We start from the raw sequence: 57,671 nt of genomic DNA on the forward strand, positions 1-57,671 counted from the left end.
TTCGCTCAGTTCGGGTTCGCTCTCGTCGGTCATGGTGCGCAGCGAGAGCGTGAAGGACTGCACGACGAGCAGGAGGGACCTCGCCTGCAGGTCCGCGGGGGCACGGCGCACGGACCCGTCCGCGTGCCCCTCGCCGAGCGCCGTGACGAGGAGCCCGAGGAAGGCCTCCTGGCTCGCGCCCCGGCGGTCGAGGATGTAAGGCAGCAGCAACTCGGGATCCACGTCGAGGATCTTGCGGAAGAGCGGGTGCGCGCGGAACGCGGCGGCGCCCGCGACGAGCCCGTCCACCATCCGCGACCGCACGGGGCGGCCGTCGCCGGCGGCCGGCATGGCCTGGGCGGCGACGGCGATCCACTCACGGGTCATCAGGTCGCCGACGAGGCTGCGGACATCGGGCCATCGCCGGTACAGCGTCATCCGGGACACGCCCGCGCGCCGGGCGACGTCGGTCAGGGTCGTGCGCCGTACGCCGACGGCGAGCACGCAGTCGCGGGCGGCGTCCAGCACGGGATCTGCGTCCGAGTGGTTGTGACGAATGGGCGTCATCTGTCACAGTGTAATGCCAGTACGGGCCGAGCGGCAGCACCGTCCGTGAATCAGACCGAGAGGAACATCTCGAAATGGACATGTTGTGGAGCGGCTGGGGCGATCCGGCCAAGGCGGCCCCCCTGCCCGACGCGGTGACCGGCCTGCTGCGTGACCTGCTCGGCGTCACCCCCCGGGAGAGCGGACCGTCGACCCTGGACGAGATCGAGCTCCCCGCCCCGGTCCTGACCGACGAGGCGCGCACCGCGCTGCGGTCGGCGCTCGGGGCCGAGGACGCGCTGCGCGACGACGCCGAGAGCCGGATCCGGCACACCCGCGGCAAGTCCACCCCCGACCTGCTCCGCATCCGCGCCGGCGAGGTCGAGGACATCCCGGCCGCCGTGGTTCTCCCCGCCGACCACGACGAGGTGCTCGCCGTGCTGCGCGCTTGCGCCGCCCACGGCCTTCCCGTCGTCCCCTTCGGCGGTGGCACCTCCGTCGTCGGCGGCCTCACTCCCGAGACGAAGCGCCCGTTCGTCGCCCTCGACCTGCGCCGTCTCGACCAGCTGCTGGCCGTCGACGAGGTGTCCCGTACCGCGACGCTCCAGCCGGGCCTGCGCGGACCCCGGGTCGAGGCGCTGCTGAACGAGAAGGGCTGGACGCTCGGCCACTTCCCCCAGTCCTTCGAGTGGGCGTCCGTCGGCGGCTTCGCCGCGGCCCGTTCCAGCGGCCAGGCCTCCGCCGGGTACGGACGCTTCGACGAGATGGTCCTCGCCCTCACCGTCGCCACCCCCGAGGGCACGCTCGAGACCGGACGCGCCCCGCGCTCGGCCGCCGGCCCCGACCTGCGCCAGCTGATCCTCGGCTCCGAAGGAGCCCTCGGAGTCATCACGGCCGTGACCGTGCGGATCCGTCCCCTGCCGCAGAAGCGTGTCTACGAGGGCTGGCGCTTCGCCTCCTTCGAGGCCGGGTCCGCCGCCCTGCGCCGGCTCGCGCAGGACGGCCCGCGCCCGACCGTGCTGCGGCTCTCGGACGAGACCGAGACCTTCATCGGACTCGCCCAGCCGGACGCGATCGGCGCCGCCGACGCCCCGGCGAGCTCCGGCTGCATGGCGATCACCGGCTACGAGGGCACGGAGGAGGAGACGGCCGCCCGGCGCGCCGCCGCCCGCGAGATCCTGCTGGCCTGCGGCGGCGAGTACGTCGGCGAGGAGCCGGGCGACCGGTGGGAGCACGGCCGCTACAACGCGCCCTACCTGCGCGACGCCCTGCTCGACGCCGGCGCCTTCGCCGAGACGCTGGAGACCGCGGGCTTCTGGTCCACGCTGCCCCAGCTGTACACGGCGGTTCGCGAGGCGCTCACGAACTCCCTCACCGAGGCCGGAACCCCGCCGCTCGTCATGTGCCACATCTCGCACACCTACGAGAACGGTGCCTCGCTGTACTTCACCGTCGTCTCGGCGCAGGGAGAGGACGCGGTCGCCCACTGGGCCCCCGTGAAGCGTGCGGCCAACGACGCGATCCTCGCGGCGGGCGGCACCATCAGCCACCACCACGGCGTCGGCACCGACCACCGCGACTGGTACGCCCGCGAGATCGGCCCGCTGGGAGTGCGCGTGCTGCAGGCGGTCAAGGCGGAGGTCGACCCGTCGGGCGTGCTCAGCCCCGGGGTGCTCATCCCCGTCCGCTGACCGTCCCGTCGACCGACCCCTTCTCCCGTCCGGAGGCCTGATCCATGCGACAGTTCACCGCCGTCGTCAACCCCACCGCAGGGGGATCCAGCGGGACAGCGGCCCTGCTCCCGCTGGCCCGGCTGCTGCGTGAAGCGGGCGCGCGGCTCGACACCGTGTACAGCCGCAGCCTGGAACACGCGCAGGAACTCGCCCGCCGGGCGGGAGCACAGGGCCAGGTCGTGCTCGCCGTGGGCGGTGACGGGATGGCCGGGTGCGTCGGCGGCGCGCTCAGCGGTACGGACACGGTGTTCGGCCTGGTCCCCGCAGGCCGCGGCAACGACTTCGCCCGGGCGCTGGGGCTTCCCACCGACGCCCCGGGGCTCGCACGGGTGCTGCTCGACGGCGCACCGCGCGCGGTCGACACGATCGAGGTGGAGTCCGCGACACACGCGCGGATCTCCGTCCTCGGCAGCGTGTACGCGGGCGTCGACGCGGTCGCCAACAGCCACGCCAACGCCTCGCGTCTGCTGCGCGGTGCCGCGTCGTACTACGCGGGCGGCCTGCGGGCCGTGCTCGCATGGAGAACCGCCACGTACCGGATCACCGTCGACGGGGTGCTGCACGAACGCTCCGGCTACACCGTGGTCGCCGCGAACTCCGGCTTCTACGGCTTCGGCCGGAACGTCGCGCCCGGCGCCAGCGTCGACGACGGGCTGCTGGACGTGGTGGTGATCGGTGACGCGCCCAAGCGCCACTTCTTCGCGACGATGAACGAGCTCAAGACAGGGGCACACGTGAACCGCCCCCAGGTGGAGATCCTGCGCGGCAAGGAGATCCGCATCGAGGCGGACCGCCCGCTCCCGTACGGCGCCGACGGCGAGGTCGACGCGACCCTGCCGGTGACGGTGCGGGTGCAGCCGGGGGCGCTCAACGTCCTGGTCTGACCCCTCCGTCCCTCTGCCCCCCACGGGACGGAAGGGCCGCGTCCCGGCCGTCCCAGACCCACGGCCGGGACGCGGTCCCCCGTCCTCTTCGTACGACCACGGGCCGCCCGCCCAGGCAGCAACGCGTGGACCGCGGCCGTCGCCCGGCCTCACCCTGGCGCTGACCACCTTCGCGCGTACACCCCACTCCGCCGCCTGCGCCACGGCCGTCGTCATCGTGCTCCAGACTCCCGCGCCCGCCCGCTTCGTCCCGCTGCTCTTCGGTGCGACGGTCCTGCTCGTGCTGACGGGGTACGCCGGCTCCCGCATCCGCCGGACCTCACCGAGGTACCCCGCCTACTGGTGGTGACCCGCTCCGTCAGAGGATCAGGCCCACGTCTGGGAGTAGTAGTCCTGGTAGTTGCGCCTGCCCTGCCTGGCTTCGATCCAGCGGCTGATCAACAGCAGGACGAGACTCGCCCCGACGACGCCGAGGCCCGGCGCCACACCCCCCAGGGGCCCGAAGTCGTCCACGATCCCGGAGACGGTGCCCGGACCCGAACCGCCTCCCGTGCCGCCCGCCCCCGGTGGCGCTCCGGGAGGACCCACCTGGGCGTCGGCCGAGGAGGTGGGCCGCGGCGAGGGGGAGTCCGTGGTCGAGCCGTCGGAGGGGACCCCCGACGTGGGCGAGGACAGGCCGGGCCTCGGCTGCCGGCCGGGGTCGGTGTCCCGGTCGACCAGCCTCACCCCGAGCGTCTGCATCGCCGTCAGCGCGGGCTGGAAGTAGGTGATGCCGCCCCGCGCGCAGCTGCCGTTGCCGCCGGAGGTCACGCCGAGGGCGAGCCCCCGGGAGAACAGGGGGCCGCCGCTGTCTCCGCGTTCCGCGCAGACCGTGGTCTCGATCAGCCCGGTGACGGTGCCCTCGGGGTAGTTGACGGTCGCGTCGAGAGCGGTGATCCGGCCGGCGCGCAGCCCGGTGGTGCTGCCGCTGCGGAAGACCTGCTGGCCGACGACCGGCTCGGCCGCACCGACGATCCGAATGCCCCGCTGCCCGCCGAGCGTCACCATGTCGGCCCCGTCGAGCGACGCGCCGTCCTCGTACCGTACGAGGGCGAAGTCACCACCCGGGAAGTCGGCGGTGACGGTGGTGCCGAGCGGGCGCGAGTCGTCCGGGTTCCGGAACCACGTCGTTCCAGCGCCGCCGCAGTGTCCGGCGGTCAGGATGAAGACGTCACGCCCGTCGGTGACGTTGAAGCCGGCCGAGCACCGGCCGCCGTCGGTGAAGATGGGGGACGCCGCGCTCACCCGGGTGGTGAACCTGCCCTCCGTACGTTCCATCCGCACGACGTCCCCCATGCTCCCGGCCACCCTGGAGAGCCGTGACCAGTCGCCGGCGGAGACGGTGCTGTCGGCCCGGACGACGATCCGGTTGGAGGAGTAGTCCGTCACCCAGGCGGTGCCCGGAACCCGGGGCTGCGCCGCGAGGGTCTCGGTCGCGGCGCGCAGGCGGTCCATGCTGTGGCGGACCATCTTCGGCGCCACACCCGCCCGCCTGGCCTCGGCCGCCGCGGCGGCGTCCGTCACCCCGACCACCGTCCGGCCGTCCGCGCCGGTCCAGCTGCCGGCGGTACGGGTGTCGCCGAGCCGGGTCACGATCTCCGCCGCCGCCCGTGTCGGATCACCTCCCGTCCTGAGAGTCCCGACCGTGCCCGTGCCCGCTTCCGACGGTTCGCCGGCCACCGCGTACGAGACCATCAGCGAACCGCAGACCAGCCCGCCTGCGGCGGCGAGCCGCATCACCCGCCTCACGCCCCGTCGTGCGTGCCTCATCCCTCTCCCTCGTCGTGCCGCCGCGCCGCTTCGACCACCTACGGCCCCGCCGACCGGGGCCCGACCGTCAGTACGTGCGGGAGGAGGCGCGTGTTCAGCCCGAGCCGCATCTGCCGATTCCCGCAACGGAGTTCGCCGCGAAACGCGGCCCGTGACTAGTTCCTCGCGGCTCGCAGGCTCGCGGATCGGGACAAGCGGCCGGGCCGATGAGCTGTCGGCGGCGTGACACACGTACTCAGCCCTGGGTCCGGGGACACGCGCGCGGATGAGTACGGGCGCTCAGGTCCGCCGCGGTGCCGTGGTCCGACGATGAGGGCCTGCACCCGCGACCGTCAGTCAGGAAGGCCCCGCATGCTCAGCCGCCTCGCCTCCGCAGTCGTCCCCCTCCTGGGGCGGCTCGCCGTCACGGCCGACATCGCGCGGGTACCCGAGGGCGGCGCCGTGATCGTCGCCAACCACACCAGCCTCGCCGACCCGCTCGTGGTCCTCGCGGGCCTGCGCCGTATGGGCATCGAGCCCGTCGTGCTCTGCGCGGCCGGCCTCTGGCGCATTCCGCTCCTGGGCCGTGCCCTGACGCGCGAGGGATACGTGCCGGTGCGCCGTGGGACCGCGCGGGCCGCCGAGGCCCTGGCCGGAGCGGAGGCCGCGCTGCGCGCCGGACGCCACGTCCTGGTCTACGGCGAGGGCTGCATCCCGGACCGCCCGGACTCGGCGGACGCGCCGCCGCAGGCCTTCCGCAGCGGGCCCGCCCGGCTGGCGGCGGCCGCCGGGGTCCCGCTGGTCCCTCTCGGCCAGGCCGGTGCCCGCCGCATCACCTCGGGCGGCGCCACCAAGCAGCTGGCCGGACTGCTCACCGCGCCGCTGCGCCGGCCGCGCCTGCACGTCCACATCGGGACGCCACCGCGGCTGCCCGCCGACACGGCCGCCGCGACCCACACGGCCCGGCAGTCCGTGACGCACGCGTGGAGCACGGCCGCCCAGCGGTGCGCGGCCGGAGGCTCACGACCGTCCGGCCGAGGACGGGTCGGCCGAGGGCGGGTCGCCACGATCGGCGCGCGGGACAACTCGGCCGCGCACGGAGCTACTCGGCACGGCGCGTGACCGGCCATACTCGGGGCGGCGGTGGGAGTGACGGCGGAGGGGCCACGGCATGGGCGGAGACGAAACGGGCCCGGTCCACGAGCTGTTCACCCTCGGCAGGCTGATCCTCGCCGAGCCGAAGCGGCCGGTCCTGCGCCGCTATCACGGTCCCAGGATGCACGTGGCGGCCGAGGACGGCACGGTCCTGGCGCACCTGCACGAGCGCGGAACCTTCGCGTACGTCCTCCAGGACCTCGCAGGCCGGTCCGTGCTGGGTGTCGACCTCGTCTCCAAGGGGGTGATCGCCCGGCCGCGCTTCCGGTTGACCGACGGTGACGGCCTGCCTCTCGGTGAGGCCCGTGCACCGGGCCGGGTCAACCGCACGCGTCGGCTCGACGTACGGACCGGAAGCGGCGCCCTGCGACTCACCCGCACCGCGGTGATGGGCCGGACCTGGCTCGTCCACGACCAGCTCGACCGCGCGGTGGGCCGGGTGACGGTCTCGACATGGCGGTCGATGGACGGTCTGCAGCGGTACGAGGTCGAACCGGACCCACGGACCGAGAGCGAGCAGCGGCGTCTCCTGGTGGCCGCGACCGTCTGTCTTCAGGTGATCCGGCGCTGGTCGTCCGCCCCTTACGGCACGGCGGCCTGACACACCCTCATCCGAGTCTCGGGGTGTATCGGGGGCTCACGGAAACAATCCGATCCACGCGTCTATCGCGAGGATGTCGATCACTGCTACAAGAGTGACGCTTCAACAACTCCTGCCCCCACACCACCCTATGGAGCTGTTTGTCATGTACGCATCCAGACTGAGATGGGTTCTGCCCGCACTCCTCGCCATGGCCGCCACCGCCCTCGGCCTCGCCCAACCCGCCTCCGCCGCCACGGCGGCAGGGGAGCGCTACGTCGCCGTCGGCGACTCCTACTCCTCGGGAGTGGGCGCCGGCAGCTACCTGTCCGACAGCGGCAGCTGCCAGCGCAGCAGCAAGGCCTATCCGTCCCTGTGGGCGGCGGCCAACGCGCCGGCCTCGTTCTCCTTCACCGCCTGTTCGGGAGCGACCACCGGTACGGTCAAGAACAGCCAGCTGACCCCGCTCAACAGCTCCACCACGCTGGTCAGCGTCACCGCCGGCGGCAACGATGTCGGGTTCGCGAACATCATGCAGACCTGCGTCCTGCAGGGCGAGGCGACCTGCGTCAACGCGGTGAACTCCGCGATCTCGCAGATCGACAACACCCTGCCCGGCAGCCTCTCGTCCCTCTACGCGTCCATCCGCAGCAGGGCCCCCCAGGCTCACGTCGTCGTGCTCGGCTACCCGCGCTTCTACCAGCTCGGCGGCAGCTGCATCGCCGGGCTGAGCGAGACCGAGCGTGCGGCGATCAACCGGGGCGGTGACGCCCTGAACGGCATGCTCGCGAAGCAGGCCGCCAACGCGGGATTCACGTACTCCAGCGTCGTGGACGAGTTCACCGGCCACGAGATCTGCTCGGGCAACGCCTGGCTCCACAGCCTCACGGTGCCCGTCTCCAACAGCTACCACCCCACGGCCACGGGGCAGTCCAGCGGCTACCTCCCGGCGTTCCGCTCGGCCGCCTGACCTTCCTGCCCCGGCGTTCCAGGGCCGTGTTCCAGGGCCTCCCGCGCCCAGGAGTCGACGCGGGTAGACCCTGCGGTCCACCAGTGCCACCAGTTCCACCAACTCAACCGGCTCGAAAGGCTCCACGCTTCCATCCGCCGCAATCCGCACCGAGAGGAAAGCCCATGAAGCATCCACAGGCCCCGAACACCCCTCGGGCCGCCGACACGGCCACGAGCCGGACACCGGGAACCGCTCTTCGTTCGGTCCTCACCGCCCTCGCGCTCGTGCTCGGCGCGTTCCTCGCCCCCGGCGTGGGCGTCATCGGCGGTGCGACCGACGCTCACGCCGCGACCAAGATCAGCCACGCCACGGCCACCTCGATGTTCCGTAGTTCCGGGATCACCTGGTCCTCGTCCGGCGGCTGCTCCGACCGGAACAACCCCACCTGCACCTCTTTCGAGCAGCTCAATCTCGCCACCGCCCAGGGCGCCCAGACCCTCAGGAGCGCGAGCGGCTGCGCCCTGAACATCACGGGCGGCACGGAGACCGGCCACGCCTCCGGGACGTACTCGCACTGGAACGGCTACAAGCTCGACTTCTCCAAGGCCACCTGCGTCACGAACTACGTGAAGAACACGTTCACCTACATCGGTGTGCGCGGCGACGGCGCTCCGCAGTGGAGGTCCGGTGCCGGCAATGTCTACGCCGACGAGGGCAACCACTGGGACGTGACCTTCTACAACTGCGGCGGCTGCTGACCCGGCGACCACTGTGTGACGGAGCGTCCGGGCGGCCCGCCCGGACGCTCCGGCGGGCCTCCGACGCGGGCGGCGGCCTGGTCCACCGGGGCCCGCTCCCGCGTCTTGCCCTAGGCCGCCGCATCAACGTAGCCGGCGGCAGCAGCCGGGGCGGACCCACCGACGAGACCGCCGACGTGCTGTCCGCCGGCGCCGCCCTCACCTGTTCGCACCGATGTGTTGCCCGGCCTGCCACACCGTCCACAGCCGGGCGTATGTGCCGCCGGCGGTGAGGAGTTCGTCATGCGTGCCGGTCTCGATGACGCGGCCGGCTTCCATGACCACGATCCGGTCGCACGTAGCGGCTTGGGAGAGCCGGTGAGCGATGACGATGCCGGTCCGGCCGGCGAGGACCGCCTCCGAGGCGCCGTCGAGGCGCTCGGCATGGGCGGAACCGGCCTCGGCGGTGGCTTCGTCGAGGATCGCCAGCTCGGGGTCGGCGAGGAGCAGGCGGGCGAGGGCGAGCTGTTGCGCCTGTGCCTCGGTGAGCGGATGTCCGCCAGTGCCTACCACCGTGTCGAGGGCATCCGCCGACAGGTCCAGCAGATCGGCCGCGCCGGTGGTTTCGAGCGCGGCGCGGATTTCGAGGTCGGTGGCGTCGGGGGCGGCGAGCGTGAGGTTCTCTCGCAGCGTCCCGGCGAACACGTGTACTTCCTGGGTGATCACCGCGGTGCGGCGGGGACGGGTCATGTCCCCGGCTCCAGGTCGGTGAACTCCCGCGATCACGGCGGCGAGCGTGGTCTTCCCTGCCCCGGACGGGCCGACGATCGCAAGGTGCTGACCGGCCGGGATGTCGAGGCTGATGTCGTCGAGCACGAGTGGACCGCCGGCGTAGCCGAACGCGACCTCCCGGAGCCGAACGGCGGTGGCTGTGTCTGCCGGGTCTACCGGCGTCGTCGTCGCGTCGACCGCGTCCGCCGTCGGGATCGTGACGACTCCGATCATGCGGCTCAGCGAGGCGAGCGCCGACTGGAGCGTGTCGATGACGAACAGCAGTTGGTTGACCGGCCCCAGCAGACGCAGCACGAGCAGCATGGCAGTGGTGGCACCGCCGACGGTCGAGGATCCGTGGTCGACGAGGACGAATCCGACAACGAGCACGGCGGCCAGGCTCAGGCATTCGCCGAGGTTGAGCCGGGCGTTGAGCATGCTCTGCACGGTGCGTGCCCGCAGCGACTGCACCGCGACACCCCAGGAGTCCGTCATCACGGCGCGATGACGGTGCTCGGCGAACCCGAAGCCGAGCACGGTGGCGTAACCGCGCTGGGATTCGAGGATCTGCTGGGCACGCGCGCTCATCGCCGCGCGCTCGGCCCGGTACACCCGAGGCCCGGTGCGCAGGTACCACCGCATGGCGAGTGCGTACACGGGCAGCACGATGACCAACGTGGCCGCGTAGGGCCATTCCAGCGCCGCGAGCCCGCCCAGCGACACGACGATGGTGAACGTGGTGACGGTGAGCGCGGGAATCACCGCGGCGGCGGCATCGGCGACGGCGGTGACGTCGTCGCTGGACCGGGAAATCAGGTCCCCGGTTCCGGCGCGCTCGACGACGTGCTGCGGGAGCAACATGGCGCGGTTCACGAGCCGTTCGCGCAGCGCTGCGAGGACGGTGTGGTAGATGCGGGTGGCGTGCACGATCGTCACTGCGATGCCTGCGGCGCCGAGGACCGCCGAGAGCGCCATGACGGCCGTGACGGTCAGCACGGTGCCTAGGCCTGCGGTGCCCGACTGCACCCGGTCGACGAGGTACCCGATCGCCACCGGCGGGATCAGGTCGACCGCGGTGCCGACGATCCCGACCACGCCGACGGCGGCGAGCCGGAGCCGATGTCCGCGGCTGAGCCGCAGGACCTCCCTGGCCGTCGCCCGGCCGCCCGCGACGGGCAGCGCGTGCCCGGTCGTAGCGGATGCCACGCTCATCCCATCGTCCTTCCGTGCAGGGGTGCGTCCTCGATCAGGTCGACGACGCGGTCGCAGCGCCCGAGCAGCGCCGGGGACGAGGCGATCAGCAGTGTGGAGCGGCCCGCGCGGACGCCGCGCAGACGCACGGCGATCGCGTGCTCGGTGACCGGGTCCACGGCTGTGGTCGGGTCGTGCAGCACGAGCACAGGCGCGTCGCTCGCCAGTGCGCGGGCGAGCGCGATCCGCTGGCGTTGGCCACCGGAGAGGCGGTTGCCGTCCTCGCCGACCGGGAGGTCGAGATCGTCGGCGAAGTCGTCGCACGCCGCGGCTCGCACCGCGCCATCGACCAGCTCGGGTGCGCCGGCGCCGACGGTGAGGTTGTCGCGGATCGTTCCGCTGAACAGTGTGGCCCGGTGCGGCGCGACCGTGACCCGGGAGCGGTACTCCTGCGCGGTCAGCTCCCGCGCCGGGAGTCCGTCGAGCCGGGCCTCCACCTCGCCGCCGGCCCGCGGGTCCAGCAGTGCCCATGGCGATGCCGGCGGCGGTCCGGTCGTCGGCGCGTACTCCCACGAACTCCCCCGGGTCCACCCGGATCGTCGCACCAGGCGCGGACACCTCCACCACCGGCACCTGCGCGACCTCTGCCCCTGTCCTGTCGTCCTGCCCGGGGCTCCCGCTGCCGTGGCCGCGCAGCACGTCGATGACGCGCGCGGACGCGGCGCGGGCTCCGGCGAGATTGGGGATGGAGACGCTCACGATCGACTGGATCTGCGGCAGCAGCGCCTGGGTGAGGCCGACAGCGGCGATCAGCTCGCCGATGCTCAGCCGCCCGTCCACGGCGAACCAGCCCGCAAGCCCCATCACCGCAGCGACGAACGTGCCGCTGACCGCACCCGCGCCGGCGAGGAACCTCCCCAGCAGCCCCGCATTGCGCTCGGCCCCGGCGAGGGTCTCCTGGCTCGCTTGCCGGTACCTCCTGGTCGCCTCGGCCTCGGCACGTTTCCCCTTGACCACCCGGTAGCCGGCGACCAGATCCGTGGCCCGCCCGACGGTGGAGGCCAAGAGCCCGACAAAGTGCTCGTCGTCCTCGGCGATTCACGCGGCCATCGTCATGATCACGCCCGTCCCGTCAGAGAACGGATCCGTGACGGCCGCCTACGACTCGAACGGGTCGTGAGCCGATCGGTGACCGGGCGTGCCGCCGCGCTCGCTTCGTTCAGCGAGGCGCTTGACCTGCTCGACGGAGATATCGGTGGTCCACTCCCAGCCGGGCTTGGCTGTTGAGCCGACCCGCGCGTCACCGGGAACACGGCCCGCACGCAAGGCGAGCACATACGCCCGATCCTGCTCGATCCGGGCGTGTACCTCATCGGCTCCACAGACTGACCCGTGGCCGGGCACCACGACATCGATCTCGCCGGCCACGTTCTCGAGCAGCCGCAGTCCGACGAGGTATTCCGCGACGGGGTCGTTGGTGGCGTTCAACTCGTCGAGGTTCGGAACCAGGACGTCGGAGAGCATGTCGCCGGCGACGAGGACTCCGCGTTCGGCGATCAACAGCGCCGCATGACCCGGGGCATGCGCCGGATGCTCGATGATCTGGACGTGGGGGCCCTCCCAGGGAATGTGCGCTGTTCCGGCCGCCAGGCCGGTGATGAGGCCGAAGAGGTCCAGCGGTGTCTCCTCGGCGATTTCCGGCGGCAGCCCCTCGGCGACGTGTGCCTTCCAGGCCGGGTCCGACCGTACCTCTCGCATACGCGCCGCGCAGCGGGCGGTGCCGTACCGGGGCGCTTCGCCGTACTCGGGGTGCCAGAGCACGTGATCCCAGTCGGGATGCGTCGCGAAGCCCGCCACCACGCTCTGACCCAACTCGCGCAGGTCGTCCGCGAGGCAAGCCATTTCGGCTTCGGTCAGCCCGGGGTCGACGAGCAGCACGCCGGTTTGGCCTTGCACCACCACGGCGTTGTTCTCAAGCAACTCGCTCTGGTGCGTCAACACACCCTCCGCGACCTGTCTCAGCATGGCACTCCTTCTGTGGGCGGTCGTGCCGGTGGAACGCACCCGCTACATACATAGACGAGCCGGCAGACCGAAAATCATCGCCGTAACCCACACCGTGGTGATCGACCACCCGGACGCCTGCTCCTCCTCCGCGATCATCTGCCTATGCGGCTCGGCAATCTGCGCGCGAGAAGCGATCTGCAGGCCTGTCGGGGCGAGCTGGATCCGGGTGCCCGCGGTGCCACCGAAACGGTGGGAGGACCAGATCGTGGATCCAGTGGACCCGTAGATCTCGAGACTGCCGCCCTCGTTGCCGCTGCTCTGGATGAACATGGCGTCCATCCCGACCCCCGCGGTGCCGCTGTCCCCTACCTGGTCACCGTCGTACGTGCACAGGGGGAGGTTGCCGTCCCGCCGCAGGGCCAGCACGTACCCGTTGCAGGACATGACGGAGACGTACGAGGCCACGGCTCCCGCCGGCTCGGTGGGCGCAGGGTGTCGCCCGCGGGCTTGCCGTAGGTGGCGGAGGTCCAGACGGGGGTGCCGGCACCGTCGTACACCTCGAGGTGTCCGGCAGGGGTGAACGCGACGTCGGCCCCCCGGCCGGTGGTGCCGAACCCGGTGCCCACCGGCGCGTTCCCGTCGTACGGGAAGGGGTTGCGGGCGCCGGCAGGGCGGTGCCGTCGGTACGGCCGAAGGGTCTGAGCCGGTACCGGGAGTCAGGCCGCGGCGAGCTCCTGCTCGCGGCCCGGCGTCGTGACCTTGGGCTTCCTGTTCGGCAGCGAGAGCCGGAAGACCTTGTGCCACGCGGAGTACACCTGCTTGGGCAGCGGCCCGGTGACGTACTCCAGCTCGTACTTCTCGAACAGGGCGCGCACCTTGACCGCGACCTCGGCGTACCGGTTGCTCGGCAGGTCCGGGAACAGGTGGTGCTCGATCTGGTGCGACAGGTTGCCGGTCATGAAGTGCATGGCCTTGCTGCCGCTGATGTTCGCCGAGCCCATCATCTGGCGCAGGTACCACTGCCCGCGCGTCTCGCCCTCGATCGACCGGCGCTCGAAGACCTGCACGCCCTCGGGGAAGTGCCCGCACATGATCACCGAGTGGGACCAGATGTTGCGGACCAGGTTCGCGGTGAACGTGGCGGCGAGCGTGGTGAGGAACGACGGGCCCGAAAGCAGCGGGTGGATCACGTAGTCCTTGAGTACCTGCTTGCGGATCTTGCGGCCCACGGCCCTGGCCCGGGCGCGGAACTCCGGGTTCTTGCGGCGGTGCTTGTGCAGGTTCCTGCCGAGTTCCAGGTCGTAGGCGGCGATGCCGTACTCGAAGAAGCAGGCGTTGATGAAGTTCCACAGCGGCTGGCCGATGTGGAACGGGTGCCACTTCTGGTCCTCGTCGACGCGCATGATGCCGTAGCCGAGATCGTTGTCCTTGCCGATCACGTTGGTGTAGGTGTGGTGCAGCTCGTTGTGCGAGTGCTTCCACTGCTCGGCCGGCGAGACGTGATCCCAGTCCCAGGTGGTGGAGTGGATCTTCGGGTCCCGCATCCAGTCCCACTGGCCGTGGAGGACGTTGTGGCCGATCTCCATGTTCTCCATGATCTTCGCCACGGACAGGCCGGCGGTGCCGATGAGCCACGCGGGCGGGAAGATCGAGAACAGCAGGACGCCCCTACGGCAGCGCGGTGCGTGTCGCACGGACGGCTCTGCCCGACGAAGCTCCCTCACCCCCTGGCTCCGCCCGGCGGGCCGTCCGGGTATCGCTTTCCCGGACACCGGGCAGGCCCGGGCGTGGTTCCGCGCGGAGCACGCCGTCCTGACCTCTGCCGTGGAGCAATCACTGGCGTCGGTCCCCGACGCCCTGCGGACGGCCGTGGATCTGCTGACCCTGATCTCGGTCTGCAGCCTGTTCCCGAGCCGTGGTCACTACGAGGACGCCTGTCGCCTCGCCGGATCGGCCGCTCAGCGGGCGGCGCAGGCCGGCGAGCCCGAGTACCGGGCCCGGGCGCTGCACACGCGGGCCTGGCTTGCGTGTCTGGCGGGCGAGTACACGGCGGCGGAGACGGACCTGCGCGAGGTGCTCGCCTGGGCGGAGACGACCAACAGTGCTCTGCGCCTCCACATGTCGGGGGTGCTGCTGGCGCTCGTCCTGCGCGCCACGGGGCGCGTCGGGGAGTCGGAGGCCGCGATGGCCAGGGCCGAACTCTTCGCGGGCGATCCGGACGACCCGGCGAGCCCTGCCGGCTTCGCCCGGTTCGTAGCCCGCCTGCACGTCGCCGTGGGCGCGGACCAGCCGCCCTCCGGACTGCCTCTGATGACACCGCTGATGCGCCGGGTGGACGCCCACGGAACCTCGCTGGTCAACGCGGAGGGAGTAGTCCGCCTGGGAGCCGCGCTGAGCGGGCTGCGCTGAGCGGGCTGCGATCCTGACGGACGCGGCACCCCCGTGACCCCGCCCCGCACCGCCCGCTCCAGCCCGCTCGTCCTGCTGTCAGGTGTCAGGTGGGCGTATGGGCGGCTTTGTTCGTCGTGGTGCCGTCTTCGCCCTGGGCTTCCGACGGGGCAGGCTGTTGGGGAGCGGGCGGGGTGCGGACCAGTAGTGCGACCAGTACGGCCAGGGCGCCGATCAGGGCGCCGATGCCGAATCCCCACCGGATGCCCGTGGCCAGTGCGCCGGTGCTGTCGGCGCCGTCGGCTGCCGCCGTGGCGGCGCGTCCCGACATGACACTGATGACCAGCGCGGTGCCTGCGGCGGCCGCGACCTGTTGGAGCGAGCCCAGGATGGCGGAGCCGTGGGGGTAGAGATGCGGCGGCAGCACGGACAGGCCGGAAGTGAAGACGGGGGTGAAGACGAACGCCATGCCGGCGCTCAGGGCCACGTGAAGGACGAGCACCAGCCACGGCGAGGTCTGTTCGCCCATGAGGGCGAAGAGCGCGAGGCAGAGCGCTGTGAGTACGGCTCCGGGGACGACCAGGCGTGGTGCGCCCAGTCGGTCGTAGAGCTTGCCGACCTGCGGTCCGAGCAGGCCCATGGTCAGGCCGCCGGGGATGAGGAGCAGCCCGGTCTGCAGTGAGGTCAGGCCGAGCACCTCCTGCAGATAGATCGGCAGCAGGATGAACCCGCCCATGAGAGCCATGAAGGACAGACACATCAGGCCGAGCGCCACAGAGAAGTGACGGAATGTCAGGGCGCGCAGGTCCAGCAGTGGCGTGGACGAGCGCTGAAGTGCCAGCTGTCGCCACACGAACATGCCTACCAGCACCGCGCCGGTCAGGGTCATGGCCGGCGGCGACATGGGGGCCTGGGCCGCGTTCCCGGCACCGAGCCCGCTCAGGCCGTAGACCAGAGAGCCGAAGCCCGCCGCCGCCAGGGGTACGGACAACCAGTCGATGGGGCCTGCCTGCGGCTCGCCGATGTTGACCAGTTTGCGCCGACCGAACACGGCCATCGCTCCGGCGATGGGCAGCACGGCCAGGAACAGCAGGCGCCATGTCCCCAGTTGCAGCAGCACACCGGAGACCGCGGGGCCGAGGGCGGGTGCGACGGAGATGACGAGGGTGATGTTGCCCATGACACGGCCGCGCTGGTGCGGGGGCACGAGGGTCATCAGCGTCGTCATGAGCAGCGGCATCATGACGGCGGTGCCGCTGGCCTGGATGACGCGGGCGGCCAGCAGTACGGGGAAGGAGGGCGCGGCGGCGGCCAGAGCCGTGCCGGCGAGGAACAGTGCCATGGCCAGGCTGAAGGCGGTCCGGGTCGTCACGCGCTGCAGGAACCACCCTGTCACCGGAATGACGACAGCCATGGTGAGCATGAAGGCCGTGGACAGCCAACCGGCGGCTGCCGCGGTGACCTCGAACTCGCGCATGAGCCGCGGGATCGCGTTGACCATGATCGTCTCGTTGAGGAGGACGACGAACGTGGACAGGACGAGAATCCGCAGCACGGCGGTGACGCGGGCGGGCGAGAGGGTGGGCGTTGCGTGTGGTGCGGGCATGGCGCCTTCCGTCATATGTGTGTCCTCCACACGCGGCAGCTCACACTGACAGAAGGCGGCGCCGGGAAGAAGTCATAGGTCTCCCCGATCCTGTCGGCGCCTGCGCCCGAGCACAAACCATTTTGCGCTCGTCGCATCCCGCAGAGGTCCGTGCCCTACGGTGCGGTCACCCCGCGACCCGTACGGTGGACGCCCCCGTACTGTCGTATCCCGTGTCGTCGTGGTCGATCGCGCCCGAGGTCACGTGACCCGCGAGCCCGAGGAGCAGGAAGAGCCAGACCAGGACCTGCGCGGCCGTGCTCAGACGGAGCGGGCGCGTCGCGGAGTGCGCGGGCTGAGCGGCTGCCTCGGGGGCGTCGCCCAGGAGCCCCTTGGGATACACCGGCGTCAGCATCGTCACGTAGGCCGCCAGCCGCATCCGGTACCGGACGACGGCCGCCGTGGCGCCGAAGACCGGCTCGGGCAGGCGGCCCAGGACGATGCCGATCAGCCAGAACACCCAGCTGATCGCGAACCAGCCGGACTGCGCGAGGCTGCTGATGATCGCCGCCGGAATCATCAGGATCAGGCGGAACAGCACGGCGAGCCGGTTGAGCGGGGTGGCGCGCAGCTCGATGCGCACCGGGTAGTCGGGGGCATCGAAGGAGAACGGCGGGTACCGGTCGACGAGAAGGGCCGCACTGGCCGACACCCGGGTCTGGTAGGCGAGGACCGAGCCGAGGAAGGACGCGATCGACTCGGGCAGACGGCCCAGGACCAGGGCACCGAACCAACCCGCGATCGTGACGAAGAACGCGGCGAACGACAGCACGGCGACGACGATGAACTGCGGCAGGAGCAGCAGCCAGCGCAGGAACACCGTCCAGCGACGCTGCTGCCCCGGCGGGGGCACGTCCAGAGCCGGCCGCCACTCGACGCCGTCGGCATCGGCATCGGTGCCGGCCGAGGGCCGGGGCCCCCAGTCTGCCGCCATGGCCGCCTCCGTCTCTCCCGCTTACCGTGCTTCCCAGGTCACGTCGATGCTGCCGCAGCCGGCCGCCCTTCGCACCGCGGCAGGGCCACTGGGACCACAGGGGACGCCGCACACGCCGCGAAGGGTGTCGTGGTTCCACCCTGCGATGCCGTAGGCGGCTCGGCCCCTGGGGGCTGACGACGTAGAGACGTACAGGCCGCAAGCACGCTGCCGGCCGCTCGTTCAGTGCCTCGGGAACGCCCTTGCCGTCGGAGCCGGCCCGAGCGTCGTCGTGCCAGGAGGCGACCGATGGCCCAGCCCCGTGCGGTACGCGTCCAGCGCGGCCTCGGTACGGCCGCCGCGGCGCAGAAGGTCGCCCAGCAGACGGCACAGATCGGCGAGGTCGCCGCTCGCACCGCTGCGCTCCAGCAGCCCCAGCGCCATGACGTAGTGCTCCTCGGCGGTCTCGCTGTCCCCCCGCTCCTCGGCGATCAGCCCGAGGAGCCTGTGCGCACCCCCCGCGTGCACCGCGCCGTGCCGGTCACCCAGCTCAAGAAAGGCGGAGAGCAGATCCGACGCCTCGCCGTGCCGTCCGAGCCGCCGGAGGACATCGGCCAGCTCCACCTCCACCTGAGCGGTGAACAGCGCCGCGCGTTTGGCGTTCAGCATGTCCCGGGCGGCGCGCAGCTCCTGTTCGGCTGCCTCCAGTTCGCCGTTCTGAGCCTGGACGTAGCCGCGCATCCAGTGGCAGTGCGCGAGATCGGTGCACAGACTCAGCTGCTGGTAGATCGCCTGCGCCTTGGCCAGTGAGGCGTCGGCGTCGGCCGTGCGCCCCTCGGCGAGGAAGGTGCGGGCCACCTGCCGGTGCATGCCCGCCACCAGCGCCGGATCGTCGACCTGCGGAGCCAGCGCCAGGGCGAGCTCGGCGGCGTGCGCGGCACGGGCGTGCGCACCCATGTCGATGTAGGGGCCGATCACGGCGGCGTACAGGATGACCAGCGCCTCGGGGTCGGCCAGGCCGCTCGCACCGAGCTCGTCGATGGTGGATTCGAGGAGGTAGCAGGCGTAGCGCAGCTCCCCGGCCAGGAGGTGTGCGACGGCACGGCCCCGGATGGCACGGGCTCGGCGGGGCAGCGGCTCCTCGGCGAGGAGCCGCTCGGCGACCTGGAAGTGGTGGCCCGCGTCGACCAGTTCACCGGTCTCCAGGGCACAGTCGCCGAGCCCGAGCAGCGCCTCGGCCTGCTCGGGAACGAGTCCGAGGTGCTCCGCGTCGGTGAGGAGCCGGCGATAGCGCACGGCGGCCTCGTCCGCCGTCCCGGTGGCCAGCTGCTGGTGGGCGTCGGTGAGGGCGAGCCGCAGCTCGGTGGCGAGGTGCGCGGGGCGGCCGGTGGCCAGTTCCTCGTACGACGTACCGAGCCGCTCCGCGAGGAAGCGCAGTGCGGTCTCCGAGGGCCTGACCCTGCCGGACTCCAGCGTCGAGACGTATGCGGGGGTGTACGAAGGATCGGCCAACTGTCGCTGCGTCAGCCCGCGTTGAGTGCGCAGCCGCTGTACTCGGTGGCCGATCGTGGCCGGATCGTCCATGCGGACCCCCTGGTTCGTGAACTCCCCAGTATCCAGAAGCGGAAGGCATTGCGCACCCCTCGCCCACCCCCTAGGTTAAGCGACTTGTTCAATCTACTTACTGATGCACTTAACTCGCCTGACCAGGGGATGATTTCATGCGTTCAGCACGACGCGGAGCCATGGCGGCCGGAGTGGCCCTCGCCCTCGCGGCCGTCCTCGCCGCCGCACCCGGCAGCGCCGCCGCGGACCCGACAGCACCCCCCACGGCCGAGGTCGAGGTCGAGATACCCGGGCCGGAACACGGGACGCTCGCCGGATCCGGCCACACGCATGTCCCGCCGGCCGGCCGGAACCAGCCGGCCTCCCGCCTGACGGCGACCGAGGCGGTCGCCGACGGCGAGGTGGCCAAGATGGTCGACAACGGCCCCAGCAGCGACCGGCTCGACATCGTCGTCGTCGGAGACGGCTACACCATCGCCGATCTGCCTCGCTTCCACGCCGACGCCCAGCGGAAATGGGCCGAGCTGACGGCCGTAGAGCCGTACACCACCTACCGCAACCTCTTCAACGTCTGGACCGTCGACGCCGTCTCGAACCAGTCCGGCGCCTCCGGCGACCCCTCTCCCGAGACCCTCCGGGACACGGCCCTCGGCTCGTACTTCTGGTGCGACGGCATCGAGCGGCTGCTCTGCGTCGACCAGGACAAGGTCGACGCATACGTGGCGATGGCCCCCGAGGCCGACCTGGTGCTCGTCCTCGCCAACAGCGCCAAGTACGGTGGCGCGGGCTACAACGATCCCAGCGAGACCCTCGGCTACGCGGGCATATCGACGGCCTCGGCGGGCAACGAGAAGTCCGGACAGGTCGCGATCCACGAGACCGGCCACTCCCTGGGCAAGCTCGCCGACGAGTACTTCTACCCCGACTACCCCGGCTACGAGCGGTACGTGGGCCCCGAGCCCACCGACTCCAACATCACCACCTTCACCGCCGACGAACTGGCCGACCGGGGTGCCAAGTGGCACCGCTGGCTCGGTGAGCAGTCTCCCGACGGCGGCACCGTCGGCGCGTACGAGGGCGGCGGCTACTACGTCACCGGACTGCGGCGTCCCACCGAGAACTCCCTGATGCGCTCCCTCGGCAAGCCCTTCAATCTGCCCGGAGTGGAGGCGATGATCGCCGGCTTCTACCGCGAGGCGCGCATCGCCTCGCCCGTCACGGCCACCGATCGCACCCTCCGCGCGGGCGCCACCGCCAGAGCCCTCGTACCCCGGCTGACGGGGCCGGACGGGCGTCAACTCACGCTCCGCTGGTATCTGGACGGGCGGGAGATGAAGTCTCTCGCGGGCCGCACCGACGTACGAGTGTCCGACCTGGCTCTGCGGCTGCTCGACCTTCGGACGCACACTCTGTCCCTCACCGCCGAGGACCGTACGCCCGCGGTACGGGACCGCGCCATCGCCCGGACGATGAGGTCCACGGTCAGCTGGACGGTCCGGCTCTGACGGCTCCGGCGGTAGCGTGACCTTCTGCCGCATGGAGTGTCCATGCGTCCGGCTGGTCCGTGCGAGGGCTTCCGACGGAGAGTGATGAGGCGGCGATGAGTGAACCGACGAAGCCCGAGGTCGACGTTCCAAAGGGTGACGCTCCTACCGAGCTGACGATCCGGGACCTGGTCGTCGGGGAGGGATGAAGGTCGGCGGTCGGCGCGAGATCATCGTTCCCCCGCGTCTCGGTTACGGCAATCAGTCACCCTCGCTGTTGATCCCGCCGGGCTCGGCCCTGGTCTTCGTGGTGGATCTGCTCGACTCGTACTCCAGCCGTGACCGTTGCCCTCGCGCAGCCGCTGCACCAGCCGGGTCACCGCGATGCGCCCCACGGCGTAGCGCATCGGGGCGACGGCGCTCAGCGGGATCTCGGCCAGGGAGGCAAGTTCGTCGTCGTACGCGATGACCGCCAGGTCGTCCGGAACCACCAGTCCACGCATACGGGCGCGGTGCACGAGGAGGGCGCCCTGGTCGTCGGGGTGGGCCACGACGGCGGTGGTACCCGTCGCGACCGCCGCGTCCAGGAAGGCTTCCACCGCCGCCACGTCCAGCGAGGCCACATCGGTGACGCGGGGCGCGTCGGCAGGTAGGGAGAGGATGTCCGCGGCGGTGTCGAAGCCACGGTCGATCCAGGGACCCGTCGCGGTGGCGCAGGCCAGCAGACCGATGCGCCGATGGCCGAGGCCCACCAGGTAGCGCAGCGCCCGCACGGTCCCGCGCGCGTGATCGGATGCGACACGGTCCAGGTGCTCGAGGTCGGCCACCGGTTCCGGACGCCGCTCCATGAGGACGACGGGGACGGGGAGCCCTGATCCACGCCGAAGCCTCGGCGGAGCCCAAGGTGTGTGCGGGCTGGGCGTCAGGAGCAGGCCCTCGACACCGTCGCTCAGCAACCTCTCGACCTGCGGGCGCTCTTCGGCGTACGCGGAGACGCCGAGGGTGAGCCGAGCCCCCAGGCCCTGGGCGGCGGCCCGTGCGCATTCGATCACCTCGCGGTAGTAGTACGTCTCCCCCGGCACCGCCATGCCGATGAACACGGGGCGGTCACGCCCCAGCGCGCCGTGACCGCCGACGTCACCGCCGCGCTCACCGACGCGACGACCGGTGCGCAGGCGACGGACGAAGTGGCGTTCATGCTGATGGCACGTCACAAGGAGTCCTCCACGGCACAGTTCGACAGTCGGCAGAACGCGAGCGGCGGACCCCGGCTGCTGCTGACGTTCTCCGACGGTTCCCACCGCACGGTGGCCGCGGACGCCGACACCTGCATCAAGGCCGGCGCCGAGAAGAGCAGCGTGTTCGGTACCGCGACCACGCTGCAGGTACGCGACGAGGGTCTCGGCGCCTACACCGACCAGACCCGCAAGGCCTATGTCGGCTTCCCCCTGGATCCGCAGTGGCCCACGGTGACGCGGGCGACTCTGGAGCTCACCGGCCTCAACGCGACCGGGACCGGCGCCAAGGAGGTCGTGCTCTACCAGAACCGGGAGATGTTCGACGAGTCCACCCGCACCTGGGCGAACACGGTGCAGAACACCTTCTCCTGGTCCGGTGACCCGGGCGGCTACACCTGGGCGAAGCCCGACATCGCGGACGCGGAGTACGCGGAGTAGGGCTACCAGCTGCCCCGGTTCGACTTCGCCCGCCCGCTCGCCGCCGAATTCTCCGCGACGGGTGACCAGACCGTCGCGGCCGGTCCGATCGGCCTGATGACGGAGTTCATCGGCTATGTCGCGTCATCCAGCACGTACCCGCGCAGCCTGGACACCGCCTGCCGGGTCCGCAACTGGCTGTACGCCTACGAGCGGGTCCGCACCCGTCCGTCGCTGACCGCCCAGGCCAACTTCGACATCCTGCGCACGCTCTACGACGCGGGCACCGACGGCTACGCGATGGCCGTGGCCCTGACGTTCGGCGGCATCTCGGAGTTCATGAGCGCGCACGGTCAGACCTTCGGCGGCAACGCCAAGCTGCACGGCCTGGCGCGGTTCCTGGCCGACCAGATGTACCCGAACGGCTACGCGCCGAAATGCTGGGACAGCGGGTACGTCGACAGACGCGAGGCGATGGACTACCTGGCCGACCTGCTCGGCGACCCGGACCTGAAGGTCGGCGGCGATCCGGGCCACACCTCCGTGCTGTACCCGCAGACCCGAGTCGGCGTGATGCGCACCGACTGGACCGCCCAGTCCGACTACCTGCGCATGGGCATCGACCGCGGGGCTCACGCCCACCCCCGTGGGAGCGGTCAGGCGTAGTGGCGGTAGACGGCCTGGGCGACGCAGGCCGGCTTGTCGCTGCCCTCGACCTCCACGGTGAACGCCAACGGCATCTGCACGCCGTCGCCCTTGACCGCCTCCACGGTGCCGACCGCACCGTGGAGGCGGATCCGCGCGCCGACGGGTACGGGGCTGGGGAAGCGGACCTTGTCCAGGCCGTAGTTGACGCTCATCCCGATGCCGTCGATGGTCAGCAGTTCGCCGAAGAGCGGGATGATCAGGGACAGCGTGAGGTAGCCGTGGGCGATGGCACCGCCGAAGGGTCCGTTCTTGGCCTTCTCCGGGTCCGTGTGGATCCACTGGTGGTCGTCGGTGGCGTCGGCGAAGGTGTTCACCCGGTCCTGGGTGATCTCGCGCCATTCGGTGCGGCCGAGGTCGGCTCCGCCGAGTGCCTTGAGTCCGTCGAGGCCGTGGGCGATCGCGGGCATGGAGAATCCTTTCGACGGCACGGGCCGCTGGTGGGTGCGGCCGGTGGTGAGGGTGTGTTCCTGGGGTGCGGGCGGGTAGATGTCGCGTACGGCGGACTTGACGATCTTTCCGGAGGCCGTACGGGGCAGGGTGTCCGTCACGACGAGGGACTTGGGGACCTTGTATTTGGCAAGCCGGGCCCGCAGGTGGTCGTGGATGTCCGCGAGGACGTGGTCGAGGGTCTCGTCGGCTCGCGCGCCGGGCCCGAGGACGACGACGGCGTGGCCGACCTCGCCCCAGACCGGGTCGGGGACACCGACGACCGCGCATTCGGCGACGGCGGGGTGGGCGAGGAGCACGTCCTCGACCTCGGCCGGGTAGACGTTCTCGCCGCCCGAGACGTACATGTCCTTGATCCGGTCGACGATGTACGCGAACCCGTCGGCGTCGGTCCTGGCGATGTCGCCGGTGCGCAGCCAGCCGCCGTCGGTGAAGGCGTCCGCGGTGGCGTCGGGGCGGCCCCAGTAGCCGCTCATGACATGGGGGCCGTGGACGAGGATCTCACCGCGCTCCCCCGGGCCGGCCTCGCGGCCGTCGGGCAGGACCACCCGCGTGTCGGTGAAGAAGTGCGGCACGCCGGCGGAGCCCGCCTTGGCCGAGGTCCGCTCCCTGTCCAGGAAGAGGACTCCTGGGGACGCCTCCGTCATGCCGTACCCCTGGCTGAAGGCGAGACCACGGGCGAGGTAGGTGTCGATGGTGCGGGCGGGTACGGGGGCGCCGCCGCAGTTGAGGGTACGCAGGCTGGACAGGTCGGCGGTCGCCCAGCGGGGCCGGGCGGCCATCGCGTCGTACATCGTGGGGACACCGAACATGTACGTCACCCGTCGGCTCTCGATGACATCGAGGACGCGGTCGGCGTCGAACGCCCCGAGCAGCACGACCCGGCCGCCCTTCAACAGGGTGGGCAGGCACGTCATGTTGAGACCGGCCGTGTGGAACAGCGGGGCCACGACGAGGGTCACCTCGTCGCCGGTGAGGTCGGTGTCGACGAGGACGTTGACGCTGTTCCAGGTGATGTTGGCGTGGGAGAGGACGGCGCCCTGGGGCGGCCGGTGGTTCCGGAGGTGTACATGATCATGCACGGGTGCTCCGGCTCGACGGCCTCGTCCAGCGGTGTGGTCGCGCCGCCGGAGAGGAACTCCTCGTAGCCGGTGGCGCCGTCGGCGTCGGGCCCGGCGAGGGCGATCCGGTGCCGCACTCCGGCTTCGGCCGCCGCGGTACGGGCCGCCTCGGCCTGTTCGGGCGCGTGGACCAGGACGGTGCTGCCCGAGTCGGCCAGGTTGTGGGCCAGTTCGGGCGCGGCGAGCCGGGTGTTGAGGGGGACGAAGACCGCTCCGAGCACGCCGGCGGCGAACAGCGTCTCCAGGAACGCCGGATGGTTGGGCCCCAGATACGCGATGCGGTCACCGTGTCCCGTACCGAGGGCGCGCAGGGCGTGGGCGAGGCGCAGGACGCGCTGGTGCAGCTCGCGGTAGGTCCAGGTGCGGTCCTCGTGGACGACGGCGATCCGGTCGGGGGTCTTGCGGGCCCGGCGCGCCGGCCAGGAGCCGATGCCTTGGTTCAACACGAACGGCTCCTTCAGTCGGTGAGCAGGCCGAGCAGACGGGCGGCGTTCTCCTTGAGGATCTTCGGCCGGACCTCGGGCTTGATGTCGAGCCTGTCGAAGTCGGCGAGCCACCGGTCGGGGGTCAGGACGGGGTAGTCGGAGCCGAAGAGGACCTTGTCCTGGAGCAGGGTGTTGGCGTAGCGCACGAGTTGCGGAGGGAAGTACTTCGGCGACCAGCCGGACAGGTCGATGTAGACGTACGGCTTGTGGGTGGCGACCGCCAGGGCCTCGTCCTGCCAGGGGACGGAAGGGTGGGCCAGGATGATCCGCAGCTCGGGGAAGTCCACGGCGACGTCGTCGACCAGCATCGGGTTCGAGTACGAGAGGCGGATGCCGCCGCCGCCCGGGACACCGGCGCCGATGCCGGTCTGCCCGGTGTGGAACAGCGCGGGGACGCCGAGTTCCTCGATGGCCTCGTACAGCGGGTAGGCGAGCGGGTCGTTCGGGGAGAACGCCTGGATGCTGGGGTGGAACTTGAACCCGCGGACGCCGTGGTCCCGGACGAGACGCCGGGCTTCCCGCACGCCCGCGCGCCCCTTGTGCGGGTCGATACTGGCGAAGGGGATCAGGACGTCGCGGTGGGCGGCGCAGCTCTCGGCGATCTCCTCGTTGGGGATCCGCGGGTGTCCGGTGGCGTGCTCGGCGTCGACGGTGAACACCACGGCCGCCATGGCACGCTCGCGGTAGTGGTCGGCCATCTCCTCGATGGTCGGCTGCCGGTGGCCGTGGACCTTGAAGTACTTCTCGGAGGCACCGAACAGCTCCGGGCTCAGGGCCCCGTGGCCGTCCTTGGAGATCTCCGCGTGGGTGTGCATGTCGATGGCGGTGATCTGGTGGATGTCGATGGCGGGGGCGATGCCGAGGCCAGGGTCGCGGTCGGGGCCTGGGTCGATGCCGATGCCGGGGTCGAGGTCACGGCCGCGCGGGAGGTCGCTCATCTCATGCCTCCGGGGTCTGGGGCGCGGGGATCCCGTAGGTCTCGGGCTCGGCTCCGATGCCGTTCGGCCACTCCGCGGCGATGGCGTCGGCGCTCCAGCCGCCGTCGGCGAAGGCGACCGCCTTCTCCTTGGGGTGTGCCCACAGGGCCAGCCGGTCGCCGCCGATGCCGATGGCCTGCCCGGTGACTCCGTCGGAGTCGTCCGAGGCCAGGAAGGTGATCAGCGCCGCGACGTCCTCGACCGTGCCGAGGCCTTCGCCCTTGCGCAGCCACTCCGGTAGCGGCTCGCCGGTGCGCTCGCTCTCCTCGATGACCGGGCCGAACGCCGGGACGGTCTTGGTCATCTCGGTGGCGGCGACGGGTACGACGGCGTTGACGGTGATGCCGGCCCGGCCCAGTTCCATGGCCCAGGTGCGGGCCATGGCGACGATGCCCGCCTTGGCGGCCGCGTAGTTGGTCTGGCCGAAGTTCCCGCGCTGCCCGGCCGGGGAGGAGATCAGGACGAGCCGACCGCCGGTGCCCTGCTCCCGCATGCGGACGGCGGCCGCGCGGGCGCAGGTGAAGGTGCCGCGCAGGTGGACACGTACGACGGCGTCGAAGTCGTCGTCGGTCATCTTCCAGAGCACGCGGTCGCGCAGGATACCGGCGTTGGTGACGAGCACGTCCAGGCGCCCGAACTCGCGCACCGCCGTGTCCACCAGGCTCTGGGCGGCCGCGCTGTCGCCCACCGCCTCGACGACACCGGTCGCTGTGCCGCCTTCGGAGGTGATCAGGGCGACGGCGTCGTCGACGGCGGCCTGGTCGACGTCGTTGACGACGACGGCCGCGCCCGCCGCTGCGATTGCGCGGGCGTACGCCAGTCCGAGACCGCGTCCGCTGCCGGTGACGACGGCGACTTTGCCCTGGAGATCCATGAGAGGGGCCTCTCGTGAGGGGACGGGGGAAGGGATGCCGAGAGCACCGGCGGGACACGCCGGGATCGACAGGAATCCTGATGAATGTCAGTCTGGATAATCAACAGGATTCCTGTCAATGCCCTAGGGTGGGACAGCCGCACCCCGGCGGCACCCCGGCACCCCGGCACCCCGGCACAGGGACCGCCACCACGGAAGGACGAACGTGAGCACCTCACTGCTCTACCTGGTCAAGAGGACGGAGCTGGCGGTGCGCGCCCGCCTGGAGGAGCTGGTCAGACCCGCCGGGATCACGGCCCTGCAGTACACGGCTCTCACGGTCCTGGAGCGGCGTGACGGCGTCTCCGCCGCGCAGCTCGCGCGTGACTCCTTCGTCACCGCCCAGTCGATGGCCGACATGGTCCGCGCGCTGGAGAGCCGCGACCTGATCCGCCGCGAGCCCAACCCCGCCAATCGCCGCGAACGCCTGATCCTGCTCGCGCCCGCCGGGCGGCAGCTGCTCGCCGAGTACGCCGAGCCGGCTCGGCAACTCGAGGAACGCATGGTCGCCGACCTGAGCGCCGAGGAGATCCACGGCTTCCGTGAGGCGCTGAACAGGGCATGGCGGTCCCTGTCGTAGAGGCGTCGTCCGTCAGCAGTGCGTGCGAAGCATCAGCCGGTGAAGGGCTGGCTGGCCCATCGGCCGTCCTCCGGATGTCCGTGATGCTGCGGAGCTGGTGGGTCAGGCCGTACTAGGCCGCCCGCTTGGCAGCGTCGTCGAGGACGCGTAACCCATCATCCAGGGTCGCGCGGTCGGACAGGAGGATGTGCCCGTACGCGGTGTCCAGCCGTACCCGCTGCATGGGCGCATCGTTGATGCCTGTTGTGCGAGCCACGTCGATGAGGCGCAGGGCCGCGTCGAGATTGCCGGTTCCACGGTGGGCCAGGGCGAGCTTCTGCCGCGCGACGGACCAGTCGTCCTGCTCGGCAAGGCCCTCGAACTCGTGGATGGCTTCTTCCATCACCCGAACCGCATAGTCGTGGTTGCCGTCCTTGCTGAGCGCCGTGCCTACCCAGAGTCGCGCGCGGGCACGGTCCCGCGGGGATAACCGTTCGTCGATCGCGAGGTCCTCGTACTGTCGGGCCGCGGTCTCCAGCGCTCCGGACATCTCGGTGACGACGGCGAGAGAAAGGTCGAGCTGCGCCACACGTCGCGGAATTTCCAACTCGGTATAGAGAGAGCGGGTGTTGGCGTAGCAGCGCTGGGTGGAGAGTGGGCCTACGACTGCCCCTTGGTCCCGCTTGAGATCGCCTTGCAGGGCGACGGAGCGGGCGAGGAGGTAGGTGCCTCGCTCGTCCGGTTCCGAGGGCTGGTAGCCGGACGACCATCGCCGAAGCAGGTCGTCGGCGAACGCGAAGTTCTGGTGGGACAGCGCGACGACGGCACGTTCGAGGTCGTCCGTCCAGGACTCGTACTCCCAGGCCCGAGGCCGAGGGATGGTGACGCGCCCCGTTTCGCCGGCGAGTCGTCCCCCTTCTCCCTCGGAGAGCTTCGCGAGCTCCGTCTCGAATCTCAGATACTCCCTTCCGATGAAGAGCACCGACCCGAACTGGTTCACCGCGACCACCCACCAGCCGAGGCTGCGCGAGCGGATGCAGGGCCGGGAGCGATGGCAGATCTCGGCGAACGCGAGATGACCCGATACCAGGAACAGCACGCACCCGATCACGTCGGGAGTCCAGATCAGCCGGTTGGTCTGCTGGACGGTGAGCCCCTGCAGGAAGGAATCCAGCAGGTTGACTCCGAACACGAGCGTCCCGGCGAACTGCACGAACGTGCTGAGCCAGTCCAGACGCATCGGCTCGTACCCCCACCACCGCCAGCCGACCGTTGCCAGGGGGCCGCCCCCTTCGGAGTGGCGAGGCGCGTTCAGCACCTGCAAGAGCGAGGTGTAGCCCCCGATGGTGAAGAACAGCCCGCCCGCGAAGTAGATCGAGGCGCTCTCCACCGGGTCGCCCGAGCCGAACTGGGCGACCCCGGCCCCCGAGAGCGAAGAGCATTCCGCCGAGGAAGAACGCACCCGAAGCGAGGGAGTTGAGCCTCCGAAGGCGGTCGAGGGCCTCGGCATCGGCAGTCGGGGACAGGGCGACCATGCCCCCCGGGGGCGCGGACGGACAGCGCCCCACGCTTGCGCGCGAGCCGCGACTCCCCTACCACCGTCTCCGCTTCGGGATGGTGCCAGGTGAGACGGGTGGTGAACGGTCACGCGCCTTCGGCGCGGTGCTCAGGCGGTTCCACGACTCGAGCCTCGTTCCAGCCCCTCTGCCCCGCGGACAGTGAAACGTGGACGTTGCCCTGTCTCCCCCGAGTGACCGGTGTCGCCGTCCCTCAGGCGTGCGGCACGACGGCCACAGGGCAGGAGGCGTGGTGGATGACGGCGTGGGTGATCGACCCGATATGAGCGCCCCGGGCCGCCCTGCGCCGGCCGACGACCACCAGGCGTGCATCCGACGCGGCCTCGATGAGATGCTCGGCTGCCCGTCCCGGAGCGGACACCTCCACCACCTCTGTCGCCGGAAACCTGTCCCGGAACGGTCGAACCGCGTCGGCGAGCGCTGACGCCATCTCGTCCTTCACGGCTGCGCCGGGGTGGTGCACGAAGGATTCATGCCACGTGTGCACGATTTCCAGCGGGACGCGGTGCCGCCCGGCGAAATCGAACGCGAAGTGCAGGAGCTCGTCCTTGACTGCGTTCACGTCCAGGCCGAGGACCACCTTCCGGCGGCTGTCCCCCTCGGAAGCACCGGAGCTGTCCTTCTCGTATCCGGGGCGAACGAGAACCACCGGACGCTCTGCTTCCGCGACGACCTCCTGCCCTACCGAACCGACGATGAACCCGCGGACGCTACCCAGCCCATGAGAGCCCACGACGAGCAAGTCCCCCTCGGCAGCGGCGGAGAGCAGCACGCTGACGGGGGCGTCTTCGACCTCGTCAGCAGTCTTGGCAAGGTCCGGCTGCCGGGAACCGACACGCCGCTCGGTCTCGGCCAGCACTCCTTCCGCCGCGCCGGCACGGTCTTCGTGCGACACCTTCATCGCCCCCAACTGATGCTCCGCCCACCGTGTGGCGTACACCAGTCGCAGGCCGTCGCCGCGCAGCGCCGCCTCGTCGGCGGCCCAGTCCACCGCCGCCAGGCTTCCTTCGGAGCCGTCCACTCCCACAGTGACAGGTCGGGACACGCTGCTCTCTCCTCGCCTCGGGCCATCGTCGACAGACCCTCACAGGGGCGCCGATGGGCATCCGTGTGCGAGGGCACCTGGTCAGGAAGCTACCGAGTCGCAGAAGCAATGGTGTGCACGGCGTTGGGCGACGCTGCCGAAGTACTCCGTCCGGCGGAGGACACCGGGATGCACGCCCGTTCACAGGACGGATGGGCCCCTCTCGTGCACGGAACCTCTGTCCAGCCGTTTCGCATGGCGTGGGCTCCGAGCTGCATCCGGGTCCTGACTCCGGCCAGGTCCATGAGGTGGCGCAGGCGCCGGTGCAGCGTACGCGGTGACAGACCGAGTTGTGTCGCGGCAGTCAGGTCCGTCAGGCCGGCCAGGAGCAGGGCGAGGATCCTTCGGTCGAGGTCGGTGGGGCCTTCCGCAGCGACCTCGACTGTGGGATCGGTCTCTCCGTCGGTGCCCGACAGTTCGAGGGGGCGGGCGGCGCGCCACACCGTCTCGAAGAGCGCGTCCAGGGCGGCCAGGAGGCCGCTGCGGTGCAGGAGCACAGCGCCGGGCTCTCCGGCCGCCGTGACCGCGAGCGGGACGAGGCCCAGGTCGGCGTCGGCAAGGACGAGTTTCATCGGCAGTTCGTCGGCGACGCGCAGCTGCACTCCCCTGCCCAGGGAATCGATCGCGTCGTCGACGATGCCCGGCTCCCCGAGCACGGCCCGGTCCAGGACCGCCCGGAAGCGGACCCCGCGGCCGATGGCCACCGGTTCTGCCGTGTTCTCGTCCGGCGGCAGCGCGACGAACGGTGCGGTGATGAAGGAGCGGACCTCGGTGCGGGCCGCCTGCTGCACCTGGAGGAAACGATGCCGGATGGCGTCGACGCCTGTGACGACCTCGATCAGGTCGCTGATGCTGTTCCCGGTCATCGCCGCCCGGTGCTCCTCGGCGAAGGTCACCAAGGCGTGCTCGGCCATGCGCAGCCCGTCCCGGCGCTGGCTGATGAGCGCGCCGAGCGCCATCGCCGGTGGCGCGGCGGTGAACCGCTCGTCCACCGACCTGGTCGCCAGTCCCCATTCGACGAGACGAGACAGTGACTTGTCGACGTGGGCCTTCGGCAGAACGCCCAGGTCGGCGAGAAGGATCGCGGTGGAGTTCGGCCGTCCGAGCAGCGCCCGGTAGACGAGCTCGTCATCGGGATCGAGGCCAAGAACATCCAGCATCGGCGATCGACTCTCCTCCGCTTGCCGCAGCGGGGAGAGTATGCGCCAAGGGGGCAGACCTTGCATAGTCCCTGCTGGGAGCAGGTCTGAGGGGAAGGGCCCCGGGACGTCGCCGCCCCGGGGCCCGACTGTTCCGTTCATCGCAGGCCGTACGCCCGGATGATCTCGTTCTTGACGCCGAAGCCGCTGTCCGTCCCGGCGCTCGCGCGGAGCGAGACGTAGCCGCCGGGCTTCTTGGCCGTCCTGAACGAACCCGTCCAGGAGCCGTCGGCCCCCTTGGTCAGGGTCACCTTCTGCCAGGTGGCGCCGTCGTCGTACGAGACGTCCAGCGTCACCGTGGTGACGGTGCCCGGCACGGTGCCGAGGTCCATGGACACCGGTGTGAGGACGATCTGCTGGGTCGCGTTGGCCTTGACGTCGCCGTGCAGGTCCGACTCCAGTTTGTAGTCCAGGTTCAGCACCGAGAACGGCTCGAAGGAGTCCGAGTCGACGGTGTCGGACATGAACGTCCACTCGGAGTGGGTGCGCGTCGACAGCCTGAAGGCGTCCGCGGGCCGCTCCACGTCGAGGACGGCGCGGTAGGGCAGGTTGCCCGCCGGCACCTCCTCCCACTGCATGTCTCCACTGACCGGGTTGTCGTGGATCAGTGTGTCGCCCTGGAAGATCTGCAGGTGGGACGGCGTCTCACCCCAGGGCAGGTTGCCGCCGAGCCGCATGGAGTCGCTGGAGGAGGCCCATGCCTGGACGTTCCAGGTCATGTAGTTCTGCCAACGCGAGTTGTACACACCGAAGGACTCGCTCTGGGCAGGCCGGGTCGCCGGAGCGAACCAGTCCAGCCGGGTGGTGCTGCCCTTGGCGTACGTGTTGTCGCCCGACACCATCACCCACGGCAGATTTCCGTCGACGCCCTGCGCGTGGAACTCCCTCCAGACCTGACCCGGGGTCACCCATTCGGTGCGGGTGCCCGGGTGCCATTCGCCCTCGGGGAAGTTGAACGACGGGCTGAGGGTGAAGTCGGACCGGTACCCCTCCGCCAACTTGCCGTCCGTGGCCGAGTAGTAGCGGGCGTCGATCCGGGCGAGGTCGTCCTGGGTCGGCTTGTAGACCAGGGCCCGGTCCGGCACCTGGACGGGGTAGTCCCGGGTCAGGTCGTAGACGAACGGGGTGTACTCGGTCTGCCTGACGGTGAGCTTCAGGATGCGGGCCTTGGCCATCGCGATGAGGGCCTTGCCCGCATCGCGGTGCACGGTGGCCACCGGGATGGCCGACTCGCCCACGTACTCCATGAGGCCACCGACACCGTCGTTGACCACGATCAGCGCCTTGGCACCTGCCGCGGCCGCGGCCTCGGTGCGCTCCTGCGGCGAGACCTCGTCACTGCGCTCGACGACGACGACCTTGCCCTTGGCCTGCACCTTCTCGTACTCGGCCGCCGCGCCGCTGCCCGCGTGGACGGCGTCCAGCCTGTCGGTGGCGGTACCCAGGGCGCTGCCCGCCTGCACCAGCGTCTCGAAGCGGAGCCGACCGTCCAGCGTGCTCAGGCCGAGCTGCGGCTCACCCTTGCGCCAGCGGGTGACGAGCATGAACTCGCCCTGCGTCATGGGCTCCGTCGGCGAGACGTAGACGTCGTCGTACATGGGCGGCAGCACGTACGCGCTGCGATAGTCCAAGTACGGGTCCAGGCCCTTGTAGTGGACGTTGAAGTCGACCTTGCGCTGGCGGTCCTCGGTGCGCTGCGGCGCCTCGGTCTGCAACAGGCGTGCCTTGCTCGCGTCCAGCACGACGTCCGCGGGGCCGTCCTTGAGCACGGTCTCCGGGTCGACGAGCACGGCCAGACCGGAGCGGTCCGCCTTCTCGCCCGCCACGTCGACGTACCCCGCGACGGTGTACAGGCCGGGTGCCATGCGCATCGTGGTCGAGCCCTCGACGTAGGCGCTCCACGGCCAGGGGTCACCGGCGAGGTTGATGCCGACCCAGCCGCTGGCGGGCTTGCCGTCCTTGCCGACGAGCTTGATGTTCAGGTCGTAGCGCTCCTCCTCCTTGAGCAGTGCCACGGCGGTGCGGGTCACCGGCTGACCGGTGGCCGCGTCGGTGGCTGTCACGTAGCCGGCGTGACGGCCTGCCGAGGCGGTCCGCGGGTCACCGGTGACGGGGACGGTGGCGGTGCCGCCCGCGGGGACGATCACCTTGGCCGCTCCCAGCGTGAACGGCCCGTCGTCGTCAGTCAGCGCCAGGTTCAAGGTGACGTCGGCGGAACCGGCGTTGGTGAAGGTCAGATCCTTCGTGACGGCGACATCGCTCGGCTGGTGCGGCCAGGTGTGGTTGCCGAAGAAGAGCGACCCGGTTGCCCGGACCGTTGTGCGCACGGCGGCGGCCACGTCCAGGCGGCCCGTGCCGACCTCGTACGGCGAGTACCCACCGTCCAGGCCCTTCGCGGTGCTCGTCAGGTGCTCCTTGAGCTGCGCGCCGGTCCAGTCCGGGTGCTGCTGCGCCAGGATCGCCGCCGCGCCGGCGACATGCGGGGTGGCCATCGACGTACCGCTGATGGTGCGGTAGAGGCCCTCCCCACCACCGGTCATCGCCTGTGACCGGGCAGCGGTGATGTCCACGCCCGGCGCCGCGATGTCCGGCTTCATGCCACCGGACCAGGCCAGCGGGCCGGTACTGGAGAAGGACGCGAGCTGGTCCTGCTTGTCCGTGGCGGCCACGGTCAACGCCGCGGCGGCCGCACCCGGGGCGGAGATGCTCTCCGGGCCGGCGTTGCCGGCGGCTATGACGAACAGGGTGCCGTACTGCGCGGACAGCGCGTCGACCGTCTGCGACATCGGGTCGCTGCCGTCGGTCGGGTAGGAGTCGCCGAGGCTCATGTTGACGACGTCGGCGCCGGACTCGGCGGCCCACTGCATGCCGGCCATGACCCAGGAGTCCTGGCCGTATCCCTCGGCGCCGCCGAGCACCTTGCCGACGTACAGGTCGGCGCCGGGCGCGACGCCCTTGTTGTCGCCTCCGGAGACGGCGCCCGAGCCGACGATCGTGCCGGCCACATGCGTCCCGTGCCCGTTGACGTCGGTGACGCCCTCTCCCGGCACAAAGCTTGCCGTGCCGTCGATCAGGCCGGCGAAGTCGGGGTGGTCGGCGTCGATGCCGGTGTCGAGCACGGCCACCTTGACGCCCTTGCCGGTGTAACCGGCCGCCCAGGCCTCGGGCGCGCCGATCAGCGGCGCGCTGTCCTTCAGGCTGGCCTTCACGCGACCGTCGAGCCACAGCTTCGCGACCCCCGCACCGAGCGTGCCGCTGCCCTGAGGCGCGACGGAGGTCCAGAAGGTGCGGGTCTGCCGCTTGTCGGTGCTGAGCACCGCGCCGCGGATTCCCTTGAGTTTGCGGGTCAGCTTGCTGCCGCGGGGAGCCGTCGGCTCGGTGGCCGCCCTGGACGTCGGCTCGGTGTACGTCGCGATCAGCGGTACGGCGGCCGACTTCGCGTCGTCGTACCCCATCTCGATCAGGTCGGTGACGTTGAACAACCGCCGGTCCAGCTTGTCCGTTCCCAGCAGCGGTACCGCCTCGTCCGGGATGACGAACAAGTCGCCCTTGATCTCCTGGAGTTTCACGCCGCCGACGGCGCTGTCAGGCCGGTCGACGTCGGCGATCTGCTTGCCGTCGGCGGTCGTGGTGACCGTGACGACGTCGCCGGTGACCAGGGTGACCTTGTGGGTCGCCGAGGGCTTGGCGGGGACGGGGGGCTTGGCCGGAGCGGCTTGCGCGGGTGCCTGCAGAGCAACGAGCCCCGAGGCCAGCAGGGGCGCCACGGTAGCCGCCGCGATCAGCTGCCAGCGCCCGCGCCGGAAGGCGGAAGGATGAGAAGGGGAGTCCATGGCATGGGTCTATCGACCGGTGAACACCGTCGTGAAGGCCTCATGACGGCAAGTCCTCGCCATGGCAAAGGCTTGTCAGTCGTGAACCGCGCGATTCCGGGCGGAAAGACGTGACAGGTCGCGGGTACCGACATGCGCCGGGGCACGACGGGGGTCAGATTGGAGATATCCGACCACCGGACGGAGACGCCTCGGCGGGCAGACGACATGTAAGGAGCCTGTCAGACCATGGCTCGCGAAGAAGCGACAGGTGAGCCGCCGCGGCTGGTTCTCGTCGTCGGCGTCGCCGGGTCGGGCAAGTCGACGGTGGGTTGTCTTCTCGCCGAGCGGCTGGGTTGGGCGTACCGGGACGCGGACGCGTTCCACTCCGAGGCCGACCGCGCCAAGATGGCCGCCGGTCATGCCCTCACGGACAGCGACCGGGAGCCGTGGCTCGAAGCGATCAGGGAGTGGATGGACAAGGCGACCGCGGCCGGTCAGCGGGGCGTCGTCACCTGCTCGGCGCTCAAGCGTCACTACCGGGACAAGCTGCTGGCAGGACGTCCCGACATTGTCCTGGTGTACCTGCACGACTCGCGCGAGCTCCTGGAGTCCCGGCTGGCCGCGCGCCACGGTCACTTCTTCCCGGCGGGCCTGCTGGACAGCCAGCTCGCCGTCCTCCAGGAGCCGGAGCCCGACGAGCACCCGTTGGTGGTGGAGATCGACCAAGCTCCGGAGGACGTCGTCACCGCCGTGCTGTCGCAGATGCGCCGGAAATCCTCTGACGGGGTAGCGGCGGACGGGCCAGGCACGGAGCGGGCCCTTCACGCCGTCGTGCCCGACGCCTCTTCCGCGTCCCCCAGCCCCACAGGCGGGTCGTGGCGGTTGGTCCGGGGAGAGCAGAGCGCGGACGTGGTCCAGCTGGGCGGCGCGCTGCGCGACTACGTCGTGAACGGCCGACCACTGCTCGACGGGTTCTCCACGGGGTCCACCATCACGGGCGGGCGCGGGCAGCTGCTCGTCCCCTGGCCGAACCGCGTGGGCGGCGGACGCTACCACTTCGATGGCAGGGATCGGCAACTTCCCCTGACCGAGGTGGAGAAGGACAACGCGATCCACGGACTGCTTCGCTGGACCCTGTGGGAGTTGCTCGCCCGAACCGATGACTCGGTGACGCTCGGCACGACGCTCTGTCCCCAGCCCGGATATCCGTTCCTCCTCGATGTCCATGTCGAGTACCGGCTCGGGCCCGAAGGGCTCAGGGCCACGGTCCGGGCCACCAACACCGGTACTGGACCCGCGCCTTACGGTGTGGGCCAGCATCCCTATCTCACGGTCGGTACCGATCTCGTCGACAGCGCCGTGCTGACCGTTCCCGCGCGGACCCTGCTGCGTACCGACGACAAGGGCCTGCCCACCGGCCAGGAGCCCGTCGACGGCACCCCGTACGACTTCCGCACCGCACGCCCCATCGGCGACCTGCGGCTGGACACCGCCTTCACCGGACTCGACCGTGATCCCGACGGGCGGGCGATCGTGCGGCTGGCGCACCCCTCCGGACTGCGAGGCGTCGATCTCTGGCTCGGTGACGGCACCCGCTGGGTGCAGGTGTACACGGGCGACACCCTGGCCGAACCCGAGCGGCGGCGACGGGGAGTCGCCGTGGAGGCGATGTCCTGCCCACCGGACGCCTTCCGGAGCGGAACGGACCTCACCGTCCTGCAACCGGGCGCGACCCATGTGCTCCGGTGGGGGCTGAGCCCCTGGGGGTACACGTGGCACCGTCCGTAGAGCCGTCGAGGACGGGCGACATGACCGCGCACGATTTCCGGGCGCTCTACGAGCGGCTCCGGAACCAGGCGGCACTGCCGGCGGTGAACGGCCGGTGTGGCGCGCTCCGCCATCTCACACCTGAGCGGGTGGTGGCGGCGGCCTCGGAGGTCCGGCTCGGACGCACCGTGTCGATGGCGGCTCCGATCGAGACGGTGCCGGGTCCCGACGCCCCTGAGCCGGCGGTGCACCGCATGACCGGCCCGAGCCCGCGCGATCTCGGCTCCGACGCGCTGCACTTCGCCACCGACCGCTTCGCCATGAACGTGCACGGCGACGCGGACAGCCACCTCGACGCCCTCTGCCACGTGGTGTTCGACGGGGAGCTCTACGGCGGGGTGCCCGCGAGCACCGTGACGGCCGAGGGCGCCCGTCGGCTCTCCGTCGACCTGCTCGGGAACGGCATCGTCGGCCGAGGTGTCCTGCTGGACATTCCGCGGCTGCGTGGCGTGCCCTGGCTGGAACCGGGCGACGTCGTGACCTCGGGCGACCTGACGGCGGCCGAGGCCGCGCAAGGAGTCCATGTGGGTCCGGGGGACCTGCTGTTCGTCAGGGTGGGGCACCGCCTTCGGCGCACCGAACTCGGGCCGTGGGACTCGGCCGGGGCACGGGTGGGCCTTCACCCGACCGCAGTGGAGTTCCTGGCCGAGCGCAAGGTCTCCGCTCTGGGCGGAGACGGCAACAACGACACCGCGCCCAGCGTGGTGGAGGGCATCGCCTTCCCCGTCCACGTCCTGGCCATCCACGCCATGGGGGTCCACCTCATGGACTACCTGCGGTTCGAGGAACTCGTCCCGGTCTGCGCGCAGGCCGGACGCTGGAGTTTCCTCTGTGTGGTCGCCCCTCTGCGGCTGACCGGAGCCACGGGATCGCCCGTGAACCCCGTAGCGGTGCTGTGAAGCGGACGCGTGCGGGGGAGCGCCGCTCCGGTCGCCGTCCGCGTGAAGCGCGGCTACGTTCGAGAGTGGGGCCGGCGGACCCGCGCCCAGCGGGGCACCAGGTGCCTGACGCCAGGTCGGGGCCGTGATTCCAAGGATGGTGGTCGCCATGGGCGACGCCCCTCACTACGACGTCATCATCGTCGGCACCGGCGCCGGTGGAGGCACTCTCGCCCATCGGCTCGCCCCGTCCGGCAAGCGCGTCCTCCTCGTCGAACGCGGCGGCTACCTTCCGCGCGAGCGGGACAACTGGGACTCGACGGCCGTGTTCGTCAGGGGCAAGTACCGGGCACCGGAGTTCTGGCTGGACAGGAACGGCGACGAGTTCCCGCCCGAGGTCAACTACTACGTCGGCGGGAACACCAAGTTCTACGGTGCCGCCCTCTTCCGGCTGCGGCCGGAGGACTTCGGCGAGCTCCGTCATCACGGCGGCATCTCCCCGGCCTGGCCGATCCGGTACGAGGATCTGGAGCCGTACTACACGCAGGCCGAGCACCTCTACCTCGTCCACGGACGGCACGGCGAGGATCCCGGCGAAGGCCCGGTGAGCGCGCAGTACGCACATCCACCGGTGGAGCACGAGCCGCGCATCCAGCAGCTGAGCGACGACCTCGAGACGCGTGGCCTGCACCCGTTCCACCTGCCGATCGGCGTCGATCTGAGTCAGGAGAACGGCTGGCGGGCCGGCCACTCCAGCGTCTGCATCCGGTGCAACCGGGTCGACGGCTTTCCGTGTCTGGTGCGCGGGAAGTCCGACGCCGAGGTGATCTGCGTGGAACCGGCCCTGCAGCACCCCAACGTCGAGATGGTCACGAACACTCAGGTGGTCCGTCTGGACACGGACGACCTGGGACGCAGGGTCAGCGCGGTCGTCGGCCGGCTGGTGGACGGCTCGGAGGTCCGGTACACGGCGGACATCGTGGTCGTCTCCTGCGGGGCGGTCAACTCGGCAGCGCTGCTGCTGGCCTCGGCGAGCGATCACCACCCCCGTGGCCTCGCCAACAGCTCGGACGTGGTCGGCCGGTTCTACATGCGGCACAACAACCTCGCTCTGATGGCCGTGTCGAAGGAACCCAATGACACCCAGTTCCAGAAGACCCTCGCCGTCAACGACTGGTACCTCGGCGCGGACGACTGGGACTTCCCGTTGGGTGGCATCCAGATGCTGGGCAAGTCGGACTCCGAGCAGATCCACGGCGAGGCCCCCCGATGGGCCGGTGCGGTGACACCCGACATGCCGTTCGAGGTGCTGGCGCGTCACGCCGTCGACTTCTGGCTGTGCGGTGAGGATCTCCCCTTGCCCGACAACCGGGTCACTCTCGACGGCGACGCCCGTATCCGTCTCACTCTCGACGAGAAGAACAACATCGAAGGCCTGAAGCGGCTGAGGCACAAACTGCAGGGAATGCTGGGCCACCTCGGCATGCACGAGCACCACCTGCTGTCCCGCAGCATCTACCTGCACAAGGGCATGCCGATCGGTGCGACCGCGCACCAGGCGGGCACCGTCAGATTCGGCACCGACTCCGCCGCTTCCGCGCTGGACGTCAACTGCAAGGCCCACGACCTCGACAACCTGTACGTCGTCGACACGAGCTTCTTCCCGAGCATCGGCGCGGTCAATCCGTCCCTGACGGCCATCGCCAACGCCCTGCGGGTCGGCGACCACCTCCTGGCCCGGCTGGGTTGAGATCGACGGCCGACCGCTGCCCCGTTCGGACGAAGATTCTGGCCTCAACGGGCTAAAAGCGACTCCGAGGAATTACCGCCCACCTCATCGAGTGATTGCGTGAGAGGCCCGGCGACCCCGGCCCCCGGGCTCGGCGCGACCGTGCAACGAGGAGGCAGGACGGCATGGAGTCCACAGCGGGTGCCCCGCAGAGCGTGATCCCGGCGCGATTGCTGCAGGGCCAGAAGGCGCTGGTCACCGGAGCCAATTCGGGCATCGGCAAGGCCACGGCCATCGGCCTGGGCCGGGCGGGCGCGGATGTGGTCGTGAACTACGTGACGGGCCGTGAGGCTGCCGAGGAGGTGGTCGAGGAGATCGCCTCGTTCGGGGTGCGGGCAGCGGCCTACGAGGCAGATGTGTCCCAGGAGGACCAGGTCACGGCCATGATGGACCGGATGGTCCAGGAGTTCGGGACCATCGACGTCCTGGTCGCCAACGCGGGACTGCAGCGGGACGCCCGGGTCACCGAGATGACGCTCGCCCAGTGGCAGAAGGTCCTCGACGTCAACCTCACCGGTCAGTTCCTGTGCGCCCGGGAGGCGACCAAGGAGTTCCGGCGCCGTGGCGTGGTCCCCGAGGTGTCCCGCGCCGCCGGGAAGATCATCTGCATGAGTTCGGTGCACCAGATCATCCCCTGGGCGGGCCACGTCAACTACGCCTCCTCCAAGGGCGGGGTGCAGATGATGATGCAGACCCTGGCCCAGGAGCTCGCGCCGGAGAGGATCCGGGTGAACGCGGTCGCCCCGGGCGCGATCAGGACGCCGATCAACCGGGAGGCCTGGGAGACCCCCGAGGCCAGGGAGGACCTCCTGAGGCTCATCCCGTACGACCGGATCGGCGACCCCGAGGACATCGCCCACGCCGTCGTCGCACTCGCCTCCGACCTCATGGACTACGTGGTGGGGACCACCCTGTACGTCGACGGCGGGATGACCCTCTTCCCGGGATTCGCCACCGGCGGCTGACCCTCCCCCGGCCTGTCACGTTCACGAACAGCGAAGGCTTGCATGTCCACCTCGCTCCATCTACTGGCGGATGCCCCCGCCCAACTCCTGCCCGCCCGGGAACTCATGGCCTTCACCCTGGCGTCCCACATCATCCTGGTACCCCTCGGCGTCGCCTTCCCCTTCATCACCCTGGTCATGCACTACCGCGGGCTGCGCCGGAAGGACGCCGCGGCACTGCTCCTGGCACGGCGCTGGTCGGCCGTCATGGCGGTGCAGTTCGCGCTCGGCATCGTCACCGGCACGGTGCTCTCCTTCGAGTTCGGCCTGCTCTGGCCCGGCCTGATGGGCAGGTGGGGTGATGTCTTCGGCATCGGCTTCGGCGTCGAGGCCTGGGCCTTCTTCCTGGAGGCCGTCCTCATCGCCATCTACCTGTACGGATGGCGGCGGCTGAAGCCCCGTACGCACTTCCTGCTCGGCCTGCCCCTGCCGTTCGCCGCACTGCTCGGAGCGTTCGGCATCCTGGCCGCCAACTCCTGGATGAACACGCCACAGGGCTTCTCCCTCGACGCCGGGGGCAACCCGGTCGACGTGAACGTCTGGAAGGCGATCTTCACACCGATGTTCGGGCCGCAGTACTGGCACTTCGTCGTGGCGATGATCATCACCGCGGGCTTCATGGTGGCCGGGGTCTACGCCGTCGGCTGGCTGCGCGGCCGCCGGGACCACTACCACCGGCTCGGCTTCTCCGTTCCGTTCACCATCGCCGCCGTCGCCACCCCGGTGCAGTTCGTCCTCGGCGACTCCATCGCCCGGTCGGTGTTCCACAAGCAGCCGGTGAAGTTCGCCGCCCTGGAGATCGTCTGGAAGACCGACACCCGGGTGCCGGAGTACCTCTTCGGGCGCCTCAACGAGGACGGCACCGTCTCCGGCGGCATCAAGATCCCGTTGCTCGACTCGGTGCTCGCCGGGTTCAGTCCGAACACCGAGGTGGTGGGGCTGACCTCCGTCCCGGCGAACCAGCGCCCCACCGCGACACAGGCGACCATCGCCCACTGGGCGTTCGACATCATGGTCCTGATCGGATCCGTGCTGGTGCTGCTCGCGCTCTGGTACGGGTTCGTATGGTTGCGGCACCGCCGACTGCCCGCCTCCGCGTGGTTCTACCGATCGGCGGCCTGTGCCGGCGTGGCCTCCGTGGTGGCCGTCGAGTGCGGCTGGATCGCCACCGAGGTGGGACGCCAGCCCTGGATCGTGTACCAGAACATGCGGGTCGCCGAGGCTGTGACGTCGACCCGCTCCACCAGCCTGTGGATCATGCTCGGTGTGGTCATGGTGGTGTACGTGTTCCTGTTCGGCACGTTTCTCGGCGTCCTGCTCAAGATGCGGACGCGCTGGCGGCTCGCGGACGAACAGCGTGCGGCGGGTGGTGGGGCGCAGGATCCCGAGGACGAAACCCCCTACGGTCCCCGGGTCTCGCAGGACGCCTCCGCCACCGCGGGCGGATCCCCACGCACCGGGAACGGTCGCCCATGACCGCCGACCTCATCGCCGTGGTGCTGCTCCTCGCCGTGACCGCGTACACCTGCGCCGGCGGCACCGACTACGGAGCCGGCTTCTGGGACCTGACCGCCGGAGGGACGGAGCGCGGCCGGCGTCCCCGGTGGCTCATCGACCACGCGATGGCTCCCGTGTGGGAGGTCAACAACGTCTGGTTCATCTTCGTCCTCGTCATCATGTGGACCGGCTTCCCCACCCTCTTCCAGGCCGTGTTCTCCGCGATGTGGCTGCCGCTGGCCCTGGCCGTGGTGGGCATGGTGCTGCGTGGCGCCGCGTTCGCCTTCCGTAAGCCCACCCGGCGGCTCGCCGGCCGACGCCTGTTCGGTGCCGTGTTCGCCGTGGCCTCGCTCGTGACGCCGTTCTTCCTCGGAGCCGCCGTCGGAGGCATCGCGTCGGGGCGTGTGGCGCCCGGCACCACGGCCTCGGCCGACGCCTGGGCCAACCCCACCTCCCTCGTGTTCGGGCTGGTGGCGATCGCCACCACGGCATTCCTGGGTGCGGTGTTCCTCACCGGTGACGCCCGCCGGTTCGAGGCCCCCGAACTCATCGGCTACTTCAGGCGGCGGGCGCTGAGCAGTCTCGGAGTGTTGACCGTCCTGGCGGTGGTCACCGGCTTCGTCACCCACGAGGACTCCCCGCACGTGTGGCACGGACTCACCCACGGCCTGGGACTGCTCTTCGTGGCGGTCGCCGGAGGGGCCGCCCTCGCGACCGGCTGGCTGCTCCTGCGTACACCGGGCGCGTGGCTGCGGGTCACGGCGATCGGCGTCGTGGCGTCGGCCGTCATCGCCTGGGGTATGGCCCAGCGCCCCTATCTGCTCCCCACCTCGCTGACCGTGGCCGACGCCGCGGGCTCACCCGCCACGCTGACGTGGCTGGCGATCGTCACCCTGGTGGCCCTGGTGCTCGTCATGCCGGCCGTAGTCCTCCTCTACTGGCTCGACACCCATGGTGAGCTCGAGGAGCTCACCGACGCCGACCTGCGTAGAGAGAGCGGCACCACAGGTGACGGGACGGCACCCGACCTCTGATCGCCCGTCGCGTTCGTCCTGGACGCTGCTCACGCCCAGATTCCGAGGAAGGAAGCCGCTGTGACCGACGACGAGATCCTTCTCGGACTCGCCCTGACGGTGGTGCTCGCCACCGGATCGCAGATCCTGGCGAGCAAGCTGCGCGTCCCGGCCCTGATCATCCTGCTTCCCGTCGGTTTCGCCGCCGGTGCGATGACCGACGTCATCCACCCGGACAGACTGCTGGGGCCGGACTTCTCCGCCATGGTGTCGCTGTCCGTCGCGGTGATCCTCTACGACGCCGGTCTGGGACTCGACCTGCGCAAGCTCGCCCACCACACCCGAGGGATCGTGGGCAGGCTCCTCGTGTACGGCGTGCTGCTCACCTTCCTCGTCACCGGGACGGTGGCACCTGCGATGTTCGACATGCCCCTGCGCGTGGCCGCGATGCTCGGCATGATCCTCGTCGTCTCCGGGCCCACGGTCGTGGGACCGATCCTCGACTTCGTACGGCCGAGCGACAGGGTGCGGCGCATCCTGATCTGGGAAGGGACGCTGACCGACCCGATCGGCGCCATCCTCGGCGCCCTCACCTTCCACGCGGTCGCCTCGTCGCATCAGATCGACATCGGCCGGGGCTACCAACTGGGCCAGTTCGCCATCAGTCTCGCCGTCGGGCTGGCCGGCGGGGTCGTGGGCACCGCTCTCCTGTGGTTCACCCTGCGCACCCTGCGACTCGGCGAGACCCTCGGAACACTGGCACAGCTCGCCATCGTGATCGGCGTATCGGCGGGCTGTGACATCGTGCGGGACGACACGGGGCTCATCGCCGCGATCGTGGCCGGCCTCGCCGTCTCCAACATCCGTGGCTTCGACATGCCCGCGCGCCGCCCGTTCCTGGAGACCCTGGTCCAGCTGATCATCGGACTGCTGTTCGTCTCCATCTCCTCCACCGTCACCCCGGCATCCCTGGTGCCGGTACTGCTTCCCGCGCTCGGCCTGGTCGCGATCCTCGTCCTGGTGGTCCGCCCGATCGTGGCCTTCGGCGCCGCGGCACGCACGGACCTCTCACGCGGCGAGCGTGCCTTCGTCGGATGGATGGACCCACGCGGCATCGTCGCGGCGGCGACGGCGTCGGCCTTCTCCGCCGGCCTGGTGGAACGGGGCGTGCCCGGGGCCGCGAAGGTCCTGCCTGTCACCTTCCTGGTGATCGTGGCGACCGTTCTGCTCTATGCGCTGACGGCGGCGCCGGTGGCCAGACGGCTGGGGGTCGTCAAGGCGGAGGGCACCCGCGTCCTCCTGGTGGGTGGCGAGCCGTGGGTGGTCGACCTGGGCAGGGCCCTGCGGACCGCCGGCCTCGACGTGCTGATGTGGGCGGGACTCGACGAGGAAAGGGAAAGAATCAAGCGGGCGGGCCTGGAGCTGGCCAAGGGCGATCTGCTGGCCACCGCCATCAATCCCGGAGCTCGGCTGGAGGGCGTGACGGCCGTCTTCCTGGCCACCGATGACGACGACTTCAACGCGCTCGCCTCGATCGTGATGCAGGACAACGTCGAGGGCCCCGTCTACCGCGTGGGGCCGCCGCACGACAGCCACGGCGTGGTCGCTCCCTACACCGGCGGTGACATCCTGTTCGGCCACTCCCTGGTCCGGCACGTCCTCGCGGAGCGTTACGAGCGGGGAGCACGGTTCACGGTGCAGCCGGCCACCGACCCACTGCGGCCGGAGTACGACACGCTCTTCGTCGTGCGGGCGGACCACCGGCTGGACCCCGTCACGGAGAGACAGCAGAGCGTGCCGCAGGACGGTGACACCGTCGTCCTCCTCGGCCCCGCGCCGTCCACCGCATCGCGCTGAGACTCTCGCGGTCTACGGTCCGGCGCGCCGCGTGTCCTGAAGCATCGAGTCCAGGGTGATCGCGGCGTCGATCAGTGCCAGATGGGTGAAGGCCTGGGGAAAGTTGCCCAACTGCCGTCCCGTCAGGTCGATCTCCTCGGAGTACAGGCCCAGGTGGTTGGCGTACGTGAGCATCTTCTCCAGCACCAGCCTGGCCATGTCAGTGCGTCCGGCCCGGGCCAGGGCGTCGACGTACATGAACGTGCACAGGGAGAAGGTTCCCTCGGAGCCGCGCAGCCCGTCGGGCGACGCCTCGGGGTTGTAGCGGTAGACGAGGCTGTCGCTCACCAGCTCACGCTCCATGGCGTCCAGAGTGGACTTCCACATGGGATCGTCCGGCGTGATGAAGCCGACCGTCGGCATGCGCAGCAGGGACGAGTCGAGCACGTCGTCTCCGTAATGCTGCACGAAGGCCGACTTCCCCGGATCCCAGCCACGGTCGTACACCTGTGCGTAGATCTCGTCCCGTGCGTCGACCCAGCGACCGCCGGCCGCGGGACGGCCGTCGTCGTTGGCGATCCGCAGGGCGCGGTCGAAGGCCACCCAGGACATCACACGACCGTAAGTGAAGTCCTTCCGGCCTCCGCGCGTCTCCCAGAGCCCTTCACCGGGCTGATCCCAGTGGTCGACCAGCCAGTCGAGCAGGGTGTGCAGGGCCTTCCAGCCACCGTGGTCGAGATGCATGCCGTGCTCGTGCGCGAAATAGATGCTGTCGAGCGCCTCGCCGTAGATGTCCAGCTGAAGCTGGGTCGCCGCTCCGTTGCCGATGCGGACCGGGGCGGAGCCGCGGTATCCCTCCCAGTGGTCGAGGGTCTCCTCGACCAGGTCGGCGGAGCCGTCGACCCGGTACATGATGTTCAGCGGCCCCGAACCGTTCTCCTGACCGGCCTCCTGCTTCACCCGGTCGTGCAGCCAGTTGATGAACGCGGACGCCTCTTCCTTGAACCCCAGGCCGAGCAGGGCGTACACCGAGAAGGAGGCGTCACGGATCCAGGTGAACCGGTAGTCCCAGTTCCGCTCGCCGCCCAGTTGCTCGGGAAGCCCCGCCGTGGGCGCGGCGACCAGGGCGCCGGTCGGCGCGTAGGTCATCAACTTCAGCGTCACGGCCGAGCGTTCCACCGCCTCGCGCCAACGGCCGGAGTAGGTGGACTGACCCAGCCAGGAACGCCAGTAGCGGACCGTCTCGTGGAAGAGGCGCTCGAACGCCTCCAGGCGGACCTCGTGCGGAGGCCCGCCGGGGGCGGATTCCATGACCAGGCCACGCTGCTCCCCCGCCCGCAGGCTCAAGGAGAAGTGCAGGTCGTCGTTGTTTCCTCCCGGGAGGATGCTCATCAGTCGCTCGTCCTGCGGCTCACGGACGGCGTGGACGGCCAGGTCCAGGTCTTCCGAGGTGAACAGGGCGCCGTGCTCGGACATGTGGAGTTCGTGCGGCTTGCGGCCGTAGTCGAAGCGTGGAGCGATCTCCCCTTCGAACGTCATGCTGCCGCGCACGCAGCGGAGCAGGCGGACGATTCGGTGCCGGTCCGTCGCGGTGGCTCCGGTCACCGGCATGAAGTCCACGACCTCCCCCGCCCCGGCCTCCGTCATGAAGCGCGTCACCAGAACGGCCGTGTCCGGGTGGTAGAGCTGTTTGGTCGTGTACGTGTCGGCAACCGGCCGCACGGTGAAGTGGCCGCCCTTCCGCCGGTCGAGCAGAGCGCCGAAGACACTGGGCGAATCGAACTGAGGGCAACAGAACCAGTCGATCGTCGCATCGGTCGTCACGAGCGCAGCGGTCTGCAGATCACCGATCAGACCATGGTCCTCGATCAGGGGATAGTCCTCCATCGCGGGCCCCTTTCAGCCCGGTCGACCACATCCGGAGCACCTGCGCGCCGGGGTTGAGGTGGACCGGACGGCACCCGATCAGCTTAGGCCGACGGTGACGCTCCGTCCTGGCGAGAGAGTGACGCGGAGTGACGGCGCTGCCGCTGGGCACAGGGCCGAGAATCGCCCTACCGTGAGGTGGAGGGGAACCCTTCGAGGGACCCGCCGTCTCGTCGTGCCGCATGGGCACCTGACTCCTCCCGCGAAGGGGGCGTGGCATGGGCGTCATGACGTCCTGGGCGGACAGGTTCAGGTTGCGGCAGTACGTCAAGGCCAGTCTGTGGATAGTGCCGATGATCGGTCTCGTTCTCGGCGCTCTTCTCGCCGAGGCCGCCCTGGCCGCCGACAGCGCGGAGTGGCCGCCCAGCGGCTGGCACTATTCCGCCACGACCGCGAGCGGCGTGCTCGCCGCCATCGTGGGCGCGATGGTGGCGCTGCTCGGGTTCGTCGTCACGATCGGCGTGCTGGTGGTGCAGCAGGCCACGGGAACCCTCTCCCCCAGGTACATGCGCCTGTGGTATCGGGACCGGCTGCAGAAGGCGGTTCTGGCGACCTTCACCGGGACGTTCGCGTTCGCCTTCTCCCTGCTGCGCAGCGTCGAATCCGCGTCGGTCCCCGACCTCGGGGTCACCCTGGCCGGCGCGGCGGTGGCCGTGAGCCTGGTACTCCTGCTCGTCTACCTCAACCGGTTCACCCACAGCCTCCGACCGGTGGCCATCGCAGAGTTGGTCGCGCGCATGGGAGAGACCGTCTTCACCGACGGCGCCGCGGCGATCCGGGGCGCCGCGCCCCGCGGAGCCGGAGCCGTCCCGTCCGACGGTTCGGTGCTGCAGGTCCGTACCGTGCGCGGCGGAGCCATTCAGGCCTTCGACGTTCCCGGTCTGATCGCGGAGGCGGCCCGCCACGAGTGCGTCTTCGTCGTGACCCGGCTGATCGGGGACTTCGTTCCGCCCGGCACGGTGCTGGTGGAGGTCCGTGGGGGCACGTCCAGGCCCGACCCGGAGCGGGTGAACGGTCTTGTCGCCCTCGGGGCCGAGCGCACGATCGAACAGGATCCCGCCTTCGCACTCCGGGTCCTCGTCGACATCGCGATCAGGGCCCTCTCGCCCGCGGTGAACGACCCCACGACCGCGGTGCAGGTCATCAACTACATCGAGTGGTTCCTGCACACGGTCGGCAACACGCAGCTCCCCGGACGTTACGTCCTGGCCGACCGCGACGGGGACGCGCGGCTTGTGCTCCCGGGCCGGGACTGGGACAACTACCTCGAGCTCGCCGTCTGCGAGATCCGCGACTACGGAGGTTCGTCCGTGCAGATCTGCCGGAGGCTCCGGGCCATGCTCGACGGCCTGCTCGACGCCCTGCCCCCACCGCAGCACGCTGCCGTGCGCACGCAGTTGCGCCTCCTGCAGGAGGCGGTCGAGCGCGAGTTCACCGACCCGGCCCGCCGGGCCATCGCTGAGCAGGCCGATCACCAGGGCATCGGCGGGCAATACCCTGACCCGACCGGAGTCCGGGCCACTCCCGGACCACCTGGCTGACTTCAGGCCTGGCGGCGACCGTTTCCGCCGGCCAGGCGCATGCTGATGCTGTACCACCAGCAGACGAAGAACATCTTTTGTAGCTATTCCCCGAAAGCGCTGGGGTTCTTCTAGCACGCCAAGCCTGGCTCCTGTCTGGAAATTACTCCGTCGCCGCACGGTTCGCTGTCGCCATCCTCGCTGGCGAGGCCGCAGCCCCGGTCCAGGGCCTGGGGACCGGTGCGTTCACGTCGCTTCGTCGCCCACCCCGTCCCGGTCGTTCAGTAGGGCGCGGAGCACTTGGACGACCGACGCCGTCCCGGACGCACCGGAGCCCCGCCCCGTGCGGGCCGGGGCTCCGGTCAGCGGTTCCGATCGGTCAGCTCAGGGAGCTGAAGATGGACCAGCCGCCCGCGCCGACCACCGTGGCGGGACCGTCCACCGGCTTGCCGCCGCTGACACCGCCCGCGTAGAAGAGCAGGTTGTACGTGCCCGAGGAGTCCACGGCCGTGGCCCACAGGTCGGCGGTGCCGTCGCCGTTCGCGTCGTGGGCGCCCGCGAGTAGCGGCCGGTTGGCCGTGCCGTACCCGGTGCCGTATGTGATGCGCTCGTCGAACCGGCCGAGCGGACTGATCACCACGCCGGACGCGTCCTTGCGGCCATCGTTGCCACGGTAGAGAAACAGCTCGTTGGTGACCTTGTTGCGGGCGAAGAAGTCCGGGAAGCCGTCCTGGTCGGCGTCCCCGGCGGCCGAGACCTCCATGGGGGTCCAGCTCTGCTCGCCGATCACGAGGGGGGCCTTCACGGACGGGGCGTTGCCGGGCACGCCGTCGTACCGGTAGAGCTTGTCGCCCTGATTGACCACCAGGTCGGGGTAGCCGTCGCCAGTGATGTCACCGACCCCGGTGACCGTGGCGTCGGCCGCCAGCGGGGTCGCCGTGAGGAGCCTGGAGGTGTCCAGGGCACTGCCTCCCTTGTTCGGGTACAGGCGCAGCTCCGTGCCGACGCGGGCCACCACGTCCTCGCGGCCATCGCCGGTCCAGTCCCCGCGGTGGGTGACGGAGGCACCGGTCCAGTCGGTGCCCGCGCCGAAGGCGGTGTTCGGGGCGGTGTGGTCGCCGGTTCCGTCGCCCGGGTAGAGGCGTAGCCCGCCCGCCTTCTCGACAGCAAGAAGGTCGGGGCGGGTGTCGCCGGTGAGGTCGCCGTAGGCGGGGGCGAGAGTGGCGATCACCGGGGCGTGGTCGGACCAGCCGTTCGGCTGGCTGTTGGGGACGTTCTTAGTCCGGTCCATCAAGTCGTGAGCGACCTCGATGGAGGTGAAACGATTCCTCTTCGAGGTGAAGACGTGGTCGATCCGGCTGGTCGACGGGGCCGGGGCGGCCACGCCGGGCGCCCAGCCCTGCCGGGTGTACTCGGTGCTCGCGGAGCGGTACAGACCGGCGTCGAAGAAGGGCTTCAGGCTCGCTGAGGTCTCCGCCGCGTTGAGGTCACCCGCAACGACGACCCCGGCGGGCAGGTCCGCGTTCAGCTGCTTCACGATCTCCTTGGCCTGGCCTTCGCGGGCCGTCTCGATCGCGGTGCCCCCGCCGGGGAGCAGGTGGGTGCTGCACAACTTGTCGGGCCAGCCTTCGAGGCGGCCGCAGACGGCGGACAGCTTGCGGGGTACATCCGGCAGGGTGTCGAACCGCTGGGTGTCCTTCAGGGTGCCCTTGACCCCGAGGATCACGCCGAGGTCGCCGCCGAAGTCGGAGCCACGGCAGCGGCCGTTGCCGGCCACATTCTCGTCCTCGCCCTCGCGGTTGCCTTTGGCGAAGGTGAAGTACCAGCCCTCAGGGCCGAGTTCGGACTCGAGCGTGGCCAGGTGGCTGCGGCTCTGGTCGCCGGAGACCGTACCGTCCCCGTAGCCGCACGCCTCCTGGAGCAGGAGCACGTCCGCCTGGTGCTGGCGGGTCAGCGAGGCGATCGCCTTCGACTTCGCCGCGGGCTCGTTGCGGCGGGCGCAGTAGCCCTCCGTTCCGCGGGCGCCGCCCGCCTCTCCACAGATGTTCCAGGAGATGACCCGCAGCTCGGTCTTCGGGGGCACGGGCGCCTCGTCCGCGACCGTCTGCGGCGCGGTGAGCAGGGAGACCGCGACCGCTCCCACGCCGAGCAGCCCGCCGGCCGCCCACCCTCGTCTTTCGGCCCGTCTTCCGATGCCGAGCGCCATGATCTCCCGGCCCCCCTTCCGTGTGCGGGGACCGAGCGCCCCCTCCGATGACGTCGTACATGCTACGTTCGCGCCGCCCGGCCCCCGCCGCGGCGTCCGCGGCGTCCGTGACCCACGCACCAAGAACTCCCTTACAGCAGGTCCAGCACGGTGGTGACGGTTCTTCCCCCCGGACGTCTCGTTCGCGGTTCTCACGTACGGACATGCCCGTCAGCCGGCCGTCCCGGGCGTGGGGTGGGGCCGTCGCCTTGCGGGACGGGCTGTCCGGCGTCCTTCGTGACGTGCAGCCATGCGCTCAGCGCCGCCTGCAGCTCAACCACCGCCGCCCGGTCGAGGACTTCGCCCGTCGGCCGGACGTGCAGCCGCACGCCCTGGCCGGTCACCGTCCATCCGACGGGCCGCCGCCGAGCAGGTGACTGCGAGGTGGTGGGTGCTGCGCCGATGAACGCCTGGAACAGCTCTTGGTGCGTCACTGCGGTCAGGGGCTGGTCCTCGTCGAAGTCCAGGCGCACGTCGGCCGGTGGGATGAGGATTCGTGTGTAGCCGTTCTTCGTGTACGCGGCGTGGTGTTGGCGCAGGTGGGCGAGAAGAAGTGGCAGGAGATCCTCGATAACGATCGCGGCGGTCCCTGGGGCTTTACCTCAAGCTCCGTAGGCACAAAAGATCATCGGCAAGGGCGAGTTCGCGCACGACGTGGCCCTGGCAATCGCCAACGGGGGAACCTTCGAGGCCCCTCAGTACCACCCGAATGGCACGACTCGCCCGCCGTGTACCAAGAAGCCTGCTGGTGGAACACCCAAGCAGCCGAGCGGCTCCCCCACTTCCTGTCCCTGGCACGCGCAGACGCCGCCTCCGCACAACAACAGGCACAGCGCGCCCAGGCACCTTGGCGGTAAGACGACCACAGCCACGGGCCCAGCTGGCGAACGCAGCAGACGTGCAGTAGATGGATCACTCCCAGAACTTCCCATCCCACGCCAGCCTCTCCGCAAGGGACCAGTAGGACCAAGATCCGGACCAATTCCGGACCAGCCCCCGTCGAGGCGCCGCACCAGCTTCCTTTTCCCCTGATCAGCGTGGATGCAGCTGCTGTACCACCAGCACTCGAAGAACCTGCTGGTGAGCTACTCGCCGAAGAAGCTCGGCTTCTTCTAGCGGAACGGAAGAAGGCGCCTGACCCGGGGTTTTCCCGGGTCAGGCGCCTTCTTGGAGCGCCCGGGCCTCGGGGAAGACGGGAGAGATGCCCAGTGACGGGGCGATGGCCGACCAGATCGTCGACTGGGCCGTGGGTAGGTCGACATGTGGGTCGGTGAGCATCACGCGAATGCCCAGGCCGTCACAGAGCGCCAGGATCAGAGTGCTGATCGCGGCGACATCGCAGGGGGCGAACTCGCCCGACGCGACGCCGCGTTCCACGGCGCCGCCGACCCAGGCATGGAGCTGGTCGTACAGGTCGACGGCGAGGTGCCGGGCTGCGTCGTCGCGCTGTGCGCGCACCCACAGTTCCTGCCACAGTTTCCAGTCCTGGCGCAGCTCCTCGTCGGTGGGCAGCATGGTGCGCACGATGCGCGCGAGCAGGACGCCGGCCGGCACGTCGGCCTCCCCGCCGTCAAGGTCCGTGCCGGTCTGTGCGAACGAATGCGTCATCGCCTCGGTGAAGAGCTTCTCGCGGGTGTCGAAGTGGTAGTGGAGCAGCGCCTTCGACACCCCCGCGTGCTCGGCGACCTTGCGCATGCTGACGTTCTCGAACCCGATGTCCGCGATCACCTCGCACGCGGCCTTGAGGATCCGCTCCCGTGTCTCGAGTGCGCGCTCGGCCTTGGTCACGTTGGCAACTCCCGCTTTCGGTCTCGGTCCACGTCCCGGACCATCATCCCTGCCCATCCTGCCCCGACCGGCGCCCCGGGTACGGGTGGAAGCCCCGACCTGACTTCCGACCGAGCCGCCCCGCTTCCACCATCCGAGCCAGCAGCGGCGGCGGGGCGTACAGCGGCTCGCGGTACTCCGCGTACATCGACCGGGCGATGGCCTGCACCGTGTCCAGACCGATCAGGTCGGCCAGGGCGAGCGGGCCGAGTGGATGGGCGCAGCCCAAGGTCATGGCCCGGTCGATGTCCTCGGCCGACGCCGTACCGGACTCGGCCATCCGCACCGCTGCCAGCAGGTACGGCACGAGCAGGGCGTTGACGACGAACCCTGCCCGGTCCCGGGCGTGCACCACCTCTTTGCCGAGGACCTCGGCGGCGAAGGCGCCCGCGCGCCGGACGGTGTCCTCGCCGGTGAGCAGCGAGGGCACCAGTTCCACCAGCGGGAGCCGCGGCACCGGGTTGAAGAAGTGCAGACCGATGACCTGGGACGGCCGCGAGGTGGCGGCCGCCAGCCTGATGACGGGCAGGGACGAGGTGTTGGTCGCCAGGACGGCGTCCCGGCGCTCCACGACGGCGTCGAGCCGGGCAAAGACCTCGGTCTTCGCCCGCTCGTCCTCCGCCACCGCCTCGACGACCAGATCGCGGTCGGCGAGCCGCGCCATGTCGGTGGTCACCGCGATCCGGCCGGCCGCGGCCCGACGCTCGGCCACGGCCAGCCGGCCGGCCGCCTCAGCCCGTTCCAGCGAGCGGGTGATCCGCCGCAGTCCGGCTTCCGCGGCCGCCGGTCCGCTCTCCACCACCACGACGTCGCGTCCGGCGCGGGCGCAGACCTCGGCGATGCCGGAGCCCATGAGCCCGCAGCCCACGATCCCCACCCGGGCGAGGTCGCTCACGGGGTCGCCGGCAGCTGCAGGACACCCGTCCCGCGCTTGACGAGTTCGCCCGCGACGATGAGTCGCTGGATCTCGGAGGTGCCCTCCCAGATCCGGTCGACGCGCAGCTCTCGGTAGAGACGCTCGACGGGGTACGAGCGGTCGTAGCCGCGCCCGCCGAAGATCTGCAGGCACCGGTCGACCACCCGACCGGACGCCTCGCTCGCCGCGAGCTTGGCGATCGCGGCCTTCGCGTGCAGGGTCTTGCGGTCGGTTCGCCCCTCGCCGACCTCCCAGGCGACCTGGTGGGTGTACGCGCGGTTCACGGCGATGTCGACGGCCGAGTCGGCGAGCATCCCCTGGATCAGCTGGAAGTCGGCGATACGGGAGCCGAACTGACGGCGTCCGACGGCCCAGTCACGGGCGAGCTCCAGGGCCCGCTCGGCCGCCCCGATCGTGCGGGCGGCGATCATCAGCCGCTCCTCGGAGAACCAGGAGCGGGTGAGGTCGTAGCCGTTGCCGACGCCGCCGAGCACCGCGTCCTCAGGCAGGCGTACGTCGGTGAAGGTGAACTCGGGGTGCTCGTAGACGAAGGTGTGCATCCAGCGGGGCACCCGGGTCATCTCGATGCCCGGGGTGTCCTTGTCCACGAGGAACAGCGTCGGCGCCCGCTCCTCCCCCGCAGCAGCAAGCACAATCATGAAGTCGGCGTGGTCGCCCACGGTGACGAACCACTTCTCGCCGTTCAGCACCCAGCCGTCGGCGGTCCGGGTCGCGGTGGTGTGCAGGTTCTGCGGGTCGGAGCCGGCTTCGGGCTCGCTGACCGCGTAGCAGTCGCGCCGGCGCCCGCGGATCACGGGCACGAGGTACCGCTCGCGCTGTTCGGGCGTGCAGTGCGAGAGGGCGTTGGCGGGCCGCCACACCATGTCCCACAGTGCGCCGGTGAGCCGGCCCAGTTCCTCCTGGACGACGACCTGCTCAGGAACGGTGAGTCCGGCACCGCCCCACTCGGCCGGCATGTTGACGGCCTGGAGGCCGCTGTCGAGGACGGCGTCGCGGATCTCGGCGTGGGCCTGTGGCGGCAGACCGTTGTTCTCCTCGCAGTCGAGCTCGTACTTCATGATGAAGTCGGTGAGGTCACGCGCCGATTCCTTGAGCTCCTGCTGGCGTGCGGTGAGACGGAAGTCCATGGGGTGCTTGTCCTCTCGGTGGTGGGTGTGGGTGCCGGGGCAGGGCCGTGGGCTCAGCGCGGCAGGGCCAGCGCCCCTGTGCCGCGCTTGATCAGCTCGTTGGCGATGATCAGCCGTTGGATCTCCGATGTGCCTTCCCAGATCCGGTCGACGCGCAGCTCTCGGTACATGCGCTCGACCGGGTACGAGCGGTCGTAACCGCGCCCGCCGAAGATCTGCAGGCACCGGTCGACCACCCGACCGGCGGCCTCGCTCGCCGCGAGCTTCGCCGTGGAGGCCTTGGCGTGCAGGGTCTTGCGGTCGGTCTGAGGCTGGTCGGCCTCCCAGGCGATCTGGTGGGTGTAGGCGCGGTTGACGGCGATGTCGACGGCGCAGTCGGCGAGCATCCCCTGGATCAGCTGGAAATCGGCGATACGGGAGCCGAACTGACGGCGTCCGACGGCCCAGTCACGGGCCAGTTCCAAGGCCCTCTCGGCGGCGCCGACGGTCCGGGCGGCGATCATCAGCCGCTCGTCGGTGAACCACTCCTTCGTCAGCTCGTAGCCGTTGCCGACGCCGCCGAGCACGTCCTCGTCGGGTACGAAGACGTCGGTGAACCGGAACTCGGGGTGCCCGTTCACCGCTGAGTGCATGAAACGGGGGACCCGCGTCATCTCGACACCGGGGGCCTGCTTGTCGACGAAGAACAGCGTCGCCGCGCGGTCCGGCCCGGCATCGGCCTGCACCAGCAGGAAGTCGGCGATGTCGCCGCAGGTGACGAACCACTTCTCGCCGTTCAGAAGCCAGCCGCCCGCCGTGCGGGTCGCGGTGCTCGTGCCCGATCCGGGGTCGGATCCGGCCCCGGGCTCGGTGACGGCGAAGGCGTCGAAGCGCTCGCCGCGAATCACCGGCAGCAGATACTTCTCGCGTTGTGCCTCGGTGCCGTAGACGAGGACGTTGGCGGGCCGCCAGGGAATGTCCCACAGGCAGTTGGTGACCTTGCCGAACTCCTCCTCGATGATCACCTGGTCCAGCAGGGAGAGTCCTGCGCCGCCCCACTCGGCGGGCATGTTGATGGCGTAGACGCCGGCTTCGATCGCGGCCCGGGTCAGCTCCCGCACGGTGTCGGCGGGCAGCGGGCCGCCCGCTTCCTCGGACTGCTCCTCGTACCGCATCAGGAGCCGCGTGTAGGCCGCGGCGCGCGCCTTGAGCTCGGTCTGCTCGGGGGTGTAGCGGAAGTCCATGGTGTGGGTCTCCTCCAGGGCGAGAGGGGTGTGCGGGACGGTGTGCAGAGAGGTATGCGGGGGTGTACGGGAAGGCCTCACCGGGGCCTCGTGGGGAGGGTTGGGGGTCAGCCGAGGACGGCTCGCGCGTCCAGCGCGAGGGCGCCGTCCGGGCGTACCAGCAGCGGGTTGACCTCCAGCTCGGCGATCTCCGGGTGGGCCGCGGCGGCTTGGGTGATGCGGGCGACGACAGCGGCGGCCGCCGTCACGTCCACGGCGGGACGGCCCCGCACGCCGTCGAGCAGGGGGGCGGTACGCAGCCCCCGCAGCAGCTTCTCGGCGAAATCGGCGGCCACCGGCGCGAGGGCGAAGGCCACGTCGCGCAGGGTCTCGGTGAGCACCCCGCCGAGGCCGACCATCGCCACCGGGCCGAACCGGGGGTCGCGTTGGACGCCGACGATCAGTTCGACACCGTCCGAGAGGTCCGCCATGGCCTCGACCGAGTACGACGGGGCGCCGAGGCGGGCGTGCATCCGCCGGTACGCGGCCAGCAGCGCGTCCCGGTCGGCGAGCCGCAGCGCCACCCCGCCGGCGTCGGACTTGTGCAGGAGGTGGAGAGCCTTGAGGACGTACGGTCCTTCGAACGAGGCGGCAGCGGCGAGCAGCCCGGCCTCGTCGGTGATCTCCCGGGCCGGCGGGAAGGGCACTCCGGCGGCGGCCAGCAGCGCCCGCACACCGTGGTACGAGGGATCCCCCAGTGGTGGCCCGGCGGGCGGCGGCGCGGCCACCCCGGTCGGAGCGCCCGCCGCGCGGCCGGTCAGCGCGGCGAGGGCACGGGCCGCGTCCTCGGTGGCGGCGAACACCGGGACCCCGGCCTCCGCGAGCACCCGGCAGCTGGGCGACTCCGGGTACATGGACTGCACGACCAGCGGCTTCGGTGTGGCGGCGAGGTGTCCGGCGATCTCCTTCGCGGCCCGCTGCTCGCCCTCGGCGAGGACGGAGCCGCCGGCGGGCCCGCCCCCCAGGCCGCCTTCGGAGGCGGCGTACCCGCCGAAGTAGCCCGTCATCAGGACGGCGTCCACCTCGTCGGCGGCCAGCAGTTCGCGGACGGTGTCGGCGTACGAGAGGGGGCGCTGCTCCCCCATCCCGGCGAGGTCGACCGGGTTGCGGACGGCGGACTGCTCCCACAGCACGCTCCGCAGCCGGTCCTGGGCCGGGGCGCCGAGCTCGGGCACGTCGAGCCCGGCGTCCTCGGCAGCGTCGGCGGCGACCGCGCCGTGGCCGCCGCCGTCCGTGAGGACGGCGGTCCGCCGGCCGGCCGTGCGCCGCCCGCCGGCCAGGGCGGCGAGCACCACGGTCATCTCCCGTGGGGTACGGACGAGTTCGACACCCGCGTCGCGGCATGCCGCGGCCACCACGTCGGCCGAGGTGGTCAGTGCCCCCGTGTGCGACTGGGCGCTACGGGCCGAAGCGGTGCCGCGGCCGGCGGTGAGGAGGACCACGGGCTTGCCGGCCTCGGCGGCGGCGCGGGCGAAGGCCCGGCCGTCGCCGAAGTCCTCGGCGTACACGGCGATCACGGAGGTGGGCTCGTGGCGGGCGCAGTCCTCGACGAGGTCGACGAGAGTGACGTCGGCCTGGTTGCCGAGCGAGACGAAGCGGGAGAAGCCGAGGTCGTGCGGGGCGCCGCGCAGCTGGAGTTCGAGGGCCAGGTTGCCGCTCTGGCTGAGCAGGGCGACATGGCCGGGCGTGAACCGGTCCGAAGCCAGGTACAGCTCGGTGGTGTTGTCCGCGATGCCCAGGCAGTTGGGGCCGACGAGCACGGCTCCGGCGGCCCGGACCCGCTCGGCGACGACCCGCTGGCGGGTGAGACCGGCGGGGCCGGCCTCGGCGAAACCGGCGGTGATGGCGACGATCGCCTTCGCCCCGCAGGCGAGGGCGTCGTCGACGGCCGCCTCGAAGCCGGTGCCGGGCACGGAGATCACCACCAGGTCGACCGGCTCGCCGATCTCGCCGAGGGAGGTGGCCGCCGTCCGGCCGAGTACGGTGCCGCCGCGCCGGTTCACGAGGTGGACGGGCCGCCGGTCGGGCGCGCGGAGGGCCTGGGCGGCCACCGCATGGCCGTACTTCGCCGGGTCGTCGCTGGCGCCGACCACGGCGACGGATCCGGGGTCGAAGAGCGAGGTC

The 57,671-nt window shown here is 70.7% G+C and carries 45 protein-coding genes and 3 pseudogenes (2 of these 48 only partly in view); 21 read left to right on the plus strand and 27 right to left on the minus strand.

Annotated elements, in window-relative coordinates; genetic code table 11:
- Window positions 1–546: the 5' portion of a helix-turn-helix domain-containing protein gene (locus AB0F56_RS15755; RefSeq protein ID WP_362009092.1), read on the minus strand. It extends 54 nt beyond the left edge of the window; 546 of the gene's 600 nt are visible here — the first part of the coding sequence; it begins with the start codon at window positions 544–546; the stop codon falls past the left edge of the window.
- A gap of 74 nt (window positions 547–620) precedes the next feature.
- Here AB0F56_RS15755 and AB0F56_RS15760 point away from each other — a divergent pair, with 74 nt between their 5' ends.
- The 3 genes from AB0F56_RS15760 (at window position 621) to AB0F56_RS15770 (ending at window position 3,491) form a co-directional block, all read left to right on the plus strand.
- Window positions 621–2,216: an FAD-binding oxidoreductase gene (locus AB0F56_RS15760; protein WP_362009094.1), complete on the plus strand. Its 1,596-nt coding sequence runs from the start codon at window positions 621–623 to the stop codon at window positions 2,214–2,216.
- 44 nt (window positions 2,217–2,260) lie between these two features.
- Window positions 2,261–3,142, plus strand: coding sequence for a diacylglycerol kinase family protein (locus AB0F56_RS15765; protein ID WP_362009097.1), 882 nt, complete (start codon window positions 2,261–2,263; stop codon window positions 3,140–3,142).
- Between the two features lie 217 nt (window positions 3,143–3,359).
- On the plus strand, window positions 3,360–3,491 hold the full coding sequence (locus AB0F56_RS15770; protein WP_362009100.1) for a hypothetical protein: 132 nt from the start codon (window positions 3,360–3,362) through the stop codon (window positions 3,489–3,491).
- Window positions 3,492–3,508: 17 nt separating this feature from the next.
- Here the strand turns inward: AB0F56_RS15770 and AB0F56_RS15775 are convergent, their stop codons facing one another.
- Window positions 3,509–4,951, minus strand: a complete 1,443-nt coding sequence (locus AB0F56_RS15775; protein WP_362009103.1) for a S1 family peptidase — start codon at window positions 4,949–4,951, stop codon at window positions 3,509–3,511.
- A gap of 351 nt (window positions 4,952–5,302) precedes the next feature.
- Between AB0F56_RS15775 and AB0F56_RS15780 the strand changes: the two genes are divergently transcribed.
- The 4 genes from AB0F56_RS15780 (at window position 5,303) to AB0F56_RS15795 (ending at window position 8,375) form a co-directional block, all read left to right on the plus strand.
- A complete protein-coding gene (locus AB0F56_RS15780) occupies window positions 5,303–6,052 on the plus strand; it encodes a lysophospholipid acyltransferase family protein (protein WP_362009106.1) in 750 nt (249 codons plus the stop codon).
- Window positions 6,053–6,101: 49 nt separating this feature from the next.
- A complete protein-coding gene (locus AB0F56_RS15785) occupies window positions 6,102–6,686 on the plus strand; it encodes a hypothetical protein (RefSeq protein WP_362009109.1) in 585 nt (194 codons plus the stop codon).
- Between the two features lie 145 nt (window positions 6,687–6,831).
- The gene (locus AB0F56_RS15790; RefSeq protein WP_362009111.1) at window positions 6,832–7,635 is read left to right on the plus strand and encodes an SGNH/GDSL hydrolase family protein; all 804 of its coding nucleotides are present in this window, start codon (window positions 6,832–6,834) and stop codon (window positions 7,633–7,635) included.
- 164 nt (window positions 7,636–7,799) lie between these two features.
- Complete coding sequence (locus tag AB0F56_RS15795; RefSeq protein ID WP_362009114.1) at window positions 7,800–8,375, plus strand: hypothetical protein; 576 nt, start codon at window positions 7,800–7,802, stop codon at window positions 8,373–8,375.
- 198 nt (window positions 8,376–8,573) lie between these two features.
- Here AB0F56_RS15795 and AB0F56_RS15800 read toward each other — a convergent pair whose 3' ends face one another.
- The 5 genes and pseudogenes from AB0F56_RS15800 to AB0F56_RS15820 form a co-directional block, all read right to left on the minus strand.
- Complete coding sequence (locus AB0F56_RS15800) at window positions 8,574–10,337, minus strand: ABC transporter ATP-binding protein (protein ID WP_362009117.1); 1,764 nt, start codon at window positions 10,335–10,337, stop codon at window positions 8,574–8,576.
- Window positions 10,334–10,921, minus strand: a complete 588-nt coding sequence (locus AB0F56_RS15805; RefSeq protein WP_362009120.1) for an ATP-binding cassette domain-containing protein — start codon at window positions 10,919–10,921, stop codon at window positions 10,334–10,336. Before AB0F56_RS15805 ends, AB0F56_RS15800 begins: the two co-directional genes overlap by 4 nt.
- Before the next feature lie 553 nt (window positions 10,922–11,474).
- On the minus strand, window positions 11,475–12,341 hold the full coding sequence (locus AB0F56_RS15810; RefSeq protein WP_362009122.1) for an MBL fold metallo-hydrolase: 867 nt from the start codon (window positions 12,339–12,341) through the stop codon (window positions 11,475–11,477).
- Window positions 12,342–12,383: 42 nt separating this feature from the next.
- Entirely contained in the window at window positions 12,384–12,788 is a 405-nt protein-coding gene (locus tag AB0F56_RS15815; RefSeq protein ID WP_362009124.1) for a hypothetical protein, read from the minus strand.
- 251 nt (window positions 12,789–13,039) lie between these two features.
- A pseudogene (locus tag AB0F56_RS15820) lies at window positions 13,040–13,993 on the minus strand (acyl-CoA desaturase); the annotation flags it as partial.
- Between the two features lie 154 nt (window positions 13,994–14,147).
- Here AB0F56_RS15820 and AB0F56_RS15825 point away from each other — a divergent pair.
- Window positions 14,148–14,732 carry a hypothetical protein gene (locus AB0F56_RS15825; RefSeq protein ID WP_362009127.1) on the plus strand — a complete coding sequence of 195 codons (585 nt, stop codon included), beginning with the start codon at window positions 14,148–14,150 and terminating at the stop codon, window positions 14,730–14,732.
- Between the two features lie 85 nt (window positions 14,733–14,817).
- Here AB0F56_RS15825 and AB0F56_RS15830 read toward each other — a convergent pair whose 3' ends face one another.
- From AB0F56_RS15830 to AB0F56_RS15840, 3 genes are all read right to left on the minus strand, one after another.
- Window positions 14,818–16,317 (minus strand): DHA2 family efflux MFS transporter permease subunit, encoded by a 1,500-nt coding sequence (locus AB0F56_RS15830; RefSeq protein ID WP_362009130.1) that lies wholly within the window; start codon window positions 16,315–16,317, stop codon window positions 14,818–14,820.
- A 166-nt stretch (window positions 16,318–16,483) separates the two neighbouring features.
- Window positions 16,484–17,290, minus strand: coding sequence for a DUF4389 domain-containing protein (locus tag AB0F56_RS15835; protein ID WP_362009132.1), 807 nt, complete (start codon window positions 17,288–17,290; stop codon window positions 16,484–16,486).
- A gap of 222 nt (window positions 17,291–17,512) precedes the next feature.
- Window positions 17,513–18,853: a helix-turn-helix transcriptional regulator gene (locus tag AB0F56_RS15840; protein WP_362009135.1), complete on the minus strand. Its 1,341-nt coding sequence runs from the start codon at window positions 18,851–18,853 to the stop codon at window positions 17,513–17,515.
- 137 nt (window positions 18,854–18,990) lie between these two features.
- Between AB0F56_RS15840 and AB0F56_RS15845 the strand changes: the two genes are divergently transcribed.
- Window positions 18,991–20,340 (plus strand): M64 family metallopeptidase, encoded by a 1,350-nt coding sequence (locus AB0F56_RS15845; RefSeq protein ID WP_362009138.1) that lies wholly within the window; start codon window positions 18,991–18,993, stop codon window positions 20,338–20,340.
- 95 nt (window positions 20,341–20,435) lie between these two features.
- Window positions 20,436–20,641 (plus strand): annotated as a pseudogene (locus AB0F56_RS15850) (FKBP-type peptidyl-prolyl cis-trans isomerase); the annotation flags it as partial.
- Here the strand turns inward: AB0F56_RS15850 and AB0F56_RS15855 are convergent.
- Window positions 20,550–21,407 (minus strand): substrate-binding domain-containing protein, encoded by an 858-nt coding sequence (locus AB0F56_RS15855; RefSeq protein WP_362009141.1) that lies wholly within the window; start codon window positions 21,405–21,407, stop codon window positions 20,550–20,552. The pseudogene AB0F56_RS15850 and the gene AB0F56_RS15855 overlap by 92 nt on opposite strands.
- A gap of 36 nt (window positions 21,408–21,443) precedes the next feature.
- Here AB0F56_RS15855 and AB0F56_RS15860 point away from each other — a divergent pair, with 36 nt between their 5' ends.
- On the plus strand, window positions 21,444–21,995 hold the full coding sequence (locus tag AB0F56_RS15860) for a DNRLRE domain-containing protein (protein ID WP_362009144.1): 552 nt from the start codon (window positions 21,444–21,446) through the stop codon (window positions 21,993–21,995).
- A 96-nt stretch (window positions 21,996–22,091) separates the two neighbouring features.
- Window positions 22,092–22,640, plus strand: a complete 549-nt coding sequence (locus AB0F56_RS15865) for a hypothetical protein (protein ID WP_362009145.1) — start codon at window positions 22,092–22,094, stop codon at window positions 22,638–22,640.
- Here the strand turns inward: AB0F56_RS15865 and AB0F56_RS15870 are convergent.
- From AB0F56_RS15870 to AB0F56_RS15885, 4 genes and pseudogenes are all read right to left on the minus strand, one after another.
- On the minus strand, window positions 22,631–23,089 hold the full coding sequence (locus tag AB0F56_RS15870; protein WP_362009522.1) for a MaoC family dehydratase: 459 nt from the start codon (window positions 23,087–23,089) through the stop codon (window positions 22,631–22,633). The genes AB0F56_RS15865 and AB0F56_RS15870 overlap by 10 nt on opposite strands.
- An 84-nt stretch (window positions 23,090–23,173) precedes the next feature.
- Window positions 23,174–24,696 (minus strand): annotated as a pseudogene (locus tag AB0F56_RS15875) (long-chain fatty acid--CoA ligase); the annotation flags it as partial.
- Window positions 24,697–24,707: 11 nt separating this feature from the next.
- Window positions 24,708–25,580: an amidohydrolase family protein gene (locus AB0F56_RS15880; protein ID WP_362009525.1), complete on the minus strand. Its 873-nt coding sequence runs from the start codon at window positions 25,578–25,580 to the stop codon at window positions 24,708–24,710.
- 94 nt (window positions 25,581–25,674) lie between these two features.
- Window positions 25,675–26,586: an SDR family NAD(P)-dependent oxidoreductase gene (locus AB0F56_RS15885; protein ID WP_362009148.1), complete on the minus strand. Its 912-nt coding sequence runs from the start codon at window positions 26,584–26,586 to the stop codon at window positions 25,675–25,677.
- A 205-nt stretch (window positions 26,587–26,791) separates the two neighbouring features.
- Here AB0F56_RS15885 and AB0F56_RS15890 point away from each other — a divergent pair, with 205 nt between their 5' ends.
- A complete protein-coding gene (locus tag AB0F56_RS15890) occupies window positions 26,792–27,205 on the plus strand; it encodes a MarR family transcriptional regulator (protein WP_362009151.1) in 414 nt (137 codons plus the stop codon).
- Window positions 27,206–27,317: 112 nt separating this feature from the next.
- On the opposite strand, the gene AB0F56_RS15895 is transcribed toward AB0F56_RS15890, so the two are convergent.
- The 4 genes from AB0F56_RS15895 to AB0F56_RS15910 form a co-directional block, all read right to left on the minus strand.
- Complete coding sequence (locus AB0F56_RS15895; RefSeq protein WP_362009154.1) at window positions 27,318–28,646, minus strand: hypothetical protein; 1,329 nt, start codon at window positions 28,644–28,646, stop codon at window positions 27,318–27,320.
- A 308-nt stretch (window positions 28,647–28,954) separates the two neighbouring features.
- A complete protein-coding gene (locus AB0F56_RS15900; RefSeq protein WP_362009157.1) occupies window positions 28,955–29,806 on the minus strand; it encodes a universal stress protein in 852 nt (283 codons plus the stop codon).
- 89 nt (window positions 29,807–29,895) lie between these two features.
- Window positions 29,896–31,005, minus strand: coding sequence for a transcriptional regulator TrmB (locus AB0F56_RS15905; RefSeq protein ID WP_362009160.1), 1,110 nt, complete (start codon window positions 31,003–31,005; stop codon window positions 29,896–29,898).
- Between the two features lie 137 nt (window positions 31,006–31,142).
- Window positions 31,143–34,877, minus strand: a complete 3,735-nt coding sequence (locus AB0F56_RS15910) for a S8 family serine peptidase (RefSeq protein WP_362009162.1) — start codon at window positions 34,875–34,877, stop codon at window positions 31,143–31,145.
- A gap of 228 nt (window positions 34,878–35,105) precedes the next feature.
- Between AB0F56_RS15910 and AB0F56_RS15915 the strand changes: the two genes are divergently transcribed.
- The 7 genes from AB0F56_RS15915 to AB0F56_RS15945 all read left to right on the plus strand — a co-directional run bounded on the left by AB0F56_RS15915 (window position 35,106) and on the right by AB0F56_RS15945 (window position 44,724).
- The gene (locus AB0F56_RS15915; protein ID WP_362009165.1) at window positions 35,106–36,647 is read left to right on the plus strand and encodes a gluconokinase, GntK/IdnK-type; all 1,542 of its coding nucleotides are present in this window, start codon (window positions 35,106–35,108) and stop codon (window positions 36,645–36,647) included.
- Between the two features lie 20 nt (window positions 36,648–36,667).
- Entirely contained in the window at window positions 36,668–37,585 is a 918-nt protein-coding gene (locus AB0F56_RS15920) for a cyclase family protein (protein ID WP_362009168.1), read from the plus strand.
- Window positions 37,586–37,733: 148 nt separating this feature from the next.
- Window positions 37,734–39,314, plus strand: coding sequence for a GMC family oxidoreductase (locus tag AB0F56_RS15925; RefSeq protein WP_362009171.1), 1,581 nt, complete (start codon window positions 37,734–37,736; stop codon window positions 39,312–39,314).
- A 164-nt stretch (window positions 39,315–39,478) separates the two neighbouring features.
- Window positions 39,479–40,318: an SDR family oxidoreductase gene (locus tag AB0F56_RS15930; protein WP_362009174.1), complete on the plus strand. Its 840-nt coding sequence runs from the start codon at window positions 39,479–39,481 to the stop codon at window positions 40,316–40,318.
- Window positions 40,319–40,360: 42 nt separating this feature from the next.
- On the plus strand, window positions 40,361–41,833 hold the full coding sequence (locus AB0F56_RS15935; protein WP_362009176.1) for a cytochrome ubiquinol oxidase subunit I: 1,473 nt from the start codon (window positions 40,361–40,363) through the stop codon (window positions 41,831–41,833).
- Window positions 41,830–42,888 (plus strand): cytochrome d ubiquinol oxidase subunit II, encoded by a 1,059-nt coding sequence (locus tag AB0F56_RS15940; RefSeq protein WP_362009179.1) that lies wholly within the window; start codon window positions 41,830–41,832, stop codon window positions 42,886–42,888. The genes AB0F56_RS15935 and AB0F56_RS15940 overlap by 4 nt, the downstream gene beginning before the upstream one ends.
- A 60-nt stretch (window positions 42,889–42,948) precedes the next feature.
- Complete coding sequence (locus AB0F56_RS15945) at window positions 42,949–44,724, plus strand: cation:proton antiporter (RefSeq protein ID WP_362009182.1); 1,776 nt, start codon at window positions 42,949–42,951, stop codon at window positions 44,722–44,724.
- 12 nt (window positions 44,725–44,736) lie between these two features.
- Here AB0F56_RS15945 and AB0F56_RS15950 read toward each other — a convergent pair whose 3' ends face one another.
- Window positions 44,737–46,590 (minus strand): glycoside hydrolase family 15 protein, encoded by a 1,854-nt coding sequence (locus tag AB0F56_RS15950; RefSeq protein ID WP_362009185.1) that lies wholly within the window; start codon window positions 46,588–46,590, stop codon window positions 44,737–44,739.
- Window positions 46,591–46,847: 257 nt separating this feature from the next.
- On the opposite strand from AB0F56_RS15950, the gene AB0F56_RS15955 reads away from it, so the two are divergent.
- The gene (locus AB0F56_RS15955) at window positions 46,848–48,170 is read left to right on the plus strand and encodes a DUF2254 domain-containing protein (protein ID WP_362009188.1); all 1,323 of its coding nucleotides are present in this window, start codon (window positions 46,848–46,850) and stop codon (window positions 48,168–48,170) included.
- Window positions 48,171–48,528: 358 nt separating this feature from the next.
- On the opposite strand, the gene AB0F56_RS15960 is transcribed toward AB0F56_RS15955, so the two are convergent.
- The 7 genes from AB0F56_RS15960 to AB0F56_RS15990 form a co-directional block, all read right to left on the minus strand.
- Window positions 48,529–50,355 (minus strand): FG-GAP-like repeat-containing protein, encoded by a 1,827-nt coding sequence (locus tag AB0F56_RS15960; protein WP_362009191.1) that lies wholly within the window; start codon window positions 50,353–50,355, stop codon window positions 48,529–48,531.
- 191 nt (window positions 50,356–50,546) lie between these two features.
- Window positions 50,547–50,867: a hypothetical protein gene (locus AB0F56_RS15965; RefSeq protein ID WP_362009194.1), complete on the minus strand. Its 321-nt coding sequence runs from the start codon at window positions 50,865–50,867 to the stop codon at window positions 50,547–50,549.
- A 682-nt stretch (window positions 50,868–51,549) separates the two neighbouring features.
- Complete coding sequence (locus tag AB0F56_RS15970) at window positions 51,550–52,182, minus strand: TetR/AcrR family transcriptional regulator (RefSeq protein ID WP_362009197.1); 633 nt, start codon at window positions 52,180–52,182, stop codon at window positions 51,550–51,552.
- A gap of 43 nt (window positions 52,183–52,225) precedes the next feature.
- Entirely contained in the window at window positions 52,226–53,116 is an 891-nt protein-coding gene (locus tag AB0F56_RS15975; protein ID WP_362009199.1) for a 3-hydroxybutyryl-CoA dehydrogenase, read from the minus strand.
- Window positions 53,113–54,285 carry an acyl-CoA dehydrogenase family protein gene (locus tag AB0F56_RS15980; protein WP_362009201.1) on the minus strand — a complete coding sequence of 391 codons (1,173 nt, stop codon included), beginning with the start codon at window positions 54,283–54,285 and terminating at the stop codon, window positions 53,113–53,115. The genes AB0F56_RS15975 and AB0F56_RS15980 overlap by 4 nt, the downstream gene beginning before the upstream one ends.
- 53 nt (window positions 54,286–54,338) lie before the next feature.
- Entirely contained in the window at window positions 54,339–55,508 is a 1,170-nt protein-coding gene (locus AB0F56_RS15985; protein WP_362009203.1) for an acyl-CoA dehydrogenase family protein, read from the minus strand.
- A 107-nt stretch (window positions 55,509–55,615) separates the two neighbouring features.
- Window positions 55,616–57,671, minus strand: the 3' portion of a protein-coding gene (locus tag AB0F56_RS15990) for an acetate--CoA ligase family protein (RefSeq protein WP_362009206.1). The gene runs 14 nt beyond the window's last position; 2,056 of the gene's 2,070 nt are visible here — the last part of the coding sequence; the start codon falls outside the window, past its right edge; the stop codon is at window positions 55,616–55,618.

The sequence above is a fragment of the Streptomyces sp. NPDC026092 genome (assembly GCF_040638605.1).
In the GTDB taxonomy this organism is placed as follows: domain Bacteria; phylum Actinomycetota; class Actinomycetes; order Streptomycetales; family Streptomycetaceae; genus Streptomyces.

Excerpts from the sequence above, each read along its gene's own strand:
- AB0F56_RS15790 (WP_362009111.1), top strand. The coding sequence starts at position 6,832 with ATGTACGCATCCAGACTGAGATGGGTTCTGCCCGCACTCCTCGCCATG.
- AB0F56_RS15785 (WP_362009109.1), top strand. The coding sequence starts at position 6,102 with ATGGGCGGAGACGAAACGGGCCCGGTCCACGAGCTGTTCACCCTCGGC.
- AB0F56_RS15920 (WP_362009168.1), top strand. The coding sequence starts at position 36,668 with ATGACCGCGCACGATTTCCGGGCGCTCTACGAGCGGCTCCGGAACCAG.
- AB0F56_RS15840 (WP_362009135.1), bottom strand. The coding sequence starts at position 18,853 with ATGGACGATCCGGCCACGATCGGCCACCGAGTACAGCGGCTGCGCACT.
- AB0F56_RS15845 (WP_362009138.1), top strand. The coding sequence starts at position 18,991 with ATGCGTTCAGCACGACGCGGAGCCATGGCGGCCGGAGTGGCCCTCGCC.
- AB0F56_RS15835 (WP_362009132.1), bottom strand. The coding sequence starts at position 17,290 with ATGGCGGCAGACTGGGGGCCCCGGCCCTCGGCCGGCACCGATGCCGAT.
- AB0F56_RS15855 (WP_362009141.1), bottom strand. The coding sequence starts at position 21,407 with ATGGCGGTGCCGGGGGAGACGTACTACTACCGCGAGGTGATCGAATGC.
- AB0F56_RS15915 (WP_362009165.1), top strand. The coding sequence starts at position 35,106 with ATGGCTCGCGAAGAAGCGACAGGTGAGCCGCCGCGGCTGGTTCTCGTC.
- AB0F56_RS15780 (WP_362009106.1), top strand. The coding sequence starts at position 5,303 with ATGCTCAGCCGCCTCGCCTCCGCAGTCGTCCCCCTCCTGGGGCGGCTC.
- AB0F56_RS15960 (WP_362009191.1), bottom strand. The coding sequence starts at position 50,355 with ATGGCGCTCGGCATCGGAAGACGGGCCGAAAGACGAGGGTGGGCGGCC.
- AB0F56_RS15865 (WP_362009145.1), top strand. The coding sequence starts at position 22,092 with ATGACGGAGTTCATCGGCTATGTCGCGTCATCCAGCACGTACCCGCGC.
- AB0F56_RS15885 (WP_362009148.1), bottom strand. The coding sequence starts at position 26,586 with ATGGATCTCCAGGGCAAAGTCGCCGTCGTCACCGGCAGCGGACGCGGT.
- AB0F56_RS15940 (WP_362009179.1), top strand. The coding sequence starts at position 41,830 with ATGACCGCCGACCTCATCGCCGTGGTGCTGCTCCTCGCCGTGACCGCG.
- AB0F56_RS15775 (WP_362009103.1), bottom strand. The coding sequence starts at position 4,951 with ATGAGGCACGCACGACGGGGCGTGAGGCGGGTGATGCGGCTCGCCGCC.
- AB0F56_RS15930 (WP_362009174.1), top strand. The coding sequence starts at position 39,479 with ATGGAGTCCACAGCGGGTGCCCCGCAGAGCGTGATCCCGGCGCGATTG.
- AB0F56_RS15800 (WP_362009117.1), bottom strand. The coding sequence starts at position 10,337 with ATGAGCGTGGCATCCGCTACGACCGGGCACGCGCTGCCCGTCGCGGGC.
- AB0F56_RS15810 (WP_362009122.1), bottom strand. The coding sequence starts at position 12,341 with ATGCTGAGACAGGTCGCGGAGGGTGTGTTGACGCACCAGAGCGAGTTG.
- AB0F56_RS15955 (WP_362009188.1), top strand. The coding sequence starts at position 46,848 with ATGGGCGTCATGACGTCCTGGGCGGACAGGTTCAGGTTGCGGCAGTAC.
- AB0F56_RS15925 (WP_362009171.1), top strand. The coding sequence starts at position 37,734 with ATGGGCGACGCCCCTCACTACGACGTCATCATCGTCGGCACCGGCGCC.
- AB0F56_RS15980 (WP_362009201.1), bottom strand. The coding sequence starts at position 54,285 with ATGGACTTCCGTCTCACCGCACGCCAGCAGGAGCTCAAGGAATCGGCG.
- AB0F56_RS15795 (WP_362009114.1), top strand. The coding sequence starts at position 7,800 with ATGAAGCATCCACAGGCCCCGAACACCCCTCGGGCCGCCGACACGGCC.
- AB0F56_RS15765 (WP_362009097.1), top strand. The coding sequence starts at position 2,261 with ATGCGACAGTTCACCGCCGTCGTCAACCCCACCGCAGGGGGATCCAGC.
- AB0F56_RS15760 (WP_362009094.1), top strand. The coding sequence starts at position 621 with ATGGACATGTTGTGGAGCGGCTGGGGCGATCCGGCCAAGGCGGCCCCC.
- AB0F56_RS15830 (WP_362009130.1), bottom strand. The coding sequence starts at position 16,317 with ATGCCCGCACCACACGCAACGCCCACCCTCTCGCCCGCCCGCGTCACC.
- AB0F56_RS15905 (WP_362009160.1), bottom strand. The coding sequence starts at position 31,005 with ATGCTGGATGTTCTTGGCCTCGATCCCGATGACGAGCTCGTCTACCGG.
- AB0F56_RS15910 (WP_362009162.1), bottom strand. The coding sequence starts at position 34,877 with ATGGACTCCCCTTCTCATCCTTCCGCCTTCCGGCGCGGGCGCTGGCAG.
- AB0F56_RS15950 (WP_362009185.1), bottom strand. The coding sequence starts at position 46,590 with ATGGAGGACTATCCCCTGATCGAGGACCATGGTCTGATCGGTGATCTG.
- AB0F56_RS15935 (WP_362009176.1), top strand. The coding sequence starts at position 40,361 with ATGTCCACCTCGCTCCATCTACTGGCGGATGCCCCCGCCCAACTCCTG.
- AB0F56_RS15870 (WP_362009522.1), bottom strand. The coding sequence starts at position 23,089 with ATGCCCGCGATCGCCCACGGCCTCGACGGACTCAAGGCACTCGGCGGA.
- AB0F56_RS15985 (WP_362009203.1), bottom strand. The coding sequence starts at position 55,508 with ATGGACTTCCGCTACACCCCCGAGCAGACCGAGCTCAAGGCGCGCGCC.